This window comes from Corticimicrobacter sp., from assembly GCF_040137905.1.
Classification (GTDB): domain Bacteria; phylum Pseudomonadota; class Gammaproteobacteria; order Burkholderiales; family Burkholderiaceae_B; genus Corticimicrobacter.
In genome coordinates, this window is record NZ_JBEFDG010000032.1 from 56,950 (window position 1) to 97,631 (window position 40,682).

Annotated in this window: 41 protein-coding genes and 1 tRNA gene (1 of these 42 running past the window's edge); 13 read left to right on the forward strand and 29 right to left on the reverse strand. The window is 61.7% G+C overall.

All coding sequences use genetic code 11. The features are described from left to right. The 3 genes in view from mlaD to ABN482_RS05565 are tightly spaced (at most 9 nt apart) and all read right to left on the reverse strand, a layout consistent with a single transcriptional unit that may run on beyond the window. A protein-coding gene (gene mlaD / locus ABN482_RS05555) for an outer membrane lipid asymmetry maintenance protein MlaD (RefSeq protein WP_349503054.1) crosses the window boundary here: on the reverse strand, positions 1 to 21 show its 5' portion. 489 nt of this gene lie to the left of the window's left edge; 21 of the gene's 510 nt are visible here — the first part of the coding sequence; it begins with the start codon at positions 19 to 21; its stop codon lies beyond the left edge, outside the window. A gap of 9 nt (positions 22 to 30) precedes the next feature. Next, a complete protein-coding gene (gene mlaE / locus ABN482_RS05560) occupies positions 31 to 816 on the reverse strand; it encodes a lipid asymmetry maintenance ABC transporter permease subunit MlaE (RefSeq protein WP_349503055.1) in 786 nt (261 codons plus the stop codon). Next, positions 813 to 1,646: an ABC transporter ATP-binding protein gene (locus ABN482_RS05565; RefSeq protein ID WP_349503056.1), complete on the reverse strand. Its 834-nt coding sequence runs from the start codon at positions 1,644 to 1,646 to the stop codon at positions 813 to 815. The genes mlaE and ABN482_RS05565 overlap by 4 nt, the downstream gene beginning before the upstream one ends. 144 nt (positions 1,647 to 1,790) lie before the next feature. Here ABN482_RS05565 and ABN482_RS05570 point away from each other — a divergent pair, with 144 nt between their 5' ends. Beyond that, positions 1,791 to 3,080: a putative Na+/H+ antiporter gene (locus ABN482_RS05570; protein ID WP_349503057.1), complete on the forward strand. Its 1,290-nt coding sequence runs from the start codon at positions 1,791 to 1,793 to the stop codon at positions 3,078 to 3,080. A 135-nt stretch (positions 3,081 to 3,215) separates the two neighbouring features. On the opposite strand, the gene ABN482_RS05575 is transcribed toward ABN482_RS05570, so the two are convergent. From ABN482_RS05575 to ABN482_RS05590, 4 genes are all read right to left on the reverse strand, one after another. Further along, positions 3,216 to 3,848: a thiol:disulfide interchange protein DsbA/DsbL gene (locus ABN482_RS05575; RefSeq protein ID WP_349503058.1), complete on the reverse strand. Its 633-nt coding sequence runs from the start codon at positions 3,846 to 3,848 to the stop codon at positions 3,216 to 3,218. Between the two features lie 114 nt (positions 3,849 to 3,962). Next, positions 3,963 to 4,700: an SPOR domain-containing protein gene (locus tag ABN482_RS05580; protein ID WP_349503059.1), complete on the reverse strand. Its 738-nt coding sequence runs from the start codon at positions 4,698 to 4,700 to the stop codon at positions 3,963 to 3,965. An 8-nt stretch (positions 4,701 to 4,708) separates the two neighbouring features. Then, the gene (gene argS / locus ABN482_RS05585) at positions 4,709 to 6,451 is read right to left on the reverse strand and encodes an arginine--tRNA ligase (protein ID WP_349503060.1); all 1,743 of its coding nucleotides are present in this window, start codon (positions 6,449 to 6,451) and stop codon (positions 4,709 to 4,711) included. A gap of 36 nt (positions 6,452 to 6,487) precedes the next feature. Then, positions 6,488 to 10,261, reverse strand: a complete 3,774-nt coding sequence (locus tag ABN482_RS05590; protein ID WP_349503061.1) for a phospholipase effector Tle1 domain-containing protein — start codon at positions 10,259 to 10,261, stop codon at positions 6,488 to 6,490. 99 nt (positions 10,262 to 10,360) lie between these two features. Between ABN482_RS05590 and ABN482_RS05595 the strand changes: the two genes are divergently transcribed. Beyond that, positions 10,361 to 10,711, forward strand: coding sequence for a DUF1840 domain-containing protein (locus ABN482_RS05595; protein ID WP_349503062.1), 351 nt, complete (start codon positions 10,361 to 10,363; stop codon positions 10,709 to 10,711). 87 nt (positions 10,712 to 10,798) lie between these two features. Next, a tRNA-Thr gene (locus ABN482_RS05600) sits at positions 10,799 to 10,874 on the forward strand. Here ABN482_RS05600 and ABN482_RS05605 read toward each other — a convergent pair. Beyond that, positions 10,862 to 11,176, reverse strand: a complete 315-nt coding sequence (locus ABN482_RS05605) for a helix-turn-helix domain-containing protein (protein ID WP_349503063.1) — start codon at positions 11,174 to 11,176, stop codon at positions 10,862 to 10,864. The two genes, ABN482_RS05600 and ABN482_RS05605, sit on opposite strands and share 13 nt — an antisense overlap. Positions 11,177 to 11,303: 127 nt before the next feature. On the opposite strand from ABN482_RS05605, the gene ABN482_RS05610 reads away from it, so the two are divergent. Then, the gene (locus ABN482_RS05610) at positions 11,304 to 12,605 is read left to right on the forward strand and encodes a diguanylate cyclase domain-containing protein (RefSeq protein ID WP_349503064.1); all 1,302 of its coding nucleotides are present in this window, start codon (positions 11,304 to 11,306) and stop codon (positions 12,603 to 12,605) included. Here ABN482_RS05610 and ABN482_RS05615 read toward each other — a convergent pair whose 3' ends face one another. Next, positions 12,606 to 14,810: an IgaA/UmoB family intracellular growth attenuator gene (locus tag ABN482_RS05615; RefSeq protein ID WP_349503065.1), complete on the reverse strand. Its 2,205-nt coding sequence runs from the start codon at positions 14,808 to 14,810 to the stop codon at positions 12,606 to 12,608. It abuts the gene before it with no gap. Between the two features lie 199 nt (positions 14,811 to 15,009). On the opposite strand from ABN482_RS05615, the gene ABN482_RS05620 reads away from it, so the two are divergent. Continuing rightward, positions 15,010 to 16,218: a GGDEF domain-containing protein gene (locus ABN482_RS05620; RefSeq protein ID WP_349503066.1), complete on the forward strand. Its 1,209-nt coding sequence runs from the start codon at positions 15,010 to 15,012 to the stop codon at positions 16,216 to 16,218. A gap of 103 nt (positions 16,219 to 16,321) precedes the next feature. Here ABN482_RS05620 and ABN482_RS05625 read toward each other — a convergent pair whose 3' ends face one another. The 5 genes from ABN482_RS05625 to petA all read right to left on the reverse strand — a co-directional run bounded on the left by ABN482_RS05625 (position 16,322) and on the right by petA (position 20,523). Beyond that, complete coding sequence (locus tag ABN482_RS05625) at positions 16,322 to 16,774, reverse strand: ClpXP protease specificity-enhancing factor (protein WP_349503067.1); 453 nt, start codon at positions 16,772 to 16,774, stop codon at positions 16,322 to 16,324. An 18-nt stretch (positions 16,775 to 16,792) separates the two neighbouring features. Continuing rightward, positions 16,793 to 17,404, reverse strand: a complete 612-nt coding sequence (locus ABN482_RS05630; protein WP_109062364.1) for a glutathione S-transferase N-terminal domain-containing protein — start codon at positions 17,402 to 17,404, stop codon at positions 16,793 to 16,795. Between the two features lie 115 nt (positions 17,405 to 17,519). Further along, positions 17,520 to 18,383: a cytochrome c1 gene (locus tag ABN482_RS05635; protein WP_349503068.1), complete on the reverse strand. Its 864-nt coding sequence runs from the start codon at positions 18,381 to 18,383 to the stop codon at positions 17,520 to 17,522. 24 nt (positions 18,384 to 18,407) lie between these two features. Further along, complete coding sequence (locus ABN482_RS05640) at positions 18,408 to 19,796, reverse strand: cytochrome b (protein ID WP_349503069.1); 1,389 nt, start codon at positions 19,794 to 19,796, stop codon at positions 18,408 to 18,410. A 70-nt stretch (positions 19,797 to 19,866) separates the two neighbouring features. Then, complete coding sequence (gene petA, locus ABN482_RS05645; RefSeq protein WP_349503070.1) at positions 19,867 to 20,523, reverse strand: ubiquinol-cytochrome c reductase iron-sulfur subunit; 657 nt, start codon at positions 20,521 to 20,523, stop codon at positions 19,867 to 19,869. 218 nt (positions 20,524 to 20,741) lie between these two features. On the opposite strand from petA, the gene mscL reads away from it, so the two are divergent. Further along, positions 20,742 to 21,203 carry a large conductance mechanosensitive channel protein MscL gene (mscL, locus tag ABN482_RS05650; protein WP_109062368.1) on the forward strand — a complete coding sequence of 154 codons (462 nt, stop codon included), beginning with the start codon at positions 20,742 to 20,744 and terminating at the stop codon, positions 21,201 to 21,203. A 5-nt stretch (positions 21,204 to 21,208) separates the two neighbouring features. On the opposite strand, the gene ABN482_RS05655 is transcribed toward mscL, so the two are convergent. Then, entirely contained in the window at positions 21,209 to 21,988 is a 780-nt protein-coding gene (locus ABN482_RS05655; protein WP_349503071.1) for a Nif3-like dinuclear metal center hexameric protein, read from the reverse strand. A 36-nt stretch (positions 21,989 to 22,024) separates the two neighbouring features. Here ABN482_RS05655 and ABN482_RS05660 point away from each other — a divergent pair, with 36 nt between their 5' ends. Continuing rightward, positions 22,025 to 23,161: a S1C family serine protease gene (locus ABN482_RS05660; protein ID WP_349503072.1), complete on the forward strand. Its 1,137-nt coding sequence runs from the start codon at positions 22,025 to 22,027 to the stop codon at positions 23,159 to 23,161. 62 nt (positions 23,162 to 23,223) lie between these two features. Here the strand turns inward: ABN482_RS05660 and tatC are convergent, their stop codons facing one another. The 11 genes from tatC to ABN482_RS05715 are packed head-to-tail and all read right to left on the reverse strand — an operon-like array spanning position 23,224 to position 29,689. After that, entirely contained in the window at positions 23,224 to 23,991 is a 768-nt protein-coding gene (gene tatC, locus ABN482_RS05665) for a twin-arginine translocase subunit TatC (RefSeq protein ID WP_349503073.1), read from the reverse strand. After that, complete coding sequence (tatB, locus tag ABN482_RS05670) at positions 23,988 to 24,518, reverse strand: Sec-independent protein translocase protein TatB (protein WP_349503074.1); 531 nt, start codon at positions 24,516 to 24,518, stop codon at positions 23,988 to 23,990. The genes tatC and tatB overlap by 4 nt, the downstream gene beginning before the upstream one ends. A 14-nt stretch (positions 24,519 to 24,532) precedes the next feature. Beyond that, the gene (gene tatA, locus ABN482_RS05675) at positions 24,533 to 24,790 is read right to left on the reverse strand and encodes a Sec-independent protein translocase subunit TatA (RefSeq protein WP_349503075.1); all 258 of its coding nucleotides are present in this window, start codon (positions 24,788 to 24,790) and stop codon (positions 24,533 to 24,535) included. A 28-nt stretch (positions 24,791 to 24,818) separates the two neighbouring features. Next, complete coding sequence (locus tag ABN482_RS05680) at positions 24,819 to 25,190, reverse strand: histidine triad nucleotide-binding protein (protein WP_349503094.1); 372 nt, start codon at positions 25,188 to 25,190, stop codon at positions 24,819 to 24,821. A gap of 18 nt (positions 25,191 to 25,208) precedes the next feature. Continuing rightward, entirely contained in the window at positions 25,209 to 25,538 is a 330-nt protein-coding gene (locus ABN482_RS05685) for a phosphoribosyl-ATP diphosphatase (protein WP_349503076.1), read from the reverse strand. 7 nt (positions 25,539 to 25,545) lie between these two features. Continuing rightward, a complete protein-coding gene (gene hisI / locus ABN482_RS05690; protein WP_349503077.1) occupies positions 25,546 to 25,956 on the reverse strand; it encodes a phosphoribosyl-AMP cyclohydrolase in 411 nt (136 codons plus the stop codon). A gap of 4 nt (positions 25,957 to 25,960) precedes the next feature. Next, a complete protein-coding gene (gene hisF, locus ABN482_RS05695) occupies positions 25,961 to 26,755 on the reverse strand; it encodes an imidazole glycerol phosphate synthase subunit HisF (RefSeq protein ID WP_349503078.1) in 795 nt (264 codons plus the stop codon). A 34-nt stretch (positions 26,756 to 26,789) separates the two neighbouring features. After that, the gene (hisA, locus tag ABN482_RS05700) at positions 26,790 to 27,542 is read right to left on the reverse strand and encodes a 1-(5-phosphoribosyl)-5-[(5-phosphoribosylamino)methylideneamino]imidazole-4-carboxamide isomerase (protein WP_349503079.1); all 753 of its coding nucleotides are present in this window, start codon (positions 27,540 to 27,542) and stop codon (positions 26,790 to 26,792) included. Positions 27,543 to 27,586: 44 nt separating this feature from the next. Then, a complete protein-coding gene (gene hisH / locus ABN482_RS05705) occupies positions 27,587 to 28,219 on the reverse strand; it encodes an imidazole glycerol phosphate synthase subunit HisH (protein ID WP_349503080.1) in 633 nt (210 codons plus the stop codon). Next, complete coding sequence (gene hisB, locus ABN482_RS05710; protein ID WP_349503081.1) at positions 28,216 to 28,803, reverse strand: imidazoleglycerol-phosphate dehydratase HisB; 588 nt, start codon at positions 28,801 to 28,803, stop codon at positions 28,216 to 28,218. The genes hisH and hisB overlap by 4 nt, the downstream gene beginning before the upstream one ends. A 16-nt stretch (positions 28,804 to 28,819) precedes the next feature. Then, positions 28,820 to 29,689, reverse strand: a complete 870-nt coding sequence (locus ABN482_RS05715) for a sulfite exporter TauE/SafE family protein (RefSeq protein WP_349503082.1) — start codon at positions 29,687 to 29,689, stop codon at positions 28,820 to 28,822. Positions 29,690 to 29,752: 63 nt separating this feature from the next. Here ABN482_RS05715 and ABN482_RS05720 point away from each other — a divergent pair, with 63 nt between their 5' ends. The 3 genes from ABN482_RS05720 to ABN482_RS05730 are packed head-to-tail and all read left to right on the forward strand — an operon-like array spanning position 29,753 to position 32,761. Continuing rightward, positions 29,753 to 30,328 carry a TetR/AcrR family transcriptional regulator gene (locus ABN482_RS05720; RefSeq protein WP_349503083.1) on the forward strand — a complete coding sequence of 192 codons (576 nt, stop codon included), beginning with the start codon at positions 29,753 to 29,755 and terminating at the stop codon, positions 30,326 to 30,328. Between the two features lie 44 nt (positions 30,329 to 30,372). Next, on the forward strand, positions 30,373 to 31,491 hold the full coding sequence (nspC, locus tag ABN482_RS05725; RefSeq protein ID WP_349503084.1) for a carboxynorspermidine decarboxylase: 1,119 nt from the start codon (positions 30,373 to 30,375) through the stop codon (positions 31,489 to 31,491). A gap of 34 nt (positions 31,492 to 31,525) precedes the next feature. Further along, positions 31,526 to 32,761, forward strand: a complete 1,236-nt coding sequence (locus tag ABN482_RS05730; RefSeq protein ID WP_349503085.1) for a saccharopine dehydrogenase family protein — start codon at positions 31,526 to 31,528, stop codon at positions 32,759 to 32,761. Between the two features lie 56 nt (positions 32,762 to 32,817). Here ABN482_RS05730 and ABN482_RS05735 read toward each other — a convergent pair whose 3' ends face one another. Further along, positions 32,818 to 33,435, reverse strand: a complete 618-nt coding sequence (locus ABN482_RS05735) for a trimeric intracellular cation channel family protein (protein ID WP_349503086.1) — start codon at positions 33,433 to 33,435, stop codon at positions 32,818 to 32,820. A gap of 231 nt (positions 33,436 to 33,666) precedes the next feature. Between ABN482_RS05735 and ABN482_RS05740 the strand changes: the two genes are divergently transcribed. The 3 genes from ABN482_RS05740 to rfbB all read left to right on the forward strand — a co-directional run bounded on the left by ABN482_RS05740 (position 33,667) and on the right by rfbB (position 37,637). Next, positions 33,667 to 34,689: a DUF481 domain-containing protein gene (locus ABN482_RS05740; protein ID WP_349503087.1), complete on the forward strand. Its 1,023-nt coding sequence runs from the start codon at positions 33,667 to 33,669 to the stop codon at positions 34,687 to 34,689. Then, a complete protein-coding gene (locus ABN482_RS05745) occupies positions 34,683 to 36,482 on the forward strand; it encodes a DUF4153 domain-containing protein (protein ID WP_349503088.1) in 1,800 nt (599 codons plus the stop codon). Before ABN482_RS05740 ends, ABN482_RS05745 begins: the two co-directional genes overlap by 7 nt. 96 nt (positions 36,483 to 36,578) lie before the next feature. Further along, positions 36,579 to 37,637, forward strand: coding sequence for a dTDP-glucose 4,6-dehydratase (gene rfbB, locus ABN482_RS05750; protein ID WP_349503089.1), 1,059 nt, complete (start codon positions 36,579 to 36,581; stop codon positions 37,635 to 37,637). Positions 37,638 to 37,668: 31 nt separating this feature from the next. On the opposite strand, the gene ABN482_RS05755 is transcribed toward rfbB, so the two are convergent. Both ABN482_RS05755 and ABN482_RS05760 read right to left on the reverse strand, forming a co-directional pair. Then, complete coding sequence (locus tag ABN482_RS05755) at positions 37,669 to 38,889, reverse strand: EAL domain-containing response regulator (RefSeq protein ID WP_349503090.1); 1,221 nt, start codon at positions 38,887 to 38,889, stop codon at positions 37,669 to 37,671. Between the two features lies 1 nt (position 38,890). Beyond that, on the reverse strand, positions 38,891 to 40,682 hold a 1,792-nt coding region (locus ABN482_RS05760; protein ID WP_349503091.1), incomplete at its 5' end, for an ATP-binding protein.

Here is a 40,682-nt window from a genome sequence, read left to right on the forward strand (position 1 = left end):
ATCGGTTTTTTCAGTAGACATGGGGATACCTCAATTGCCAAACATCAGGGCGGTCAGCAGGAAGTCCAGGCCCAGGACGGCCAGGGCACCTGTGACGACAGTGCGGGTGGTGGCGCGCGAGACGCCTTCGGGGGTGGGGCGGGCCTGCCAGCCTTCGTAGAGAGCGACCAGTGTGACGGTGGCACCGAATACCAGGCTCTTGATGACGCCGTTGGCGACATCATCCCAGACGTCCACGCCATTTTGCATCTGCGACCAGAATGCACCGGCGTCGATGCCGATCAGGTGCACGGAGACCAGCCAGCCGCCCAGGATGCCGACGCTCGAGAAGATCGCGGCCAGAATGGGCATGGCGATGAAGCCGCCCCAGAAACGGGGCACCAGCACACGACGGATCGGATCGACCGCCATGACCTCCATGGCGGCCAGTTGCTCGCCGGCTTTCATCAGGCCGATCTCGGCGGTCAGCGACGTGCCGGCTCGCCCGGCGAACAGCAGGGCGGTGACGACAGGCCCCAGTTCACGCATCAGCGACAGCGCCACCATCAGGCCGACGGCTTCGGCCGAGCCATAGTTGCTCAGGATGTAATAGCCCTGCAGGGCCAGCACGAAGCCGACGAACAGGCCCGACACGGCAATGATCAGCAGGGAATAGTTGCCGATGAAATGGATTTGCTGCGTGACCAGCCGGGGACGCTTGAGGGCGGTACCGCTGCGACTGAGCAGGGTCAGGAAGAAGCGGGTGAAAAAGCCCAGCGCAGACAGCTTGCGACGAACCTTGCCACCCAGACGCGAGAGCAGGAGGGCCGGGTTCATGAGTGGCTCCCGTGGCGTGCCAGCCAGCGCTCGAAGGCAGGCGTGACCGGGTAGTTGAAGGCGACCGGGCCGTCGGCGGCTCCCTGCAGGAACTGCTGCACATAGGGGTCCTGGGACCGGTTCAGGTCGTCAGGCCTGCCGCTGGCCAGCATCTTGCCCTGGCCGACCAGATAGACCTGGTCGGCGATGGCGAAGGATTCCTGCACGTCGTGGGTGATCAGGACCGATGCGCAACCGAGCCGGTCGGCCAGCGTGCGGATCAACTGCGCCGTGATGCCCAGCGAGATCGGGTCCAGCCCGGCGAAAGGTTCGTCGTAAAGAATCAGCTCGGGCTCGAGGATGACGGCGCGCGCCAGTGCCACGCGTCGGGCCATGCCGCCGGAGATCTCGGCCACGGCCAGATGGGCAGCGGCACGCAGGCCGACGGCATCGAGTGTATTGAGCACCTTGGCGATGATCGCGGACTCTTCCAGCCGGGTGTGTTCACGCAGGGGAAAGGCGACGTTCTCGAACACGTTGAGATCGGTGAACAGCGCACCCTGCTGGAACAGGACGCCCATGCGCTTGCGCAGCGTCTGCAACTGGTGTGCATCGGCCTGTCCGATGTCGTGCCCGAAAACCTTCACCTGGCCGCTCAGGGGCCGGATCTGCCCGGTGGCAGCCCGCAGCAGCGTGGTCTTGCCCGAGCCGGAACCACCCATGAGCGCAACGACCTGGCCGGCATCGATCTGCAGGCTGATGTCGCGCAGCACAGTGAATTCGCCATAGCCGAGTGCCGCGCCTTCAAAGCGCAGCACTGTCCTGGACGGGGTGTGAGAGGGGGATAACATGGCACCTATTGTATCCGAGGGTCTTGCCTGTACGCATATCCATGTTGTCAGGATATTGAAAGACAGTGCAAGCGACAGGCGCTGCGGGCGGGATGATGGTGCTACATTGCAGGCTGCTTTTGTAACGATCTGGAGCCAGGAAAGATGCAGTCGCCGCATCATATCGAAATCATCGCAACGGTACTGTTCGCGATTGCCGTCATCCATACCTTTTCCGTTCCGGTCTTTGCCCGGCTGGCGCATCGCAATGGTCCGCATGCCGGTCTGTGGCATCTGCTCTCAGAGGTCGAGGCCGTCTTCGGCGTCTGGGCCTGCGTGCTGCTGGCCTGCATGGCCCTGTTCTCCGGTGTCGGCGAGGCCGTGGCGTACATGGATACGCGCAATTTCACGGAGCCGGCCTTTGTGTTCGTGATCATGGTGGTGGCTGCCAGTCGCCCGATCCTGGAATTGGTCGACATGGTAGTGCGCGGTCTGTCCCGTATCCTGCCCCTGCCGCGCGAGCTGGCCATGTTCTTCGTGATCATGACGGCCGTGCCGCTGTCCGGATCTCTGATCACCGAACCCGCCGCCATGACGCTGGCAGCACTGCTGTTGCGTGATGCTTATTTCCAGCGCTCGGAGCAGGCTGGTTTCAAATACCTGACGCTGGGCGTGCTGTTTGTCAATATCTCCATCGGTGGAGTACTGACGGCCTATGCTGCGCCGCCGGTGCTGATGGTGGCCCAGGTGTTCGGTTGGGATACAGGCTATATGCTGAGTCATTTCGGCTGGCGCGCTGCGGTTGCCGTTACGCTCAACGCCGCCTTGCTGACGCTGATATGCCGCCGCCACCTGCTCGATGGTGAACTGGGGGCCGGGCGCTCACGTGACCAGGCCTGCGCTTCCGCTGCCGATACGCGATCCCGCGTGCCGTTGATTGTTATCGGCATCCATGTCCTGTTCCTGCTGGGTATCGTGCTGTCGGCGCATCACCCGGTCATTTTTCTGGGCTTCCTGATGCTGTTCATCGGCTACGCCGGTGCCTATCCGCAGTACCAGAATCGCCTGATGATCCGTGAGGGACTGATGGTCGGTTTCTTCCTGGCTGGCCTGGTCTTGCTGGGTGGGCTGCAGAAATGGTGGTTGCAGGATCTGCTGGGCAGTCTGTCGCCGCTGGTGCTGTTCTGGGGTGCCACGGCCCTGACTGCCGTGACGGACAATGCGGCCCTGACTTATCTGGGCTCGCTGGTCGAGGGTACGAATGAAGCCTGGCGCTACATGCTGGTCGCCGGTGCGGTCACGGGTGGCGGGCTGACGGTGATCGCCAATGCGCCCAATCCGGCGGGCTTCGCCATCCTGAAGAGTTGCTTCCCGGATGGGGCAATCTCGCCGCTCAAGCTGTTTCTGTCGGCGCTTGGGCCGACGTTGATGGCGGCGCTCTGGTTCCTGGTCTGAGTTTGCCCGGATTGTATGAAAATGGCCGCACAGATGTGCGGCCATTTTCTCGTCGCCGGGCGGTCTCAGAAATGGTTTTCTGGAGCGTGGTGCCGGCGTGTAGCGACAGGAGCAGGGACTGTGGCGATATGTGTTTTAGCGCGAGGCCCGGACCTGCTTGACCAGGGCATCGGTCTGCGTGACCGTCTGTGCATAGCCGTTGGCCAGTGCCGGTGAGGTCAGGAAGCGACCATCGACGGCTACCTGCGGTGTGCTGTCAATCGCGTAGCTTTCTGCCAGTTGGTTGGCACGTTGCATGCGCGAGTGCACGCCAAAGGAGTTGTAGGTGTCGGCAAAGACCTTGGGGTCGAGACCGGCAGTCTCGGTGGCCCATTTGGTGATGCCGGCCTCATCGAACATGCGGGTCCGCTGCTCGTGGATGGCACGGAACACGCCCAGGTGCAGGTCGGTGCGGCCCATGGCTTCCAGCGTGTAGTAGAGCTGTTGCAGCGGACGCATGCCGGCGTTGAAGGCGATGGGAACATGAACGACGGCGACGTCATCCGGCTGGTTCTTGGTCCAGGTGTCGAGCAGGGGGGCCAGTGCAGCGCAGTGGCCGCAGGTATAGGAGAAGAATTCCAGTACCTCGATCTTGTCACCGCTGTCGGTCTGGTGGGGCCGTTCGAGGGTGACGTATGGCGTGCTCTGGGCCTGGGCACCGGCAGGCAACAGCATGGCGGCACCCGCAAGGGCAAAGGTGGAAATCAGACGTTGGAAAAGTGTACGCATGGATATAACCTGATCGGATGACGGGCAAAAGGGTTGCTGGGGTAGGACTATGTCCGGTCAAACAAGTTCAATTCCTGCCAGGACTGCCGAAACTGGCAGGTCTGCGGCGATGGGTCACTGGCGGATGACCGTCGAGGTGATGTTGTCGGCGGCCAGCCGCGCACGCGTCCGGTTCATGTCGTCCAGTCGCTCGAACGGGCCGACTCGCACGCGGTTGACCAGTACGCCATTGACGTCGGCTTTCTGGATCTCTGCGGGCAGGCCGAGCAGCAGCATTTCTACGCGCCGGTTTTCGGCATCTTCAGCGACCCGGAAGGCACCGACCTGCAGGAAGTAGCTGCCGGATGACGCTGCGGCAGGTGCAGGGGCTGCCGCTTTTGGTGCCGACCGGTCAGCGGTTTGTGCGGCTGGCTGGATGGTGCCGGTGGCGGCCGAGGGTGACGCGTTCTGGCGAGGGGCTGGTGGGGTTGCAGATTGCTGCTGCGGCGGCAGCGAGGCGATCAGCGCGCCTACGGCGTCGTCGGGCTGTGCCGACGGCGTGCTTGCCTGCTGGCCGCCGATCGGGGGCGGTGCAGGCTGGTCTGCCGTTGGGCCCCCATGGGGGAGCCCGGCGGCTCCGTCGCGTCCGTACAGACCGCTGTTGGGATCGGGGGCCTGGCGTGGATCGGGAGGGCGATTGTTCTGCGAAGGTTCGCGCGTGGCGCGGTCCACGAACGGCACAGGTGCCTGCGTGACGTAGAACGCCACGACAGCCGCGACCACCAGGCCGATGAGCAGCCCGGCCAGCATGGTGAAAATCGGGCTGCTGCGGTTACTGGAGCGGGCAGGGGTGCGGCGTCGGGGTTTTGCCATGTCGTGTCTTATTCGCTGATGCTGCGGTCCATGCGCTCGGGTGCCGATACACCGAGCAGTGCAAGGCCGTTGGCCAGCACCTGCCGGGTAGCGGCCGCCAGGCGCAGGCGAGCCAGCCTGAGGGCACGATCATCGACCAGCGTATGCTCGGCGTTGTACCAGGCATGGAAGTCGGCAGCGCAGTCGCGCAGCCAGAAAGCCACTTGGTGTGGTGCGAGATCCTGGGCGCTTTGCTGAACCATGGCCGGGAATTCAGCCAGCCGTTGCAGCAGGATAAATTCGCTGGGGGCTGTCAGCAGGCTGATGTCTGCCTGGGCGTAATCGGCTGTATCCGTCGCCAGGACATCGACTTGAGCATTCGCCGTATTTTCCTCCAGATGCTTGCGCAGAATCGAGCAGATCCGGGCATGCGCGTACTGGATGTAGAACACGGGATTTTCGTCGCTCTGCTTGCGCGCCAGGTCGATGTCGAACACGAATTCGGAATCGGCGCGGCGCTGGAGCAGGAAGTAGCGCACTGCGTCGCGTCCGACCCAGTCGATCAGGTCGCGCAGGGTGACATAGCTGCCGGCACGCTTGGAGATTTTGACTTCTTCGCCACTGCGCATCACCTTGACCATCTTGTGCAGGATGTAGTCGGGATAGTCCTTGGGGATGCCAAGATCCAGCGCCTGCAGGCCTGCACGCACGCGGGCCACGGTACCGTGGTGGTCGCTGCCCTGGATGTTGATGGCCTTGATGTAGCCGCGCTCCCACTTGGCCAGGTGGTAGGCCACGTCGGGTACGAAATAGGTGTAGCCGCCTTCGGACTTGCGCATCACGCGGTCCTTGTCGTCGCCCGTGCCCAGCTCGGTGGTGCGCAGCCACAGCGCACCGCCTTCTTCGTAGGTGTGGCCGCTGGCGATCAGGCGATCGACGGCCTGCTGGACGCGCCCGTCTTCGTACAGGGAGCTTTCCAGGTAGTAATTGTCGAACTTCAGGTCGAAGGCCTGCAGGTCGAGATCCTGCTCGCGGCGCAGGTAGGCGACGGCGAAGCGGCGGATGGCATCGAGGTCATTGGCATCGCGGCTGGCCGTGACCGGTGTGCTGTCGGCCGCTTGCACGGTAGCACCGGCCAGGAAGTCGCGGGCGATGTCGGCGATGTAGTCCCCCTTGTAGCCATCGGCAGGGTACTCGGTCGAATCTGGTGTGAGGCCACGCGTACGCGCCTGGACGCTGAGGGCCAGATTGTGAATCTGGTTGCCGGCGTCGTTGTAGTAGAACTCTCGGGTCACATCCCAGCCGCTGGCATCGAACAGGCGGCATAGGGAGTCGCCCAGTGCCGCCTGGCGGGCATGGCCGACGTGCAGGGGGCCGGTCGGGTTGGCAGAGACGAACTCGACCAGCACCTTGTTGCCATTGCGCGCGGCCCGGCCGTATTCGGTCGCACGTTGCGCGATGGCCGGCAGCACCGCTTGGCGGGCGGCTGCCGTAATGCGGAAATTGATAAAGCCGGGCCCGGCGATTTCGCCGCTTTCGAGCAATTCGCGAGCGGCAGGTTCGGCCATCAGCGTATCGACGATCTGCTGGGCCAGTTCGCGGGGATTGCGGCCGGCAGGCTTGGCGACCTGCATGGCAACGTTGCAGGCGATGTCGCCATGGGCTGCGACCTTGGGGCGCTCCAGGCGGATCGTCGGCTGGGCATCGGGAAGCAGGTGCGCTACGGCGGCGCGGATCAGGTCGGCAAGAGTGTGCTGTTGCTCGGGGAGCATGGAATCGGCTTGAAATAATGAGAGAAGACGTCAAGTTTACAGCGACCCGGGGGGCGATGCCATCCTGAAGCCCTGGGTCTCTTCCAGCCAGCGGCCATATTCCTCCATGTTCACGCTGCCGACATCGTTGCCACCTGCGTTTTGCCATTCCGGAACTCGCTGGATGAAATTCTCCAGCGCATCGCGGGCCCGGTCACCCAGTTGCTCATGCTGGGCCTGGGCGTTCAGCCAGGCGGTATCCGGGGCATCCATCCTGCGATCGCCCTGGCGCAGGTAGGGCAGCCGTTCGTCGTGCAGCGTGGGGTCCTCGACCTGGCGGTGTGCCCAGGGGGTAGCGGCGAGCGCCAGGCCGCTGGCCCGGGCTTGCCAGAGCATCCAGTTCAGGGCGACATCCGAGAGATCTCCCTGCTGGGTTACCCGGGTGGAAGTATCGAGGTAGCCACCACCGATATCGCCATGGGCACCGAGAAATCCGGCCTCGACCAGATTGGCCCCGACTTCGCCGGGACCGCGTAGCCCGGTCAGCGGAAACAGGGCCCGCTGCTCGTGCAGGGCGACCGCGTGGGCAACCCACTGCCAGGCAGGTGAAATCGAAAAGTCGAACTCAGTGTTGCGCGCACCGTTCAGGCCCATCTGGGCCACGGTGTCGAACAGGCCCATGAAGCGCAGGTCTACGCACAGACTGATCTGGCCCAGTGCCGGATCGTAGGCCTGGAAACGCCCCTGCTGTGTGTGCTCGGCGATCCTGTTGGCAAAGTGTCGCGCCAGGGCGGCACCGCGTGAGAATCCGACCAGATCGATGGCCGTGTAGTCATGGCTGGACTGGCGGGCATGCAGTGTCTGCAGCAGGCGGGCCCACTGGCGTTCGATGATGGCGTGTGCCGAGCTGGCGGCCAACGCGTCATAGTCGGTTCTGCCGGGCTGACCCGGGCCTGGGATGTAGAACGTGCTGCCATCCTGATAGAGCTGGCTCATGAGCCAGACGTTGGTGCGTGTGGACGGAGCGTTGCGGGTGCCGTCGAAGGCGAATAGCAGCAGGCCGAGTGGATCTGCGTGACTGCGGAAGCGCTGGCCTGCGTAGCCGAAGGCGCTGTTGCCAGGTATCGGGCCAATCGGATCCGGTTCCAGGTAGTGGCCGGCAGCCGGATCATAGGTGCGCAGGTAATTGTCATGCCAGCCGGTTTCGGGGTCGAGCACCTGGCCGGGCAGTCGCAGCGGAAACTCATGGGTCAGCGTGGTCGCGGGGCGGGGCGCGTGGCCCAGTGCATCGGGCCGGAGATGCCAGACCGGTCGGGCCTGGGCGTCGCTGATCATCAACGGCATGCCGATGGCATCGCTGTGGATAAAGTACAGGTCGGCGGCTGCCTTTCCATAGTCGATCATGGCGATGGGGATGCCCTGTGCGTACACATAGCGCTGGGTCACCGCCCATGCGCTGGACAGGAGCCCGTTGTCTGCACCCACCTGGGTGGCGGGCCGCACCACGGCAGACAGGCGGTGGCCGTGGTAGAGATAGTGACTGTCCTGGCCATCTGCGCGTTTGAAAATGCGTACACCAGAGGCATTGTGCAGATACTGTCCAAGGAGTGTGGCCGGTTTGCCGGCTGGTACGCTGTCGTCCGTGACGCGAGTCAGCCTGCGCTGTGCCGAGTATTCAAGCTGGCGCTTGCCGATGCGGGTGGGCAGGCCACTGGCGTCGCGCAGGATAGGGTCTGCCTGTGTGGCCGATGTCGTGGCAAGTGCATCTTCCGCCTGTTTCCAGGAAATGTAACGTCGTTCTGCTTCTGCATGACCGGGTGCAGGGGTGGAGATGATCAGCCCGATTCGGCCTTGCTCATCATGGCCGTACAGGCGGGCGGCAGGATGTGCCTGTGCCGTCTGCAGCCACTCTGCCGACAGACGACCGTGTCGATCCTGGCGCAGGTGCTGAACGAGGGATGAGGCAGGGTTGCCACTCGGCGGGCTGCTGGTCAGTGTGCGCAGCCGGCCTTGGACGGTGTCCCCCACGGTGTGCCAGCCATTTCCATGGCGGTAGCCGGGCACCTGCAGCGAACTGTCAAGGATGCGCCGGGTCTGCCCGTCGCGGTCCTGCCAGTCTATCGATGTCAGTCTGCCCTGTGCAGACCATGCATACAGCAGTTGGCCACCTTCTGGCAGCGCGTGGCGCAGCAACCGGCCTTCCGTATCGTGCTCGTAGTGTTCGCGATAGGACAGCGGCGCGACGCCCGGCAGCAGTGCCGGCCTGGAAATCCGCTGTTCGATGCGGCTACCGACGTTCTGCCGGGTGATCTGCCATGATGTTGTTTCGTGAGGGTGCTGCAGGCGTGCCGGATAGCCGTCGTGGTGCCAGTCCAGGCGGGTAGTAGTCCAGGCACCACCTGCCTTGCGCACGTCGAATCTGGTCAGTCGCTGGGTCTTGTCGTAGCGGTACCGCCATTCATCGCCATTGGCAAAGCGGCGCAGCAACATCCGGGCATCGGCAGATGTTTGCCAGGACTCTAGCCCGGTCACGGTGCTGCGCCAGCCGAGCAGCCTGCCGTCCGGTGCATAGCGGATGTCGAGCCCAGGCCAGCCAGGAATCGTGCCGGACAGCCCGATAATGGCTCCGGCAGCATCGCGCCGCAGGGACAGGCCCGCAATGTGGTCAATCCGATCCTGGGCATCGTAGCCTATCGGGCCGACCGGTGTCGGACATCCCGGGCATCCTGGACCCTGCGCATTGCGCAGTCGATAGCCTGCCGGGGTGACACCGATCTCGAACCGGGTGCGTCCTTTGTTGCTGGTGACGATGGTCTGAAGTGTCAGGCCGGTATGATGCGGGGAGTCCGGCCGCAGATACTGCAACTGTATTCGCGACTCTGGAGCGCCGGGGCGTTCGAAGGCATCGGCGCGACCCGTGGCATCGTAGTGCCAGGTGCCTATGCGCAGGGATCGGCGGTCGTTGCCGATGGTGATGCCCGTCAGCAGATAAGGAGCCTGTTCCAGATTGCCGCTGGCTTCATGCTGATAGGTGCGGGTCATGCCATCGGGCCGTTGCAACCCGGTCAGCCGCAGGTGGATGCCTGGAGTGTCGTGCTGGTAGTGCCATGGTCCGTACGGGGTGTCTACCTGCGCCAGCCGCGCACCCTGTGGCGTGATTTCATAGTTGAAAGTGAGTGATCTGCCTGCAGGATCGGAGACGTGCGCCATGGCGTGCTGCAGAGGGCCTGCCTCCGCATGGCGCTGTATCTCCAGCCTGTTTTCGCCATGCTGGATGCGGATCAGGTAGCCATCGAGGTTGAAACTCAGGATATGACCATCGGTCCAGTGCCAGCGCCATTCGGCTGTCGTCTGTTCAAGATGGCCCTGTCCTGTCTGCAGCGCCAGGCAGGCAGGGCTGTCATCGGTCATGCTGGCGAATTCGATGCGGCTGCCATCGGCCTGGATGATCTGTGGGTGATGGGGGATGCCGTGCAGGCGGGTATCGTAGGAAAGACGCCAGCTGCGCCCCAGTGGTGATGGACGAGGATCCGAGGAATTGTAATAACGGATCAGTTCCAGGCCGAGCGGGCCAGGTTGACGCGGCATGTCTATTTCCTGCTGGTGCTTGTTGCCTGTCGCCAGATGGATGGGGTTGCCGGCACCCAGGTTGAGGGTCGGCTCGTGATTGCTTTGCAATACGGCCTGGCTGTTGGGCTGGCATGGGTGGCCCAGACGCGAGGGCGTGCACTGGAAGGGCGGTGAGGCCGCCTGGGTGGCGGCATGAAGGACGATGGCTGACAGGGTATGGAGGCTGTGCAGCAGCAAGCGAGCAGGGAAACATGAGGCCACGGCGGGGCTCCGGAAAGGGATGCCTCATGGTGCCGGTTGGCAGGATGGCCGGACTGCGTTAGTGTATGTTTTTGACCATCCGTAAAAGTGACACCTCTCATGCTGATTACATTCAGATCCAAGGCTGGTGGCGATGTCCTGATGCTGGCACAGCATGCCCAGCCGCTGTTGCAGGCCGCCGGCAAATCCGTGGCCGATGGCGTCCCGGAACGGGGCGTCTGGACCTCTGCGCAGCTTGATGCTGCCATCGCTGGCCTGGAGTCGGCCATTGCGGGTGCCGATGACCCCCATGCCGCACACAACCAGCAGGATGATTCGGATCAGCCGATCCCGCACCCTGTCGAGCAGCCCGTGGGGTTGCGCCAGCGTGCCTATCCGCTGCTGAATCTGATGCGACAGGCTCGTGATGCGCAGACCGAAGTCGATTGGGAAACTGCTTCGCCCTGGTAAGGGCACCAGTGCAAATGCTGTAGAGTCGGGTTAGAATAAAAGGCTTGCCATATCGTGCATCAGATTTTGTCTGATGCGGCAGGACGGGCCGGTTTAGCTCAGTTGGTAGAGCAGCGCACTTGTAATGCGAAGGTCGGGGGTTCGACTCCTCTAACCGGCACCACACGGATCCGATGCAAAGGCCAGCCTTTTGGGGCTGGCCTTTTTCTTTGCCTGTTCCTTGCGTACAGGTACGGGTGGATCAGTGTGCGGTGACATGCCGAGCTGTTCAACCTGTGCAATCAGTTGGGCACCGGAAGTGTTCAGAGCATGCGCCAATGCCAGGATGACGCCCAGGGTGGGCAGGCGCAAGCCACGCTCCAGCATGGAGACGAATGTCCTGTCTATGGCTGCCCTGTGTGCCAGCTCTTCCTGCGATAGCCCACTGTCCATCCTGTGTGCCTTGAGCACACGTCCGAACTGCATCGCAAGAGGTTTGCCGGGGGCTTTGACCATACAGCTAGCATCGCTTTTGCTGTAGACTATTGTCTACGGACAATTGTCTACATAACGAAACAAGGCGCATCGGCTGCAACGCGCCACATCCCAGAGCATGAGACGCCTTTTCGCCTCCGGCACACGCGCCTTGCTGGCCTGGGGAGCCCGTGCGGGCGTCAAGCCCGCCTGTGGATCCGGCTGGCTGGATTCCGTCATGCTAGGCATGACGGAGGGTATGCTTGCGCTGGATGTGGAAGGGCGGGTGATACGGGTCAATTCTGCAGCCTGTGCAATGTTGGGTTACGAGGAACATGACTTGCTGGGCGTGGCAGGAGAGGCGCTTTTGCATGCACCGCGCACCCGGCAACCGCTGGCATTGCAGGTGGGTGAGTACATGGGCCAGACCTGCGACGGGCAAGCCTGGCTGAAATGCAAGAATGGTGGCTCTCTGCCTGTGTCGTGGCGCTACCAGCCTGCGTGGCAGGGGCACGAGTTGCTTGGTGGCGTCGTGCTGATGCGTAACCTGTCGCGAGACCGCGAGGATGATGCACACAGGCGGCTGTTGATTTCCGCGCTCGAGAACGTGGCCAATGGCGTCATCATTACGGATGCCAGGGCACGGATAAAGTGGGTCAATGCTGCGTTTGAGCGCATGACCGGCTATTCCATGAGCGAATCCGTCGGATTGACGCCTGGGCGGTTGCTCAATTCAGGTGCTCAGAGCCGTGCGTTCTACAAAAATATGTGGCGCACCATCCGCCAGGGCAAGGTCTGGCATGGCGAATTGCTCAATCGTCGCAAGGATGGCACGCTGTACCACGAAGAACTGACCATCGCGCCGGTACGTGAGGAGAACGGACGCATTCTTCACTATGTGGGTGTCAAGCAGAACGTCAGCAAGCGCAAGCACAGCGAGCGCGAAATCCATTTCCAGGCACACCATGACCTGCTGACGGGGCTGGCCAATCGTCGCCGCCTGCAGCAAAAGCTCGATGAGTCCATCCCCTGCTGCAGCGGGGGTCGCCTGCTGGCCGTGCTGTTCCTGGACCTGGACCGCTTCAAGCCGGTCAATGACCGATACGGTCATCACGTCGGGGATCAACTGCTGGTTGCGGTGGCAGACCGGCTCAGAAGCTGCGTGCGTGGCAGCGACCTGGTGGCACGGCTGGGGGGGGATGAATTCGTGGTCTTGCTGGATACGATACAGACAGCCGAGCAGGCGGCCCGGGTGGGTCGCAAGATCCTGACGGCGCTGTCGCAGCCTTTGCTGCTGGATGGCCGGGACGTCACGACATCGGCGAGCCTCGGGATCGCCTTGTGCCCGCACGATGGCACCGATGCAGCAACATTGCTGCATCGTGCGGATCAGGCCATGTATCGTGCCAAGGCCGCAGGGCGGGGGCGCGTCAGCTTCTGACTAGAAGAAGGTATTGGGTGCGCGGGCGGTCTGTTCACGCAGCAGGGTGCCCAGCAGGCGCTCCCGCTTGCGGGCCAGGATGAATTGCCAGGCCCAGAGCAACGCGAAGACCAATGTCAGGGCGAGTGCCAATGCCAGTGTTGCCGTGCGGATCAGGGCAGGGGGGCGATCTTCGGCAGCCTGCGTGGCATCGACATAGAGCACCGGCCGGCCCAGGTCATCACCCTGCGTCACGACATGACCGCGAACGACAAACGGCATTGCGCCATCAGGTTGCCATTGTGTATGCGCGAAACGCAGCACCTCCAGCAGGTTGTCCTGGCGCACAGGGGCTTCCGGCAGGGTGCTGTGAAGGCCCGGCCAGACGTGCAGTACCACGCCCTGGGTGCGGTCAGCGCCTGCGATGGTGCGCAGCGGTGCGCCAGCCTCCATCATGATGAGGTTGGCACCAAGGTCGCGCGTGGCCTGCTGGACGATAGCCAGTCCGTTGGCCGTCAGGATGCCGCCGTTGCCTGCATGCGAGGCATAGTCGCGCAGCGCGTCCCAGGTTTTTTCCGCGCCCTCGGGCATATCCGTGATCAAGAGTTCGAGCAGGCTGTGCCGCAATGCTGCACATAGCGTCAGACGTGGGGAGACATCCAGGTCGAATGGACACGCCTCGTCGATGCGGGCAATAGTCTGGTTCAGCCTGGTCAGGTGGTACGGTGTCTGGCTGGCCGAACGGCGCAGCGGCTGGCCTGCCTGTGCCAGCAGGGACAGCAGACTGGAAACGGCGTGTGCCGGTCGTGCCTGCAGTATGCTGCCCTCGTACAGTGAGACAGCCAGTGGGTCCAGTGCCGGCAGTGGTGCCGCAGTTTCGTCGGTCCAGATCAGGCGCTGGCAGTCCAGGCCGAGCGATTTGCCCGTATCTTCCGGCCAGAGCAGGCTGCAGCGTGCCTGGCCGGACAGGGCCAGCAGGTCTCCCTCACTGGGAAGTGCCGTGCGCAGTTGAGTGGCGTCCGAGTAGGCGAGTTCGGTCTTTCCGCCCAGCAGCGAGCGGCTCAGGGCAAGATCACGTCCGGCCTCTTCACCATTCATGATCCAGAGCAGGCCGACGGCGGCCGCGCTGGCCAGCGACAATGTGAGGAAACGGCCCCAGTAATGCATGGGCAGGCGCTGCAACTCCTCGTTGATCGACAACTGGTTGTTCAGGCGCACGATCATCCTGTCATCCACTCGCACATCGGCATCCACGATGCCGTCCAGGCGCAGGTCGATGCCGTGTCGGGTCCAGTGTGCGGGCAGGTTCACGGGGACGCTGTCGCCGATGAACAGTTGCGAGGCGACGATGCTGCTGTTGTCGGGATTGACCAGCCTGACGAGATTGGCCGGCCCCCGGACGCGGTTGACCTTCTGGGGCTTGGCGCGGCGACGGCTGCGCGCAATCCAGCGCCAGAGCGCCAGGGCTGCGCAGAGTCCGGCACCGGCCAGCCAGGCGGTACGGGTAGCGGGCTCATCTGCATTGCCGGCGATGCCCAGGCACAGGAACATGCCGAACAGCAGCGTGCTGGCCAGCAGACCGAAACCCAGGCCCGTGCGAAAGCGTGCTTCGTCCTGCGTTTCATCGCGCTGGGCGATGAGTTGCGAGGCATTTTCCGAGATGGGTATATCGCTTTCTGCCGTGCCGTCTGCCGTGGTGGCATGGCTTGTGGCTCCTGAAGACAGGGCTTCGCCATGCTGCCATTTCTGCTCGATCCGTTCCCTCTCATCGCTGCGGGCCTTGCCGCCGATCAGGTCAAACGCCTCGTTCAGGCGAATCACGATGGCAAAGGTGTCTGTCAGCACGACTTCAGCGACATTGTGTTCCTGCAGGAAATCGATGGCATCGTGTGGCAGGACCACATCCAGTCCGCCGAGCGTGTCATGCATGACAGACTGGCCCTCGCTGTTCGAGTAGCCGTGGCGAATATGGGGGCCTTCCAGGATGTACACCTGGTCACTGCGCAGGCGTGCTGTCGACTTGGGCTTGGCCGGATGAATCAGGAAGGGCTGGATCAGTGGCTTTTCTTCCGCCGTCAGGGTGCGTACCGGCTGGCTGCGTGCGAGAAAATCCTTGAATGCGTGCTTGTCGGTGCGCCGACGGTTTCGATAGATGGCGTAATTGTAAATGGAGTAAACCAGGACGAAAATCAGCAGTCCAAGTTTCAGAATCAGCAAGGTATCCATGTCGGCGTTTTTCCGGCGTGACAAACCGACGATGTTATCAAAATTGCAAAAATTGACGTGCCATACCCAATGTTGCCTGCAAACAAGTGACGAGGACGGGATACAATTGAAATTGTTTGCGTTTGTTGCCATCTGCGTAGGGATACTGCTTGGTGGCGTTGCCGGATCACGCCTCCTCCTAGGTACCGCTTCCTGACTTATGGCATTCCTGAAACAGCTTTGGAATTACATTCTGCAGAATATCGTTGCACCCACCCGGCCGTCCAGCAGCCAGGTGTGGGAACTGGTCATGCCGTTTGGCCGTTCAGCATCGATCCGGCGCCATGCCGCTACGGTGATCGTGGCACGCGTGCAGTTGATCTGCCTGGTGTTTGCCGTGCTGGTGCCGATCTGCGCAATCATCGATTTCCTGGTGTTTGGATGGGATACCGCCATCAAGCTGACAGTCCTGAGGCTGATCGCGAGCGCCATTTTTGCCTTGTTGGCCTGGCCGCGTGATATTTCCGTACGCCGGCCTTATGTGCAGGCACTGGTGATGCTGTCGATCATGCTGATGGTGCCCTCGCTCTTCTACCTGATGGCGATGATGCTGGTCGATATTCATTACCTGACTGCCACCCAGCGCCTGGTACTGCAACTCTACGCCTTCATGCCCAGTATCGTGCTGGGCGGGCTGGCCATTTTTCCGCTGTCGGCACTTGAGATTCTGTTGTTTGCCTGCCCGATCCTGGGCGTGGCCCTGGTCGGCATGAGCCTCTCGGGCGGAGATCTGTCGCTGGCCCAGCATGGTGCCGCTCTCTGGTTCATGTGCATGATGACGGGGGTGGCAATGTTCTCGGGCATGACCCAGTCCCACTACATGGAGCGGCTGGTGCATCGTGCCATGACCGATCAGCTCACGGGCGCACAGACCCGGCGTTCCGGCGTCGAGGCGCTGGAGCGCATGTTCATGATGGCCGAGTCCTCCGACAAGCCCCTCGCACTGGCGTTTTTCGATATCGATCACTTCAAGGCCATCAATGACGGCTTTGGCCATGAGGCTGGCGATGTGGTGCTGGTCGAGTTTGCCACGCGCCTGCGCAGCAGCCTGCGCAGTGGTGACATGCTGATCCGCTGGGGCGGTGAAGAGTTCGTCGTGGCGCTGCCGGACATGAATGCCGACAAGCTGACGATTTTCCTTGAGCGCCTGCGTATGGCCGGCATGGGCTTGCGTGCCGATGGACAACCCCTGACGGCTTCCATCGGCATGGCAGAGCGCGAACAGGACAAGGCCCAGGACTGGCAGGAGCTGGTTGATCGCGCCGACCAGCGCATGTATCTGGCCAAGCGCTCCGGGCGGGCCTGTGCCGTCTTGCCGGGGCAGGAAATCATACCGATGCCAATGCCGCTGACTGCTGACGCTTCCTGATCACGGCATTGCCCTGCATCTGCACGGGATGATTCACTATGTGGTGGCAAAAAAAGACCGCTCAAATCCTTGAGCGGTCTCTGGTGGGCGTATCTTGATGCGATTACTTGACGACCGTCAGGTGGCTGCGCTTGCCGGAAGCGTCACTGCCGGGTTGCTGTGCGGCCTCTGCGGCTGCGGATGCATCGGTCAAGACTGGCGATGCGTCATGCATGGTTGCTTCGCCTTCTTCTGCCACAGCGGGCTCTTCGACCTCGAAGCCCATGCCTTCGCCCGTTTCACGCGAATAGATCGCGATCACCGAACCGACCGGTACCGAGACACGCTCGGTCCGGCCATTGAAGCGGGCTTCGAACTCGACATACTCATTGCCCAGCAGCAGCTTGTTGGTGGCCAGTGCGCTGATGTTGAGCGTGATCTGTCCATCGCGCACATGCCCTTGTGGCACCTGGGTGCGGTCATTGACCTGGACCACGATGTACGGTGTGTAGCCGCTGTCGGTACACCATTCGTGCAGGGCACGGATCAGGTACGGCTTGGTGGAAATATCACCCATGGCATCGCTCTCCCGGCATCAGCGGCGCATGATCTTCTCGGACGGGGTCAGCGCCTCGATGTAGGCAGGGCGCGAGAAGATACGCTCTGCATATTTTTGCAGCGGAGCAGCATTGCGCGGCAGTTCGATGCCGTAATGGTTCAGGCGCCAGAGCAGCGGCGCGATGGCCACGTCGAGCATGGAGAACTCCTCGCCCAGCATGAACTTGTTCTTGACCATGTTGGGGGCGAACATCGTCAGGTTGTCGCGGATGGCGACACGGGCCTGGTCTTTCTGCTTCTGGTCGTACTGGCCCAGGCGGTCCTCGAGAATGGCGACGTGCACGAACAGCTCGCGCTCGAAGTGATAGAGCAGCAGGCGCGTGCGGGCACGCATGATGGGATCTGCCGGCATCAGTTGGGGATGCGGGAAGCGCTCATCGATGTATTCGTTGATGATGTTGGATTCGTACAGGACCAGTTCCCGTTCGGTCAGGATGGGTACCTGGCCGTAGGGGTTCATCGTGGCGATATCTTCGGGCTTGTTGTAGAGGTCGATATCGCGGATTTCGAAATCCATGCCCTTTTCGAACAGTACAAAACGGCAGCGTTGGGAAAAGGGGCAGGTGGTGCCGGAATAAAGAACCATCATGGCAGGCGTTCCAGTCCTTGAAAATAACTAAAGGCCAGCGCGGACACTGCCGCGCTGGCCCGGGCGCCGGATCCGGCGTGAATTGCACGGATAAACGGCGGGGCTATCTTATATATTACCTCACGTCCTTCCAGAATGCCGCATTGAGACGGTATGCGACGAACAGGAAGATGAACAGGAACAGCATGACCCAGATACCGATCAGCTTGCGATCCTGTTGCACAGGCTCGGACATCCAGGCCAGGAATGCCGTCAGGTCGGCCACATCCATGTCGAAGGCAGCATCCTTTTCAGGATTCAGCGAGGTGAACTTGGCATCGAACGATGCGTGTGCCTCGCCTTGCAGCGTTTCCTTCTGGCTGGTGGCGTATCCATCCTGGTCATAGGTAACCGTGACGCGCTCCCAGACCTTGGGGGCCTCGGGGTTGGCCGGATCACTGCTGACCTGGTGGACGGTGGTGGTCGTGAGCGTGCGCGGACCCTGTACATCCCACATCACATGAGGCATGCCCACGCTCGGGAAGACCAAGTTGTCCCAGCCGGTGGCCTTGCTGGTGTCGCGATAGAACGTACGCAGGTAGGTGTAGATGTAGTCTGCACCGCTGGGGCCGGCATTGGTCGACTTGGCACGGGCGATCACCGACAGGTCGGGCGGGGTCGTACCCAGCCAGGCCTTGGCGTCCTTGGGTGTCATGGCGATGTCCATCATGTCGCCCACGCCTTCGCCGGTGAACAGCAGGCTGTTCTTGATCTGCTCTTCGGTCAGGCCGATCTGCAGCAGCTTGTTGTAGCGTACGGCGCTGGCGCTGTGACAGCTCAGACAGTAGTTGACGAAGATTTTCGCGCCGTTCTGCAGCGCACCCAGGTCGGTGACCGGCTTGGGGGCGCTTTCAAGCGGGTAGCCCGCATCGGCCGCGTGTACGACGGCCGTCCCGCAACTCAGTACCAGGGCCAATGCGCCAAATAGCTTCTTGATCATGATAAGTCCGTAAAAATGATTGGCTCAATGGTGGGGTCGGAAATTGACGCGCTGGGGAACGGGCTTGAATGTGCCCATCGTGCTCCAGTACGGCATCAGCAGGAAGAACGCCAGGTAGATGACGGTTCCGATTTGCGACAGCAGATTGAACAGGTCGGACGGAGCTTGCGTGCCCAGATAACCCAGGATCACGAAGTTGATCATGAAGATGCCATACAGAATCTTGTGCCAGCCCGGACGGTAGCGGATCGACTTGACCGGCGAGTGGTCGAGCCAGGGCAGGAAAGCCAGCATCACCACCGTACCGCCCATGACGATCACACCCCAGAACTTGGCGTCGAACAGGCGCAGGCCCACGGCCACGCCAGCCAGCACGGCCAGCAGCACCAGGCGCAGCGTCGGGTTGATGCCCTTGGCGCGGATGACAGGAATCATGCCCAGCACTGCAAACAGCAGCAGCACCCAGGTGAACTGGTCGGTGGTGGCACGCAGCATCGAATAGAACGGCGTGAAATACCAGACCGGGGCGATGTGCGGCGGCGTCTTGAGCGGATCGGCCGGAATGAAGTTGTTGTATTCCAGGAAGTAGCCGCCCATTTCAGGGGCAAAGAACACAATGGCGAAGAAGATGATCAGGAAGCCGGCCACACCCAGGATGTCGTGCACCGTGTAGTAGGGGTGGAACGGAATGCCGTCGGCAGGACGACCGTACTTGTCCTTGATCTTCTTGATTTCGATGCCGTCGGGGTTGTTGGAACCCACTTCGTGCAGGGCGATGATGTGGGCCACGATCAGGCCGATCAGCACCAGCGGCACGGCGATCACGTGCAGCGAGAAGAAGCGGTTGAGGGTGGCATCGCCCACGACGTAGTCGCCGCGGATCCAGATCGACAGCTCAGGTCCGATGAACGGAATGGCTGCGAACAGGTTGATGATCACCTGGGCACCCCAGTAGGACATCTGGCCCCAGGGCAGCAGGTAGCCCATGAAGGCTTCGGCCATCAGACAGAGGAAGATCGCCACGCCGAAGATCCACACCAGCTCACGAGGCTTGCGGTAGGAACCGTACAGCAGGCCGCGCAGCATGTGCAGGTAGACCACCACGAAGAACATCGAGGCACCGGTCGAGTGCATGTAGCGGACCAGCCAGCCCCATGGCACTTCGCGCATGATGTATTCGACGGACATGAACGCACGCGCGGCGTCCGGCTTGTAGTGCATGACCAGGAAAATCCCGGTCACGATCTGGATGACCAGTACCAGCATGGCCAATGAGCCGAACCAGTACCAGAAATTGAAATTCTTGGGGGCGTAGTACTCGGTGACATGCGCCCGCATGGTCGCTGTGAGGGGGAATCGCCTATCGATCCACCCCAGCAGACCTGTCGTTTCGACGGTTTTTTCGCCAGCCATGAAACGGCTCCTTCAACTGTTCTCTAAATGAATATCGTGTGGATGCGCGATGCACATCCGACCCTGACCGTTATGCCTGGTTGCCCTCGTCAACGCCGACGATGATGCGCGTGGCGGTGAGGTACTTGTAGGGAGGCACTTCGAGGTTGTCCGGTGCCGGCTTGTTCTTGAACACGCGGCCGGCCATGTCGAACGTCGAGCCGTGGCAGGGGCAAAGGAAGCCGCCTTCCCAGTTGGCCGGCAGGCTGGGCTGCGGGCCGGTGGCGAAGCGGGGGGTAGGAGAACAGCCCAGGTGTGTGCAGATACCCACCACGACCAGGAAATCCTTGTGGTCGTCGTAAGAGCGCCACTCGTTCTGGGCGTATTGCGGCGTGGGATATTCACCGGTGCGCAGCGAGTCCGGATCGGCCAGTTCGTTGGTGTCGGTGGCCAGGGAGGCCATTTGCTCGGCAGTGCGACGGATGATCCAGACGGGTTTGCCGCGCCATTCGACCGTGCGCATCTCGCCGGGAACCATATCGCCGATTTCGACCTCGACCGGGGCACCTGCGGCGCGGGCCTTGTCGGAGGGCGCGAACGTGCTGACAAAGGGAACGGCAGTAGCTACGCCAGCCGCACCTCCGAGCGCACAGGTGATGCCAACCCAGGTGCGACGCGAGGGATCGGGTGGCAGGTTGGGGTCGATTGCACCTTCGTCGTCGTCGAGCACTATCGTATCGTGACTCATCTTGCTGATTTCCCTTTTCGGAATCGGTAGTGACAAAATCACATATATATACCCGATAGCAGACCGGGTCCTATGTGATCTAGCGCAAAGAAACGTGATCTAGCGCAAAGAAAACCGGCTTCCCCATGTTGTTAATATGGTTATTTGGGAAGGCCATTGCCAGCGCCGCGTATCATAGCGCGTGTCTATTGTAGGGCATCTTTTGAGCGAGGGAAGATATGAGCAAGAAAACCGGCTTTCTCCATGAGTTCCGTGAATTCGCCGTCCGCGGTAGCGTTGTCGACCTGGCTGTAGGTGTGATCGTGGGGGCGGCGTTCGGCAAGATCGTCGACTCCCTGGTCAAGGACATCGTCATGCCCGTGATCAATTTCATTCTGGGCGGTTCGGTCGATTTTGCCAACAAGTTCATCACGCTGCGCGTGCCGGAAGGCTATGCGGGGGGGCAGACCTATACCGAACTGGTCGATGCCGGTGCCATTGTTCTGGGGTGGGGCAACTTCCTGACCATCCTGATCAACTTCGTCCTGCTGGCTTTCGTGGTGTTCTGGATGGTCAAGCTGATCAATATGGCACGCCGCAGTGCCGAACAGGAAGTCCCGGCAGAACCCGAGGCACCGCCTGCACCGAGCGAGGATGTGGTGCTGCTGCGTGACATACGGGATCTGCTCAAGAACAAGTAAGTGCCTCAGACTGGATTGTCGATATCCAGAAACTCGACCTCGATGCCGAATCGTTCGGTTATGGCCTGGCCGAGGGCTTCCACGCCATAGCGTTCCGTAGCGTGGTGACCTGCGCCGATGAACGCGGTGCCGGTCTCTCGTGCCAGGTGCGTATTGTGCTCCGAGGCTTCTCCGGTGATGTAGATGGTGGCACCGGCGTCGAGTCCGGCCTGCATCATGCCCTGGGCACCTCCGGTGCACCAGGCGATGCGGCCGACGGGCTGGCCAGGGTCACCGACGACCAGGGGTTCGCGGCCCAGCCGTGTCGCAATGCGTGCCTGCAGTTCGGACAGCGTGGCAATGCCAGGCGCATGCCCCAGCCAGACAAGGTTGTCGGGGCCGCAAGTGGCCGGGGACTGCGTGCCGGGTCGGCATTCAGGCTCAAAACCCAGTACGCGCGCCAGTTGGGCATTGTTGCCCAGCACGGGGTGAGCATCCAGGGGCAGGTGGTAGGCGATCAGGTTGAGATCATGCGCCAGCGTCAGCGCCAATCGGGTGCGCTTGATGCCCCTGATGCGGGCATCCTCGTTGCGCCAGAACCAGCCATGATGGACCAGCACGGCATCGGCGTTGCGCTCGATGGCGGCACGCAGCAAGGCCTCGGAGGCCGTGACGCCGCTGACGATGCGGCGTATAGTCGGCCTGCCTTCGACCTGGAGGCCAATCGGACAGTAATCGCGAAACAGGTGTACCTGCAGCAGTTCGTCCAGCCAGGCAGTCAGGTCCTTGGTTTCAATTGTGCTCATCTTCTGTCAATCCGGTATGAAAATTGGTGATTCCTGATGCGGCGGTTATGGTTGATCTTTGCCCAGGCTGTCACATTGACCCTGGGTATTCTATTCGTTTTGGGACTGCTGCGGCCCGGCGCTGGGGGGGATGACATCAGACGTGTGCCGTCCCAGGCGACATCTGCCTCGTATGCAGATGCCGTGGCGCGTGCTGCTCCGGCCGTCGTCAATGTGTATAGCCAGAAGCGCGTGCGGGTGCCGCTGCTGACGCTGCCCGAGGGGTCGCCGCTGCAGGACTTGCTCGGGCAGTTGCCCGGCCTGCCTCAAGGGGAGGAAGAGAGCACCAGTCTGGGTTCGGGTGTCCTGGTCGGCAGGGATGGGCACGTTCTCACCAACTATCATGTGATCGAGGCGGCCGACGAGATTGCCGTGATGCTGGTGGATGGGCGCGAGGTCAATGCTTCACTGGTAGGTGCCGATCCGGATACGGATCTGGCGATACTGCATATCGACGTCAAGGGCATCGAGGGGTTGGATCCTGCACGTCAGTTCCGTACGGAAGGTGTCCGGGTCGGGGACATTGTGCTGGCCATCGGCAATCCGTTTGGCGTGGGCCAGACGACGTCACTGGGAATCGTATCGGCCCTGGGACGCGACCGGTTGGGCATCAATACCTATGAAAACTTCATCCAGACCGATGCAGCCATCAATCCAGGCAGCTCGGGCGGGGCGCTGATCGATGCCGATGGCAGGTTGGTAGGCATCAATACGGCGATCTTTTCCCGTACGGGCGGCTCATTGGGTATTGGCTTTGCGATTCCTGCGGCGACAGTCAGGCAGGTCATGGAGCAGTTGCTCAAGCAAGGTGTTGTGCAGCGAGGCTGGCTGGGCATTGAGCCTCAGGATATGACGCCTGACCTGGCTCAGGCTTTCGGCCTGTCGCAGTCGCAGGGTGTGCTGGTGGCGGCGGTATTGCGTGATGGCCCCGCACATCGTGGCGGATTGCGGCCGGGCGATATCGTCAACACCCTCAACCGGCAGCAGGTGCGGGACACCCTTCATCTGCTGAACCTGATTGCATCCCAGACGCCGGGAGCTCTGGTCGAACTGGATGTGCTGCGCGAGGGGGCTGTGCAGACGCTGAAAGTGGTGGCTGGCCAGCGTCCTGGATTGCCCGTGGCGGAAAGATAGCGTCAGGAGATGATGGTGCCGGCCATGACGTGATGGCACCATCCGGGCGATGATGAGTCGTTCTATGGTGTGATGTCGGTACTCTCGCTGCTGCGATCTGTCCGTGGCTGGACTGCCCTGCCCACCAGAATGCCGACTTCGTAGAGCAGGCATAGCGGGACGGCCAGCATGAATTGGCTGACGACATCGGGCGGCGTAACGACGGCGGCGATAATGAACGCGCCGACGATGACATAGCCGCGTGCAGACTTGAGCTTTTCGATGGTGACCAGCCCGGTGCGGATCAGCAACACCACGGCAACCGGCACCTCGAAGGTGATGCCGAACGCCAGGAACATTGTGATGACGAAGTTCAGGTAGGCTTCGATATCAGGTGCCGGCGTGATCGATTGCGGCGCGAAGGTCGCAATGAAGTGGAAGACCGTACGGAATACGAAGAAATAGCAGAAGGCCATGCCGGCCAGGAACAGCAGGGTGCTCGAGACGATCAGCGGCAGTGCCAGCTTCTGTTCATGCCGATACAGGCCGGGGGCCACGAAGGCCCAGGCCTGGTAGAGCACGATCGGCAGGCTGAGCACGAAAGCCGCCATCATGGTGATCTTGACAGGCACCATGAAGGGGGTGATCACGCCGGTAGCGATCATGCGTGTACCTTCCGGGAGCGCTGCCAGCATCGGCTGCGCCAGGATGTCATAGATGGCCGAGGCGCCGGGCCACAGGAACAGGAGCACGAAGAAGCCCAGGAGAGCTGCTGCAGCGCGCAGCAGCCGTGATCGCAGTTCGATCAGGTGCGAGATGAAGCTGTCTTCCTGGGGTTCCTGCGTATTCATGGCTGGCGGGTTGTATCTTGGGCTTGTGCAGCCGGGCTGGGCGTGTGCGTGTCAGCAGGGACGGGCGGTGTGGCAACCGTGGGCGCGGCGGGCTCTGCTGCATGCGCACTATCGGTGGCAATGGCAACGCCGGGTTGTGGTGCTGCTGCTGTGGTTGCCGATTCAACTGTGCCGGCGGACGGACTGGCAGGTGTCGTGCCGGTCTGGGTCAGGCCGGCGGTCGTTTTCTGCTCGATGTCATGGAATTCCCGTGCCATCTGGTTGACGGGATCGGCAATCGATTTGCTGACGTTGTCGATGGAGCCGCGTACATCGCTGGCGGCACTTTCCATGTCCTGCTTGAACTTCTTGAGGTCGTCGAGTTCGATTTCCTTGCGGATATCGGTCTTGACGTCGTTGACGTAGCGCTGCGCACGCCCCAGCAGGTGGCCGATGGTGCGGGCCACCTTGGGTAGCTTTTCAGGGCCGATGACGATCAGCGCAATGATGCCGATCACCATCAGTTCGGTGAAACTGATGTCGAACATGATGGGTCAGCCGGTCAGTCGGCTTTTTCGCGTGCCTGCACGTCGATGGTCTCGCCTTGCGGCTTGGCAGCGGTGTTCTGCAGGGGGGCGGCAGCGGCAGCCGGTTCTTTCTGTTCGGCCTGCGCGGGTGTCTCGGCTTCCTTCATGCCTTCCTTGAAGCCCTTGACGGCACCGCCGAGGTCGCCACCGATATTGCGCAGTTTCTTGGTGCCGAACACCAATGCCACGATCAGCAGAACGATCAACCAGTGCCAGATGCTAAAGCTACCCATAATGTTTCTCCGTTGGGGTCATGTCGGTTCAGGCGTTCATTCGGGCGCCCAACCCGGTCCAGGGGCGTTCGCCGCCCAGAATATGGAAATGCAGATGACCGACTTCCTGGCCGCCGTCGCGCCCGGCGTTGGTGATCAGCCGGAACCCGCCGTCAGGGCCGGGGCGGCAACCATGGTCGAGCGCCAGTTTGGGTACCAGCGCCATCATTCTACCCAACCATCCGGCATCTTCGGCCACGATGTCCTGCAACGAGGCGACATGGCGTTTGGGAATCAGCAGCACATGCACCGGCGCGGCGGGATTGATATCGTGAAATGCCAGAAAGTCATCGTCTTCATACACTTTCCGGGCGGGAATCTCGCCTGAGATGATTTTACAGAACAGGCAGTTGTCGTGAATATGCGAAGGATCAAACAATTATGCACTCCTTGAGGCTTTTTCCTGCAGGCCGGACAACCCTTCGCGTCGCGCCAGTTCGGCCAGGATTTCCTCGGGCCGGATGCGGTGATGGGTGAGCGCCACCAGGCAATGAAACCACAGATCGGCGGTTTCGTACACAATCTGCTCGCGCTCGCCATCCTTGGAGGCCATCACGAGCTCGGTGGCTTCCTCGCCGATTTTCTTGAGGAAGGCGTCGGGAGCCTTGGTCAGCAGCTTGGCGACGTAGGATGTAGCCGGGTCGCCGCCGTTTTCGGGCAACCGCGTTTCCAGGGTATCGGCGATGCGCGCCAGGATAGTGTCGTTCATGTCGGGCTCAGCGGTAGATATGCTCGGGGTCCTTGAGCACGTCATCGGTTACGGTCCAGGCGGCTGTCTCTGCATCGCCCTGCAACTGGCGGTAGAAGCAGCTTTCGCGCCCGGTGTGGCAGGCAATGCCACCCACCTGCTCCACGGTCAGCAGGATGACATCACCGTCGCAGTCGAGGCGGATGTCGTGCAATTGCTGCACATGACCCGATTCCTCGCCCTTGCGCCACAGGCGCGAACGGGAGCGTGACCAGTACACGGCACGGCGCAGGCGCACGGTTTCCAGCAGCGCTTCGCGGTTCATCCAGGCAAACATCAGGATGCGGCCGCTGTGAAGGTCCTGGGCGATTGCAGGCAGCAGGCCCTGTTCATCGAAGCTGACTTCATCAAGCCAGGCAGGAGTGGGGAGGTCGGTCATGGTGTCAGATCCTGACGGGAATACCCTGTTCGGCCATGAAGGCCTTGGCCTGCCCGATCGTGTATTCGCCATAGTGGAAAATGCTGGCGGCCAGTACGGCACTGGCACCGCCCTGGGTGACGCCGTCGGCCAGGTGCGGCAGGTTGCCAACGCCGCCCGAAGCGATCACGGGTACCGGGACGGCATCGGCCACGGCACGGGTGAGCTCGAGGTCGAAGCCTTGCTTGGTGCCATCGCGGTCCATGCTGGTCAGCAGGATCTCGCCCGCGCCCAGGGCTGCGACGCGACTTGCCCATTCGAGCGCATCCAGGCCGCTTGAGCGGCGTCCGCCATGGGTGAATACTTCCCAGCGTGGTGTCTCGCCAGGGCTGGAAACACGCCGTGCGTCGATGGCGACGACGATGCATTGCGAGCCGTGGTAGCCGGCGGTGGCCTCGATCAGGCCGGGATTGGCGATCGCGGCGCTGTTGATGGAAACCTTGTCGGCACCGGCATTGAGCAGGCGCTGCACGTCCTGCGGCTGACGTACGCCGCCACCCACGGTCAGCGGGATGAAGACCTGCGAGGCGACCTGCTCGATAATGGGCAGGATCAGGTCGCGGTCGTCGCTGGTGGCCGTGATGTCGAGAAAGGTCAGTTCGTCGGCACCCTGTTCGTTGTAGCGGCGGGCGATCTCGACCGGATCGCCGGCATCGACCAGATTGACGAAGTTGATGCCCTTGACGACGCGACCGGCGGTCACGTCGAGGCAGGGAATGATACGGCGCGTCAGGCCACTGAGCGGGCGGTCGCCATTCATGCCGGACTGCCTGCTGCAAGGTGTGAACATGTCGTCATGCGGCGGCTCCACCTGACAGCTCATCGGCGCGTGCCTGTGCCGTCTTGAGATCCAGCGTACCTTCGTAGATGCTGCGACCCAGGATGGCACCGCTGACGCCTTCTTCCTCGACGGCGCACAGCGCATCGATGTCGCGCAGATCGGTGACGCCGCCGGATGCGATCACCGGGATGCGGACGTGCCGGGCCAGCCTGACCGTGGCTTCGATGTTGACACCCGAGAGCATGCCGTCACGGCCGATATCGGTATAGATGATGGCTTCGCAGCCGTAATCCTCGAATTTCTTGGCCAGGTCCAGCACGTCGTTGCGGGTCAGTTTGCTCCAGCCGTCGGTGGCGACCTTGCCGTCGCGTGCGTCAAGGCCGACGATCACCTGTCCGGGAAAGGCGCTGCAGGCGTCCTGCAGGAAGCCCGGGTTCTTGACGGCTGCCGTGCCGATGATGACGTATGACAGTCCCAGGTCGAGGTAGCGTTCGATGGTATCCAGGTCGCGGATACCGCCGCCGATCTGGACGGGAATGTCGTCGCCGACGGCCTTCAGGATGCTTTTGATGGCAGCTTCGTTTTTCGGCTTGCCTGCGATGGCACCATTGAGATCCACCAGATGCAGTCGCCGGCCACCCTGTTCAAGCCAGTGGGCGGCCATGGCGCCGGGATCTTCGGAAAACACCGTGGCGTCGTTCAGATCGCCTTGACGCAGGCGCACGCAGTGTCCGTCTTTGAGGTCGATGGCGGGAATCAGCAGCATGATGGCAAAAAATGAAAGGTTGGGGGTGAGGGTGAGGCGGCCGCTCAGGGCTGCCAGTCGATAAAGTTGCGATAGAGCTGCAGGCCGTGCTCTGCGCTCTTTTCCGGGTGAAACTGTGCCGCAAACACATTGTCGTGCGCCACTGCGCAGGTGAATGCCACGCCATAGCGGCTTTCGCCCACGCTCAGTCCGGGTTGTCCCGGCACGGCATAGTAACTGTGGACGAAGTAGAAGTACGCATCCTGCGGGATGGCATGCCAGAGCGGGTGAGGCTGGCTCTGTTGAACCGTGTTCCAGCCCATGTGCGGTACCTTGAGCGCGGCAGGGCCGTCAAAGGCCGGGCCTTCGAAACGGTGCACCTGACCCGGCAACAGTCCCAGGCCGGGCGTGTTGCCCTCGGCGCTGTGCTCGAACAGCATCTGCTCGCCCACGCAGACGCCCAGCAGCGGCTTGGTACGGGCCGCCTGCATGACGGACTCATGCAGGCCGGATTCATGCAGCGTGCGCATGCAGTCACGCATGGCACCTTGCCCCGGCAGGACGATGCGGTCGGCAGCGGCAATGCCGTCCGGCTGGTCACAGATGCGGATATCCGCCTCGGGAGCGGCATATTGCAGTGCCCTCGCCACCGAGCGGAAATTGCCCATGCCGTAGTTGACGATGGCGATGCGGCTCACAGCACACCCTTGGTCGAAGGCACCACGCCTGCGCTGCGCGGGTCCAGTTCAAGCGCCATGCGCAGTGCGCGACCACAGGCCTTGAATACGGTTTCGCACTGGTGGTGGGCATTGATGCCGCGCAGGTTGTCGATATGCAGCGTGATCTGGGCATGGTTGACCAGTCCCTGGAAGAACTCCTGCGTCAGGTCCACGTCGAAGTCGCCGATGCGCGCGCGGGTGAAGGGCACATGGAATTGCAGGCCGGGACGACCCGAAAAATCCACTACAACCCGCGACAGCGCTTCGTCGAGCGGGACATAGGCATGGCCGTAGCGACGGATGCCGGCCTTGTTGCCGACGGCCTGCGCAATGGCCTGTCCGAGCGTGATGCCGACATCCTCGACCGTGTGATGTGCGTCGATGTGCAGGTCACCTTCGGCCTGGATATCCAGATCGATCAGTCCATGGCGCGCGATCTGGTCCAGCATGTGGTCCAGGAAAGGCACGCCGGTGTCGAGCTTTTGCTGGCCGGTGCCATCGAGGTTGATGGCGACCCGGATGCGGGTTTCGTTGGTATTGCGGGTGATTTCGGCTGTACGCATGGCAGTCGGGAAAAGGTCAGGATTTCAGGGCGGTCCAGATCATATAACCGGCAAGCAGGAACAGCACATAGGCAAAAACCCGCTTGAGTTGCCGCACGTTGAGCTTGTGTGCGGTGCGTGCGCCCAGCGGTGCGGTCAGCATGCTGGAAACGACGACCGAGAACAGGCCGGGAAGATAGACATAGCCCAGGCTGCCGGACGGCAGGTCGGGCAGGCCCCAGCCATTGTAGATATTGCTGAGCGTGCCGGACAGCGCGATCGGGAAACCCATCACGGCCGAGGTGCCGACGGCCTTGTGGATAGGCACGCCGCGCCAAGTCAGGAAGGGTACGGTCACGAAGCCGCCGCCCGCACCGACCAGGCCGGACAGGGTACCGATGCCGGTGCCTGCCGCAAACATGCCCGGGATTCCGGGTAGCGCGCCGGCCTGTTCGGGAGGCTTGCTCAGCAGCATCTGCAGTGCAGAGGCCGTCACGAAAATGCCGAAAAAACCGGCCAGGACCGTGGTGTCCATCATGGCGGCCAGGGTGGGGCCGATCCAGGCACCGATCAGGATGCCGGGGATCAGCATGAATGCGGCCTTCCAGATCACGGACCCCTTGCGGTGGTGTGCGTATACGCTGGACATCGAGGTGAAGAGGATCGTGGTGAGCGACGTGGCGATCGCCATGTGCACCAGATGGTCTGCCGGAAACTGCTGGATGGTGAAAATGAACGTGAAGAACGGCACCAGCAGCATGCCGCCGCCAATGCCCAGCAGGCCCGCAGCAAAGCCCGTGAACAGGCCGGTGCATACGAGCAGGAGAATGAGTTCGAGATGCATGGTAGGGATAAAGCGCAGTCCGGACGTGCGCATGAGTTGCCCGGCAACTGCCCAGTATGCCATTTTTTCGGCGAGCGTGTGGGCCTGCGGTTGACATGAAACCGTCCAGTCGGTATCTTTCGGGTCATGTCGATGGCTCATCACCGCAAGAAACAACCGGGGATCGTGCGCAGGCAGTTGCTTGACCAGGCGGTCCGTGTGGCCGTCGAGGAAGGACTCAGCAGCCTGACGCTCGATGCCGTGGCGCGCCAGGCCGGTGTCAGCAAGGGTGGCTTGCTGCATCATTTTCCCAGCAAGCGCGCCTTGCTCGAAGCCATGTGCGACGAGTTTCTCGTTCGCCTGGAACGCAAGATCGCCAAGGCCATTGTCCGCGATCCAGAACCGCGCGGGCACTTCGTGCGGGCCTATCTGGAAGTCATGTCCAACCTCAAGGCCCGCGACCATGCCAAGCGCTGGGCCGTGCTGTCGGTCATGTTGTTTGCCGAGCCACAGCTGCGTGAGCGCTGGCAGCACTGGATCGAGGCCCGGCTGTCGGAGCATACGGCGACCGATTCGGCCCTGACCGCCTGGATCGTGCGGCTGGCGGCAGACGGGCTCTGGTTGTCCGACCTGGTCGAAGGCAAACCTATCCGCTCTGACCAGTCCTCTGACATGCGCGCCGCCATTCTGGACGAACTCAAGGCCATGACTTACCGCATCTGATGGCGGCATGCCATGGCTGTATTACCCCGAGGATCAAATACCCGATGCCCATCCCGCATTCTTCCGACCTGCAGACTCCCTGCTACCTGATCGACGAGCAGCAGCTACTGCGCAATCTCGACAAGATGCGCTGGCTGCGAGAGCAGTCCGGTGCCCGTGTGCTGCTGGCACTCAAGTGCTTTGCCACCTGGTCTGCCTTCGACCTGATGTCGCAGTACATGGATGGCACGACGTCGTCGTCGCTGTACGAGGTGCGCCTGGGGCGCGAAAAGTTCGGTGGCGAGACACATGCCTACAGCGTGGCCTACGCAGACCACGAAATCGATGCAGTGGTAGCCTGTGCCGACAAGATCATTTTCAACAGCCTCGGTCAGTTGCAGCGGTTCGAGCAGGCTTCGTGCCACGTGATGCGTGGCCTGCGGCTCAATCCCCAGGTCAGCAATTCTCCGTATGTGCTGGCAGACCCGGCGCGCCAGCACAGCCGGCTGGGCGAGGCGGATCCCGCCCGTGTCGAGGAAGTCATGCACCTGGTGTCGGGTTTCATGATCCACAACAATTGCGAAAACCGAGACTTTGCCCTGTTTGCCGAGATGCTCGATGGCATCGAGGCCCGCTTCGGGCATTTGCTGTCACGCGTGCAATGGGTCAGCCTGGGTGGCGGCATTCACTTCACCGGCGAGGACTACGACCTGGAAGCATTTGCCGCGCGATTGCGGGCATTTTCCGAAAAATACGGCGTGCAGGTCTACCTGGAGCCGGGCGAGGCTGCCATTACCGGTGCTGCTACGCTGGAGGTGTCGGTGCTGGATGTGCTGCACAACGGCAAGGATCTGGCCATCGTGGACAGTTCCATCGAGGCCCACATGCTGGATCTGCTGATCTATCGTCTGCCGGCCCGTATCGAGCCTGATCGTGGCGACCATCGCTACATGGTGTGCGGCAAATCCTGCCTGGCGGGCGATATCTTCGGTGAGTTTTCTTTCGAACAGCCGTTGCGGGTCGGGGACCGGATCTCGATCCAGGATGCCGCCGGCTACACCATGGTCAAGAAAAACTGGTTCAACGGTGTGAACATGCCGTCCATTGCGATCCGCCGGCTCGACGGCAGGATCGATCCGATCAAATCATTTTCGTATGAAGACTATGTTGAGAGCCTTTCCTGAGGCGTAAATTTTCCTATGGGGGTTGAGTGACGAAATGAAAAGGAACGTTCTGGTCATCGGTGCGGGTGGCGTCGGTCAGGTGGTGGTGCACAAATGTGCGCAGCATAACGATGTCCTCGGGGATATCCATGTTGCGTCCCGCAATGTCCGGAAGTGCCGGGAGATCATAGACAGCGTGCACCACAAGCATGCCATGAAGGTCCCGGGTGTACTCGAGCCGCATGCGCTCGATGCCATGGACGTGGAGGCCACCAAAGCCCTGATCCGCAGCACAGGTGCCCAGATCGTCATCAATGTCGGTCACGCCTTCGTCAACATGAGCGTGCTGCAGGCCTGCATCGAGACTGGCGCGGCCTACCTCGATACGGCCATCCACGAGGAGGCCGACAAGATCTGCGAGGCACCGCCCTGGTACGCCAACCATGAGTGGAAGCGCCGCGATGCCTGCGAGCAGCAGGGCGTGACGGCGGTGCTGGGGATCGGCTTCGATCCAGGTGTGGTCAACGCCTATGCTGCACTGGCCTGCCAGGACTATTTCGATGAGGTCGACTCCATCGACATCATCGATGTCAATGCCGGCAGTCATGGCCGGTATTTCGCCACCAACTTCAATCCCGAGATCAATTTTCGCGAATTCACCGGCCGTGCCTGGACCTGGCAGGATCGTCAGTGGGTCCAGAATGCCATGTTCGAGGTGCAGCGTACCGACGACCTGCCCGTAGTGGGCCAGCAGACGACCTACCTGACCGGCCACGATGAACTGCATTCTCTGTCGCAGAACCTGGATGTGCCCAATATCCGTTTCTGGATGGGCTTTGGCGAACATTACATCAATGTGTTCACTGTATTGAAAAATCTGGGCCTGCTGTCTGAAAAACCGGTACGCCTCGATTGCGGCCAGGCTGTGGTGCCGTTGCAGGCGGTCAAGGCCATTCTGCCGGATCCTGCTTCCCTGGCACCTGATTACCAGGGCAAGACCTGCATAGGCGATCTGGTCAAGGGGCGCAAGGATGGCCAGGCGCGGGAAGTCTTTATCTACAACATCAGCGATCATGCCGATGCCTATGCCGAGGTGGGCAGTCAGGCGATCTCGTATACGGCGGGTGTGCCGGTGGTTGCGGCGGCATTGCTGGTTGCGCAGGGCGAGTGGGATGTGCGACGGATGGCCAATGTGGAAGAGCTGCCGGCGATGCCGCTGATCCGGCTGATGAATGGCATGGGCCTGCCGAGCCGTATCCGCGAAGGCAGCGAAGACCGGTTGCTGGACTGACTGGGACGTTCAAGGAACAGAAAGGAGGGGCCGGCCGGCCCCTCCCGCCGGGCGCGTCAGTGCACGTCCCGGGAATAGATGAACTTGGGCATGCTCCAGTTAAAGCGCAGTGCCAGCAGGCGCAGCAGCAACCCTGACAGCAGCGATACGATCATGACGATGTTGTGGTCGAATCCCAGTTGCAGGCCGCTGACATACATGATGCCGGTCAGCACGGAGACCGTTGCATACAGTTCGCTGCGGAACAGCAGCGGGATATCGTTACAGAGCACATCGCGCAGCACGCCGCCCACGCAGCCTGTGATCATGCCGGAAGCGATCACGATCACGAAGGGCAGTTCCATTTCCAATGCCACATTGCAGCCGATCACGGTAAAGACCACCAGGCCGATGGCATCGAGCAGCAGGAACAGTTTGTGCAGGTGGTGCATGAAGCGTGCCAGCGCGATGGTCAGCAGCGCCGCGCCACCTGTCAGCAGCAGATAGTTGGGATGGGCGACCCAGGTCAAGGGGTAGTGGCCCAGTACGATGTCGCGCGCCGAGCCGCCGCCCAGCGCGGTGATGCACCCCAGCAGGCAGACACCAACCCAGTCCATGCTGCGACGGCCGGCCGCCAGTGCGGCAGTCACCGCTTCGGCGACGATGGCGATCAGATACAGAACGTAGAGCAGCATGGGCAGCCTGGCAGGAGTAGAATCCGGGAAAACCCGTATGCTAATGCAGAACGCGTCTTCGCAGAAGACGTGCGCATGCCGTTGGATGGTGGATTGTCTCCATGGCCGCTGTACGGCAGGCCAGGCGTGACAACCTGCTTTCGGGCAGGGATTGCTTACATTAATCCGGTTCCGGAGCATCGCCGTTTGGCGATACGATTTCAATTTTCATTTGTCGAAGGCAAGACTACGATGCATTCTGTCGTTTCCCGCACCGTCAGTCTGATGGTTGCATGCGCAGCGCTGGCATGGACGCAGGCGCAGGCCGATACGGTCGTACTGTCCAATGGTGATCGGTTGACGGGTCGCGTCTTGTTGATGGATGCAGGAAAACTGGTGCTGGAAACCGGTTATGCGGGCGAGGTCACCATCAAGTGGGACCAGGTCGCACAAATCGAGACAGATGATCCCATGGCGCTGCGTATGCCCGGGCTGCCTATTGATTATGAAGCTCGTCTGGAACCGACCGATGAGCCAGGCATGGCGCAGTCGGTCGAAGGCTGGAAAAAATACGAAGTCGCACTGGGCGATATCGAGCGTATCGTGCGTCCCCATCCGCTGTTGGGTGACTGGTCGCTGGATGGTTCCTTCGACCTTGCAGGCAATATCACACGCGCCACCAACGATACCAAGGACATGCTGTTTGCGCTGGATACCCAGGCCCGGCACGGCTGGTGGCGGCACAGTCTCAAGCTGGACTTTGCCCGCAAGGAGCAGGACGATGTCGTCAGAACGCATAATTACGGTGGTCGCTATGCGCTCGATCGCTTCCTGTCGGAAAAGATGTTCGTGCAGGGGCGGGTCCGCTACAACAAGGACTATATCGAAAACCTGACGCACCAGACTCAGTTCGGCCTGGGCCCCGGTTACCAGTTCTGGGACGATGAACTGGGGGCGTTCTCGCTGTCAGGTCTGCTGGCGCACACCCGTTACCGCTATCGCAATGATGGTGATGCCGAGTTCCAGGCATTGGGTGTCGGCTGGAACTACACGCGTTATTTCAGTGGACGGCAATGGCAGTTGTTTACCAATGGCGATGCCTATCGGCCTTTGGGCAATGATGCCAACTACAGCCTGAATGCCGAACTGGGCATGCGCTACAACGTGACCAACTGGGCCTCGCTCTACACCAAAGTATCGCAACACACGGTGTCGGGTGCAGTCGAGGATCTCAATGAAACCCGTTATTCGATGGGGCTGGGCGTGACATGGTGATAGCCGATACACAGGCCGTGCCGGTCGTGCGCGAGACAGGCCGTCCACCGTGGCTTTTGTTTGGCCTGACAGGCCTGCTGCAGGGACTGCTGCTGTGGTTCCTGTTCGATGGTAGTGCATGGTTGCGAGAGACGTTGTCCCCCAGCCTGTTCGTCGCTCTGCTCAATGTCGTGCTGGCGGTGCCTTTGAGCCTGTACCTGACCCAGGACATTCCAGGTCTGGGTGCCCGGCGGCGTATCGGCATCGTGGTCGGCATGGCAATCCTGCTGGCCCTGCTGGGTGCGCATGCCGGCTGGGTGAATGATAGAGACGTGATCTACCATCGCTTCGAATCGTATCTTTCCAATGGGCTGCTCTACGCCATCCTGGGCTTCACGTTGATTCCCCTGCTGGCGCATGTGCACTGGCAGGGGCGCGTGCCACGCTGGTCGTATGCCGCACTGTTTGAAACGGCCTGGCGAAATGGCCTGATGACCGTGCTCGCGGTGGTGCTGACGGGTATCTTCTGGGGAGTCTTCGGTGCCGGCCTGGGTTTGCTGGGGATACTGGGGCTGAAGGATCTGGTGCGACATGCCTTCGAAGGTTATGTCATCCTGCCCCTGAGCATGATGGTGTTTGGCTGCGCAGTCGCCCTGCTGCTGGCACGCAGCCAGGTGCTGGTCACGCTGCGCCGCTTCTGGCTGTCGCTCAATCAGGTTTTCCTGCCGTTGCTGCTGCTGTTGGCGGCAGTATGGGCGGTGGCGATGCTGTTTACCGGTATCGCGCCCTTGCTGGAAACCAACAAGGCCGCGCTCTTCATGCTGTGGTTCATCGCACTGGCCGTGCATTTCGTCAATACGGCCTGGCAGGATGGCGTGGGCGAAGAGCCTTTTCGCAGCAGTGTGCGCAAAATCATGGGCTGGCTCTGGCTGATTCTGGTCCTGGCCGCAGCCCTGGCTGCCTGGGCGCTGTATCTGCGCATCGATCAGCATGGCTGGACGCGTGATCGCATCTGGGCGGTACTGGTGCTGCTGCTTGCCGTGGTCTATGTGGCGGGCTATGCCGCCAGCCTGTGGCAGCGTGGTCGGCGCTGGTTCTGGAGCGTGGCACGAACCAACATCGTGGCGGCGCTGTTGATGTGTGTCGCACTGGTGCTGTTGCTGTCTCCGGTACTCGATCCTTCCCGCATCGCGGTCGATAGCCAGGTGGCCCGGCTTGAGCGGGGCAAGGTCAAGCCCAACGAATTCGACTTCTACATGCTGCTGGAGCAGAGCGGTCGCTACGGACAGCAGGCTCTGACGCAACTGGCCGAGCGGACCGGCTCGCTGGCCGACGAAGAGATCGCCAGGCTGGCGCGCAAAATGCAGGTCAATCGTGGCCTGGCTTCCGTCGAGGAACTGCCCGTTCGCTCGGATGAGGAGGTGCTGGCTGCCCTGAAGGTCCTGCCGGGACCCGTGGCAATGCCGCCCGGTGCTCCCGCGGAGCTGGTTGCTGCATTGCGCGCCCTGTCGGAGACACGAACGGAGCAGACCTGCCTGGACGGTCGCGAGGAGTGCTTGCTCTGGCCCGCAGACCTCAATGGCGACGGCCGTACCGATCTGATGCTGATCGTCGACCAGAAGCACTGGGGACAGGTCACGGTATTCAGTCAGGAAGCTGATGGCAAGCGGTGGCAGGCCGTCGCCGAGGGAATGGATGTCAATGCGTCGTGGCTGGAGGGGATGCGTGAGGGGCAGGCTCGTGTCGTACCTTCACCCTGGCATAACATCGAGGCGGAAGGCAGGGTGATGCGCCTGCGCAGCATCGATCCCTGACGCCTGGCCAGTGTCATGGATGTCGAGGCCGGTTGGGTCGTGCAACCAGTATGCTGCTATATACTGGCCTGCTTCCAGCCTATAGCGTGATTCGCCATGAAAATCCTTGTGACCGGCGGTGCCGGTTTTATCGGCTCTGCCGTGGTGCGCCACCTGATCAGCCATACGGATCACAGCGTCGTCAATCTCGACAAGCTTACGTACGCCGGTAACCTGGCTTCACTGGCGGCTGCCCGCACCGATGCGCGGCATGCCTTCGAACAGGTCGATATCTGTGATCGGGCAGAGGTCGATCGTGTCCTGCATGAGCATCAGCCGGACGGCATCATGCACCTGGCCGCTGAGTCGCACGTCGATCGTTCCATAGACGGTCCCGGCACTTTCATCCAGACCAATCTGGTCGGTACCTATACGCTGCTGGAGGCGGCCCGCGCATACTGGTCAGGATTGGCAACGGAGCGCAAGGCTGCGTTCAGGTTCCATCACATCTCGACGGACGAGGTCTATGGCGACCTCGGAGAAGGTTCGGCCTCGCTGTTTACAGAAGAAACCGCCTACGATCCCAGCTCTCCCTATTCGGCCAGCAAGGCAGGTTCGGATCATCTGGTGCGGGCCTGGCGCCGAACCTACGGTCTGCCGACCCTGATCACCAACTGCTCCAACAATTATGGTCCCTATCATTTCCCGGAAAAACTGATTCCGCTGATGATCCTCAACGCCCTGGAGGGCAAGCCCCTGCCGGTCTATGGGCAGGGGGAGCAGGTCAGGGACTGGCTGTACGTGGAGGATCATGCGCGGGCACTGTATACCGTGTTCATGAACGGCGAGGCCGGTGCAACCTACAACATCGGTGGCCACAATGAACAGCGCAATATCGATGTCGTGCGGGCGCTGTGTGTCTTGCTGGATGAGTTGCATCCTGACTCACCCGTGGTGCCGCATGCCCGCTTGATCACGCACGTTCAGGATCGGCCTGGCCATGACCTGCGCTATGCAATTGATGCCGGCAGGATCGAGCGTGAACTGGGCTGGCGGCCGCAGGAAACCTTTGAGTCCGGGTTGCGCAAGACGGTACAGTGGTATCTGGACAACCTGGACTGGTGCCGTAGTGTGCAGGATGGCAGCTACCGGCGTGAACGCCTGGGCATGGCCTGAATTCATGGCGGTAGCGGCTGCCAGTGCCTCGTCAGTGCATGTGAGTGGTACTCGAGGGGCAGAGTTCTCGGTCCAGCAGGGCCGTCAGTTCCGACTCCGGTGCGGGCCTGGCAATCAAAAAGCCCTGCACGTAATCGCAACCCGCATTGCGCAGGAATTCGAGATCTTCCGCCGATTCCACACCTTCTGCCGTGACTTTCATGCCGAGCTCCTTGCCCAGCATGATGGCCGTGATGGTGGCGGCTGCCAGCGTGCCGGTGACGGCTGCGCCTGATACAAATGCACGGTCGATCTTGAGTTCCGTGAAGGGCACGGCGGTCAGGCTGTGCATGGAGCTGTAGCCGATGCCGAAATCGTCCTGGGCCAGCCCGAACCCCTTGAGCCGCAGTCGGCCGGCTCCCATGAAAAAAAGACCCGGATCGACGGTCTGGGAGCTTTCCAGCAACTCGAAGGTGACATCTTCGGCAGGTACGCCGCAGGCAATGACATGCGCGTGCAACTGATCGGGCAGGGTGGCATCGTCGAGCAGATGCGTGGGGAGATTGACCGATACCGGAATGCGCCAGCCCTGCGTGGCCCAGCGCCGGTAGGCCTGCAGGGCACCGCCGAGCATGTGGATCAGCAGGGCATGATCCTTGCCATGTTCGGTGATGGCGGGCAGGAAGACGCCCGGCGATACCAGGCCGACATCGGGATGACGCCATCGGGCCAGGGCCTCGACCCCGACGATCTTGCCGGTGCGCAGCGAGCACTTGGGCTGGAACCAGGGCTCTATCTGGTGGGTATGCAAGGCTGCATCGAGCATGGCTGATGTCATTGCCGGCAGAGACTCTGCTGGCAATGCCGGGGGGGCAGCAGGGTGATGGCTGCGCTGTTCGAGCGCCTTGCCCAGGCTTTGCGCATCGAGGGCGGTAAAGGGTTTGGCATAGCAATCGATGACCGTCAGGTTCATGTTGCGGGCCATATGGCTGGCGCTGTCCATCATGCGGGGTGAACAGGCACTGGTGATGGCGATCAGGATATCGGGATAGTGCTCTGCCAGTTCCTGGATGAACTGCATGCCGTCCATATCCGGCATGTTCAGGTCCAGCAGGATCAGGTCGTAGGTGCTATGACCGATGCGCGAGAGTGCATCGGTGCCGCTGTGTGCAGTGTCGACCTGGGCAAAGCCGGCCTGTTCCAGCATGTCGCATACGTGGGCGCATTGCAGCGGGTGATCTTCCAGGACAAGGATATGGTAGGGGTATCGCATATCAGGCTCTCCCGCGCACGATGGCAGCCTGGAGTGTATCGTGCAGTGTATTGATTGACAACGGACGAAGCAGCAGGTCTTCCATGCCACAGTCGCGGGCGCGCTTGCGCTCGTCGGACATGGCACTGGCGGTGACGCCATAGATCGGTGCCTTGTATTGCTGCGAACGCAGGCGGCTGGCCAGCGTGTAGCCATCCATGATGGGCATATTGATATCGGTCAGTACCACGTCTACCTCTTCGTGCTCAAGTTGCTGCAGCGCCGACTGGCCATCCTTGGCCAGCAGGACGGTACAGCCGAGATGCGCAAGCTGTTCGGACAGAATGCGCTGGTTGACCATGTTGTCGTCGGCAACCATCACGCGCAGGCCCAGGCTGGCCTCGAAAGGCCGGGCCGGGTTGAGTGACTGCTGTGGCTGGTGCTCCTGCAGCAGAAGCAGCGTACGCTTCAGGTCCTGCAGATCATAGGCGTTGCAGTAGTGCATCAGGGGGCTGGTGGCATCATCGGGAATCTGCCCGGGCGGCGACATCACCAGACGCTGGCCTTGCCAGTCCGGGGCCGGCGTGGCCAGCGGCCAGGCCGACAGCAGGAGTGCACCCTTGGCCTGTGCTTCGTCACCGGGCTGGAACGGCAAGGCATTGATGCCCCACAGGTTGAGCCAGTCGCACAGGTTGAGCACGGTTTCCTGGATGGCACCGCTGACATAGACGGTGCGTGGTTGCAGGAACTGGCTGGCAGGCTGGGTACCCAGCGGCAGCGAGACGCGCAGGTCGATGCTGGTACCCAGCCCCGGCGTGCTGACCACGGACAGGGTGCCGTGCATGAGGCTGGCCAGCCGCTTGCAGATGAACAGGCCCAGCCCGGAGCCGGCCGGATTGTCACCGCCTTGTGTCCGATTTTCCACCTGGTAATAAGGTGCGAACAGTTTGTGCTGATGCTCGGGGGGGATGCCGATCCCGGTATCCGCCACCTGGAAGCAAAGTGTCACCTGGCTGTCGTCCATGTCGAGTATCCGCAGGCGTAGTACAACGTGCCCGCCCAGTGTGAACTTGATGGCATTGCTGACCAGGTTGTTGAGGATCTGGCGCAACCGCAGTTCATCGCCTGCCACGCGTTGGGGAACACGGCAGTCTGCCACGCCATAGAGCAGGATACCCTTGGCGCGTGCACGATCGGCGTAGCTGGCGACGACACTGTTGAGCAGGTCGACAGGTGACAGATCGGAAATCTGCAGTTTCTCGTGGCCGGCTTCGGCGCGTGCCAGATCCAGGGTTTCGCTGATGGTACGCATCAGGGTGCCCGATGAAAGCTGGATGGTACGCAGGTATTGGCGCTGGCGTTGCGTCAACTCGGTCAGTGACAGCAGCTCCAGTGTTCCCATGATGCCAAACAGGGGGGTGCGGATCTCATGGCTCATGGTGGCAATGAAATCGGTCTTGGCCTTGTTGGCTGAGTCGGCCTTGTGCTTGGCGGTCAGCAGCGAACGCTCGACTTCCTTGAGCGCAGTGATGTCATTCATGGCGCAAAGGGCGACCTCATGGCCCTGATGCATCATGGGAACGACCTTGAGGAGGATGCTGCGTCCATCGCGCAGCGTGCGCTCCTGTCCTGGCTCCTGGTTCTGCAATGCCTGCAGGCGCCACTGGCTGTCCTCGGCATTCATCCATTGCCTGGCCTGCTCATTGGATACCAGGGGAACGCCGCTGTTGCGGTCGATCAGGCACAGGCCTACCGGGGCGGCATCGACGATGGTCCGGGTCAGGCGCTCGCTATCCTGCAGCGCGGCATATTGC

Bases quoted from the DNA above. Each gene is read 5' to 3' on its own strand.
- ABN482_RS05580 (WP_349503059.1), bottom strand. From the start codon at position 4,700: ATGGCAAAACCCCGACGCCGCACCCCTGCCCGCTCCAGTAACCGCAGC.
- rfbB (WP_349503089.1), top strand. From the start codon at position 36,579: ATGAAAATCCTTGTGACCGGCGGTGCCGGTTTTATCGGCTCTGCCGTG.
- ABN482_RS05595 (WP_349503062.1), top strand. From the start codon at position 10,361: ATGCTGATTACATTCAGATCCAAGGCTGGTGGCGATGTCCTGATGCTG.
- hisB (WP_349503081.1), bottom strand. From the start codon at position 28,803: ATGCGTACAGCCGAAATCACCCGCAATACCAACGAAACCCGCATCCGG.
- tatA (WP_349503075.1), bottom strand. From the start codon at position 24,790: ATGGGTAGCTTTAGCATCTGGCACTGGTTGATCGTTCTGCTGATCGTG.
- ABN482_RS05635 (WP_349503068.1), bottom strand. From the start codon at position 18,383: ATGATCAAGAAGCTATTTGGCGCATTGGCCCTGGTACTGAGTTGCGGG.
- ABN482_RS05625 (WP_349503067.1), bottom strand. From the start codon at position 16,774: ATGGGTGATATTTCCACCAAGCCGTACCTGATCCGTGCCCTGCACGAA.
- ABN482_RS05715 (WP_349503082.1), bottom strand. From the start codon at position 29,689: ATGGCATACTGGGCAGTTGCCGGGCAACTCATGCGCACGTCCGGACTG.
- ABN482_RS05575 (WP_349503058.1), bottom strand. From the start codon at position 3,848: ATGCGTACACTTTTCCAACGTCTGATTTCCACCTTTGCCCTTGCGGGT.
- mlaE (WP_349503055.1), bottom strand. From the start codon at position 816: ATGAACCCGGCCCTCCTGCTCTCGCGTCTGGGTGGCAAGGTTCGTCGC.
- tatB (WP_349503074.1), bottom strand. From the start codon at position 24,518: ATGTTCGACATCAGTTTCACCGAACTGATGGTGATCGGCATCATTGCG.
- ABN482_RS05615 (WP_349503065.1), bottom strand. From the start codon at position 14,810: ATGGATACCTTGCTGATTCTGAAACTTGGACTGCTGATTTTCGTCCTG.
- ABN482_RS05620 (WP_349503066.1), top strand. From the start codon at position 15,010: ATGGCATTCCTGAAACAGCTTTGGAATTACATTCTGCAGAATATCGTT.
- ABN482_RS05685 (WP_349503076.1), bottom strand. From the start codon at position 25,538: ATGAACGACACTATCCTGGCGCGCATCGCCGATACCCTGGAAACGCGG.
- ABN482_RS05565 (WP_349503056.1), bottom strand. From the start codon at position 1,646: ATGTTATCCCCCTCTCACACCCCGTCCAGGACAGTGCTGCGCTTTGAA.
- ABN482_RS05745 (WP_349503088.1), top strand. From the start codon at position 34,683: ATGGTGATAGCCGATACACAGGCCGTGCCGGTCGTGCGCGAGACAGGC.
- ABN482_RS05730 (WP_349503085.1), top strand. From the start codon at position 31,526: ATGAAAAGGAACGTTCTGGTCATCGGTGCGGGTGGCGTCGGTCAGGTG.
- ABN482_RS05630 (WP_109062364.1), bottom strand. From the start codon at position 17,404: ATGATGGTTCTTTATTCCGGCACCACCTGCCCCTTTTCCCAACGCTGC.
- ABN482_RS05740 (WP_349503087.1), top strand. From the start codon at position 33,667: ATGCATTCTGTCGTTTCCCGCACCGTCAGTCTGATGGTTGCATGCGCA.
- ABN482_RS05655 (WP_349503071.1), bottom strand. From the start codon at position 21,988: ATGAGCACAATTGAAACCAAGGACCTGACTGCCTGGCTGGACGAACTG.
- nspC (WP_349503084.1), top strand. From the start codon at position 30,373: ATGCCCATCCCGCATTCTTCCGACCTGCAGACTCCCTGCTACCTGATC.
- tatC (WP_349503073.1), bottom strand. From the start codon at position 23,991: ATGAATACGCAGGAACCCCAGGAAGACAGCTTCATCTCGCACCTGATC.
- ABN482_RS05610 (WP_349503064.1), top strand. From the start codon at position 11,304: ATGAGACGCCTTTTCGCCTCCGGCACACGCGCCTTGCTGGCCTGGGGA.
- argS (WP_349503060.1), bottom strand. From the start codon at position 6,451: ATGCTCCCCGAGCAACAGCACACTCTTGCCGACCTGATCCGCGCCGCC.
- hisA (WP_349503079.1), bottom strand. From the start codon at position 27,542: ATGCTGCTGATTCCCGCCATCGACCTCAAAGACGGACACTGCGTGCGC.
- mscL (WP_109062368.1), top strand. From the start codon at position 20,742: ATGAGCAAGAAAACCGGCTTTCTCCATGAGTTCCGTGAATTCGCCGTC.
- petA (WP_349503070.1), bottom strand. From the start codon at position 20,523: ATGAGTCACGATACGATAGTGCTCGACGACGACGAAGGTGCAATCGAC.
- ABN482_RS05755 (WP_349503090.1), bottom strand. From the start codon at position 38,889: ATGCGATACCCCTACCATATCCTTGTCCTGGAAGATCACCCGCTGCAA.
- ABN482_RS05735 (WP_349503086.1), bottom strand. From the start codon at position 33,435: ATGCTGCTCTACGTTCTGTATCTGATCGCCATCGTCGCCGAAGCGGTG.
- hisF (WP_349503078.1), bottom strand. From the start codon at position 26,755: ATGAATGGCGACCGCCCGCTCAGTGGCCTGACGCGCCGTATCATTCCC.
- ABN482_RS05720 (WP_349503083.1), top strand. From the start codon at position 29,753: ATGTCGATGGCTCATCACCGCAAGAAACAACCGGGGATCGTGCGCAGG.
- ABN482_RS05640 (WP_349503069.1), bottom strand. From the start codon at position 19,796: ATGGCTGGCGAAAAAACCGTCGAAACGACAGGTCTGCTGGGGTGGATC.
- ABN482_RS05660 (WP_349503072.1), top strand. From the start codon at position 22,025: ATGCGGCGGTTATGGTTGATCTTTGCCCAGGCTGTCACATTGACCCTG.
- ABN482_RS05605 (WP_349503063.1), bottom strand. From the start codon at position 11,176: ATGCAGTTCGGACGTGTGCTCAAGGCACACAGGATGGACAGTGGGCTA.
- ABN482_RS05570 (WP_349503057.1), top strand. From the start codon at position 1,791: ATGCAGTCGCCGCATCATATCGAAATCATCGCAACGGTACTGTTCGCG.
- hisI (WP_349503077.1), bottom strand. From the start codon at position 25,956: ATGACCGACCTCCCCACTCCTGCCTGGCTTGATGAAGTCAGCTTCGAT.